Genomic DNA, 57671 nt, shown 5'->3' on the forward strand with positions numbered 1-57671 from the left:
TCGCCGATGCCGGAATGCGCGTCTACAAGCTGATGGAGTATGGGGCTATGGGCGGCATGAAGTTCGCCGCCACTTCCGCCGCCAAGGTCCGCGAGACCGAGGACGAGATCGCCCGGCTGGTGGAGGGTTGATCGATGTCCGGACTCGACCCGCAGCAATTGCTGCAGCATGCGATGGCCGAAACCGGCTTGTCCGACTGGGCCGACGACGGTTTTCCCGAGCGGTTGGCGCTGGCGGTTGCGCATATCAACACCATCCCGATGGACACTGCCGGACGGCAGGCAGCGGCAGCGAACATCCACTGGCTGCTTGCCGATCGCCTGCGCTTCTTTCAGGATCGCAGCGATTTCCCGCTGGCCGAAGAAGTGATCGAGCGGCCGATGTTCGCCAGCGGTGAGCCCAGATCAGGCACCACGCTGATGCATGCCCTCATGTCGGTCGATCCCGATGCGCGCGCCTTGCGCTTTGCCGAAGTCATGCACCCTTCGCCGCCGCCGGGGGCGGTGACAGGCGACGATGCACGCTACCCCTTAGCCGATGCGGAATGGCAAGAAATCAACGCGAAGATGTCCAAGTGGCTCCACTGCCACCCCTATAACGACATGCTGGGCGATGGCCTGCCCGAGGACGAACGCACATGGGCCTTCGACTTTCGCGTAATGACGCCGACCGCCTGGTGGCGCGTGCCGATGCAGAACCTCTCGATGGGCCTGCCGACCGATCCGGCCGCTCAGTACCGCATCCACAAGGCCATGCTGCAGGCGTTCCAGTACCGCCGTCCGCACAAGTATTGGGTGCTAAAGGGCTTCCATACGACGCGGCTGAAAGCGTTCTTCGACGCCTATCCCGATGCCACGCTGGTCTGGTTGCATCGCGATCCGGTGATGGTGGCCGCCAGCTCGACGATGATGATGGCGGACATCATGGAAGGCATCGTCGGCCCGATCGATCTCGTGAAGGAGGCCAGGGCGCATCTGGAGCGCGTGCGCTGGTCGATCAGGCACACCATGTCGGACCCGCTGGTGGACGACCCACGCATCCATCACGTGCGCTACGCAGACTTCGTCGCGGACCCCATCGGCACAGTCCGCAGCTATTACAGCTTCGCCCGGCGCGAATTCGGCGCGCGACAGGAAGATGCGATGCGCGACTACCTCGCCAACAACCGCGGCGACCGTCACGGCAAATTCCATTACTCGAAGCAGGTGCTGGTGGATTCCGGCTATGCTATCGATGACCTCAACGCCGAATTCGCACCGTTCCGCGAACGGTTCGGGGTGCCGGTGGAAGTGCGGGACTAAGGCCGGTGCACCCGCGCGTCAGCCTGCATCAGGTGGCCTTCATCGCCGAGCCTACGGCCAGATTCCTCGAATTTTGCTGCAGCATCGGCGTGCAGCATTGCACCCTCGCCGCGCCGTGCCTGCAGACGCGGGAAAGCCGCTACGGCTTGCGGGAGAGCCCGGTGAATATCGGCTGCATCAACCACCTATTCGCCCTCCACCCGGACATCGAACGCGATGACGGCGCGGCCGCCGCACACCTTTTGGACATTATTGAGATCGCGGCCGAAGTGGGCGCACCGGCGATCTATCTCCTTACCGGAGGACGCGGCGCTTTGTCGTGGGAAGCCGCGGCGCAGCGTTTTACTGATCTGCTGGCGCCCTGCTGCGATGCGGCGCGACAGGCGGGCATACGGCTGCTGGTGGAGAACGCTTCCCCGCTCAACGCCGACATTCACATGGCCCACAGCCTGCCCGACGCGGCTCGCCTTGCCAGGATCGCCGGGATCGGCGTCTGCGCCGAACTGCACGCCTGCTGGACCGAAGCCGACTTGCGCGGCAACCTTGCCGCAGCCATGCCGCTGATAGGGCTGGTCCAGGTCAGCGACTACGTGCTCGGCGATCGCAGCACGCCCTGCCGCGCAGTCCCAGGAGACGGCGCGATCCCGTTGGAAGCGATCCTGGGCGATGTGCTCGATCTCGGCTATTCCGGGCTGTTCGACCTCGAACTCGTCGGCCCGCGCATCGCGGCCGAGGGACCGCGCGAAGCCTGCTCCCGGGCGGCGCGCCACGTTTCCGACTTGCTCGAAAGACTGGGAGCCTGACATGGCCTATGGCGATGGACCCGACGACGCCCCCCTGCGCACGGCATGGGAACAATTCTGCGACAACCTCAAGAATGCCGGCCTCGATGCCTTCAAGGACGCCAATCCCGCCAGTGCACTGCAGCGCGCCGATGCCTTTCGTTTCCTGACGCAGAACCTGGGACAAGCCTTCGACCTCGCGCTGGAGACCCGGGACGCAGCTTTCCCGCAGATCCACCCCTTCGTCACTCCGACACGCAAGCTGGGCGGCGATGTCGCCGATTTCACGTATCGGCAGGCATGGATCGACGGAAACCGCACATATCGCATCATCGGACGCAAGGGCACCGCACGGTGGCTGAACGTGACCGTGCAGGGCCAACGCCCCGCGAACATCCCCGGCACCGACTGGCCGTCGCTGCACGAACCCTTCGGCGACATTCCCGAATGCAACATCCTCGGCTCGCAGATCGAAGCCGATGCCGGGGAAGACTTCGAACTGTTCGTCGGCGGCGCACCCCGGCCGCGCAACTGGCTCCCCACCACCTCCGGCAGCCGCAAGCTGTTCATCCGAGAAGCCTTCGACGGTTGGAAGGAGACACCGACCGCCCTCACCATCGAAGCGCTCGACATGGCGGGTCCAAGGCCCCTCCCCACATCTAAACAGATGATCGAGGCGATGGACTGGGCCGGGGTCTTCGTTACCGGGCTGATGCGCGACTGGCCCGAACATTCCTGGCAGACGTCGCACGGGGTATGCGATCCACGCGCGCTCAATGCTTTCCCTGCCGACAGGGTCGCCAACGATAGCGCCGACGCGAGGCGGGGACGGATGGCGGCGCACATGGTCTGGCGCCTCGAACCGGATGAAGCGCTCATCGTCGAGATGGACGCGCACTCCGGCTTCTGGATCTTCGGGATGGGAGGCGCCTTCATGGGCTCCATGGATTTCCTGTACCGGCCGGTCAGCTATACCCCTGCACGCACCCGCATTGATGGCGACGGCGTGGTGCGGCTGGTGCTCGCTCATGACGACCCCGGTGTCCACAACTGGCTCGACACGCAGGGTTTTCGCGAAGGGAACCTCACCTACCGCAACCTGCTCACGCAGGATGCGGCACAGTTTCGCACGCGCCTCGTCCCGCGAAATCGGTTGATGGAGCACATTCCAGCCGATACCATCAGCGTTTCGCCAGCCGAACGCGAAGAGATGCGCCGAGAACGCTACCGAGCAGTCAAGCAACGCTACGGCCTTTGACGGCGACAGAGTACGCGGGACTTGTCGGGATAATCTGTCGCGTACTTCGAAAGACTTGATGCCGCAGCTGACCACGATCAGAGCCGCATCCAAACCTCGCGCCTTGAAAGCGGCTATCATCCCCCCTTCAACCTGCACGCCCATGTGCCAGATCGAGGCAGAACGGGAGGGTATGAACTCCTGCCATCCTTCCTTTTTGTTGCTATTGCGAATCATTCGTATCTTAATTACCGGCGTCCCCGCATATACCGGGGGAACGATAATGAGAACGTCATACCATGGGTTGATCGTCGCTGTTGCGGCGGCCGTCGTCGTGAGCAGTGCGGCTTGTCAGGCACGGGCGAACGATGCCGCTGGCGATGATGCCGCCGAGCGGCAGGACATCATCGTCACGACGCAGTTGCTTGCCGCCCCGGTCGCTGCCAAGGCTGAAATTCCAATGCTGGAAAACATCCAGCCTATCTCGATCCTGCCGCAGGAATTGCTCAGCGACCAGGGGGTACGCCGGATTTCCGAGGCGCTCTACAACGTGGCGGGCGTATCACGCTCCAACAATTACGGCTTCTTCGACGGCTTCAACATCCGCGGCTTCAATGCCAGTAGTGGTGCCACATACCTCGATGGCCTGCTCGACGACACCGGTTACGCGACCTCGGAAATATCAGCGCTTGGCCGTGTCGAGGTGGTCAAAGGCCCTGCCTCTGGCCTGTTCGGGCAAGGCCCGATCTCCGGCATCGTCAATCTGGTGAGCAAACGCCCGGAGAAAAATGCCTTCCTCGACCTCAGCATTGCCGGGGGGGCCTATGACTTCAAGGAACTGACGATCGACGCCAACGCGCCGCTCAACTCCAGCGGGACACTGCTGGCACGGCTTAGCGCTGTTTATCGGGATCAGGATTTCTTCGTAAATGCATCAGGGCAGCGCCGGATATTCCTAGCCCCGGCTCTGACCTGGACGCCGGGTACAGCTACCACGCTGACGCTGCTCGGCCGTTACGTGGACGATCATATCAATCCGTGGTCGCCGACTACCGCCTATGGCACCGCCCTGCCCAATCCCAACGGACCGATCGACATCAAGCTGTCGATCAACGATGCGGAATATCCCGCCGTGCAGGACAACGACTACTGGAGTCTCGGCTACGTCTTCGATCACAGGTTCAGCGAGGCGATCGCGATCCACCAGTCGCTTCGTTATCAGGACTTTCACAATTCCTGGGACAACTGGCTTTTCATCACCGGCATATCCCCCGACTATCGACGTGTACGCCGGGCATTTTACGGCCCTTATTCCGAGAACGGCCGCTACTTCCGTGTCGACACCAATGCAAGCGCGCGGTTCGATACCGGACTGCTGAACCACTATGTCCTGATGGGCATCGATTATGGCTGGCGCTCCGCGAGCAACTTCAATCTCTATGACTCCAGCATGCCTTACGAACTGGATCTCTACGAGCCAGTCTACGGCACGCTGAGCACGCACAACCCCGCCGTTCCCTCCACCACTTACGCTAGCCGCACCCGTCAGCGGGGCTTCTATCTGCAGGACCACGTGAAGCTGGGCGACGCCCTGACTGTGACGATCGGCGGCCGCTGGGACAGGGCGACGAGCCGGGTGATCAACAACGGTACGGCCAATCCCAAGGTCAGCGACGATGCCTTCAGCCCCCGCGCAGGCGTTACCGTGGCACTGAGCGACTGGATTTCGCTCTATGCAAATTACGCCAAGTCCTTCAATCCTCAAGGCACCTATCGCGCTGCCGACGGTTCCAGCCTCCCGCCTGAGCGAGGAGTCAACTACGAAGCCGGGATCAAGCTGGCCCGCAAGGACGGTTCGCTGACCGGCATGTTTACCGTCTTCGAACTGACCCGTACCAACGTGGCCACAGCCGACGCGGTCATTCCCAACGTCTACGTGCTGACCGGAGAGCAACGCACCCGAGGCGTTGAGGCGGAAGCCGGATGGCGGCCAATGCCCGGCGTGGAATTTACGGGCGCATTCACGTATCTGGACGCCAGGGTCACCGCCGACAACCGTCTGCAGGTCGGCTCGAGGCTGGGCTCGATCCCCCGCTACATCGCAAATATCTGGGCGCGCTATACCATCCAGGAAGGTGCGCTCGCGAACCTTGGCGCCGGTGTGGGCGTGCATCACGAGGGCGATCGCATGGCCAGCACCGCCTCGGCCGTCACCGGTGCGACCGCGCCCTTTCTCCTCAAGGCCTATACGCTGGTCGACGGCGCCGTCTTCTACTCCTTCGGCGAATGGTCCGCTCAGGCCAACGTCCGCAACGTCCTGAACAAGCGCTATTTCCCGACAGGATCGTTGACACGGACCACGCCGGGTGAGCCACGCACCTTCATCGTCAGTATCAGCCGCAGGTTCTGATCCGGTCCACCGTCATCGCAAGCCGCCGGCATCCATACAGACGGCTTGCGATGACACTTGCCAGCCCGCGTCCCGTCGCTTAGTACCCCCTCGTCCTTCCGGGCTTCCCGGAGGGATACGATCGCGTTGGTGTTCCGAGAGGAGCTTAAAAGGGAACGCGGTGAGAGGGGCTTGCCCCTTGAATCCGAGGCTGTCCCTGCAACTGTGAGCGGTGAGCGCGATGCATATTCGCGGCAGGCCAAAAGTGCCCTGTCGCAGCCACTGGGCCGGACGCTAACTCCTGCGAGGCCTGGGAAGGCCGTGCATCGAGCGATGACCCGCAAGCCAGGAGACCTGCCAGCGTCCGGTCGCTCTTGCCCTTGTCCAGGGGATGGCCGAGGCACGGTGAAATCCGTCTGAGCGACGCATGTGCGGTAAGGGCCGCATCGACCCAAGCGACGGCGCCGGGGGCGTCGTGTCGTCGCATGGGCCGACCGTTCGCGCGGACGCCCTCGCCAGACGTCGATGACGCCGGACTGGGCCTGTTTCAACATGAGGATTTCCAAGTACACACTTTGCGCGGTAGCCAGCCTGATCGCGCTTTCATCTGCTGCCCGCGCCGAAGAGGCGGATTCAGCGGATACTATCCTGGTCACCGGATTGCGGGCGGAAACCAGCCTCGATACCAGGAGCAGCGGCAGTCGCCTCGGGCTGACGGTCTTCGAGACGCCCGCCAGCATAGAGGTGCTCGACGGCGATGCGATCCGTGCACGCGGCGACATTTCGATTCAGGAGGCGGTCAGTCGGGCCACCGGCATCACCTTCCAGGGCGCGCCGGGTAACGGCAACACCGCATTGGCCGCACGCGGGTTTGCCGGTCAGGGATCCGTGCAACTTCTGGTGGACGGGACGCGCCTGTTCGTGGCCTCCGGCACGCTGACTTTCCCCGTCGATCCGTGGACGGTGGAGCGCATAGACGTACTGCGCGGCCCCAGTTCGGTCATATCGGGAGAGGGTGCGATCGGCGGCGCGGTCAACGTCATCATGAAGAAGCCGGTCACGGATCGCACCGTCATGAATGCGCGTGTAGCCTATGGCTCGGACAATGCCATGCAGGTCGCAGGCGATGTGGGCGGTCCAATCGGCGGCGGCCTTTCCTATCGCCTGAGCGCCAGCGCCACCCGATCCGACGGCTGGCTGGACCGCAATAGCGACAACCGTAACCTTGCTATCTCCGGCGCCCTGCGATGGGATGCGACACCCAGGCTCAGCTTCACCCTGGCTTCCGACTACGGTGACGTCGAAATCCTGCCCTACTTCGGCACGCCGTTGAACGAGGGGCGATACGACAAGCGTTTCCGCTTCATCAACTTCAACATCGCCAACAGCCAAGACCATTTCCGCGACAGCTGGACGCGGCTGACCGGCGAATGGCAGGCATCGGATGCAGTCACGTTGCGCAACGTGGCCTATTACCTGAGTTCCGATCGCGACTGGCTAAATGCGGAAAGCTACCGCTTCTCTCCCACGACAGGGCTTGTCACACGCAGCGACTATCTCAACATCATCCACCGGCAGGATCAGATCGGCAATCGCGGCGACATCACGATCCGCACCCCGCTGGGCGGGTCGGTCCGGAACAGCCTGCTGATCGGCTTCGACGTAAACCGCATCAAGTTCCGTCACGTCAACAATTCTCCCTACGGCGGCAGTTCGGCGATCGATCCTTTCGACTTCAAGCCGGGCGCCTTCATCACCCCCGTTCCCACTACGCTCGGTTTCCGGACGCGGGCCACGCAGTATTCTATGTTCATGGAGGACCAGTTGGAACTGCGTGAATGGGTGTCACTGGTCGGTGGATTCCGGCAGGACTGGTACGATCTGGAACGGATCGATGCCCGTGCGCCCGCGAACAGCTTCAAGCGTTCCTATCACAGCACCGCAGGCCGGGTCGGGCTGGTGGTCTACCCGATGCCTGATACTTCGGTCTACGGTTCCTTCACGGTCGGCACCGATCCCATCAGCGCGCTTGTCACCACGTCAAACGCACAGAAGGATTTCGGCCTCTCGCCCGCGCGCCAGTTCGAGGTCGGCATCAAGCAGCGGTTCCTGAAAGGACGCGGATCAGCCTCGATCGCGCTGTTCGATATCGAGAAGCGCCGCCTGCTGACACCTGACCCGGAAAACCGTCTCGTCACCCAGCAGGTTGGCAAGCGCACCTCTCAGGGGATCGAGGCGACGCTGGCGCTCCAACTGGCCGAAGCCTTCGGCATCGAGGCCAACGGCACGGTGCTCAAGGCGCGGTTCAAGGAGTTCGGCGAAGTGGTGAACGGCGTCGTCATCGACCGTGCCGGCAATACGCCGCCGGGCATTCCGACGAAGACCGCAAGCATTTCCGCCAACTGGCGATTCATGGATTCGCTGCAGGGGCGAATATCCGCCCGCTTCGTCGCGCCGCGCTGGACCGACAACGCCAATACGCTGCGCGTGCCTGGCTATGAAGTGATCGACCTCGGCTTGCGCTGGACGATCAGTAACAAGGTCGCAGTCGATGGACGGGTCAGTAACATCTTCGACAAGGTCTATTCGATCGGCAGCAATTCCTCGCAATGGCTGCTCGGCGCGCCGCGCCGCTTCGATCTGCGGCTCGACATGAGCCTGTAAGGCCGTGACGCGCAAATGGATCAAGACCGGCCTGCGGTGGCTCTACTGGAGTCACCGCTGGTTCGGTATCGCCACCTGCCTTCTGTTCGCACTATGGTTCGTATCGGGCATCGTCATGATGTACGTACCCTACCCCAGGCTGACTGACGCGGAGCGGTTGGCGGGTGGCGCCCCGATCGACTGGAACCGAGTAAAGCTCGGCCCTACGGAAGCGCTGCGCCGGGCGAAGCAGGCGCATTTCCCCAAGGAGCTTGTCCTGGACATGGCTGCCGGCGAACCGGTCTGGCGGATCACGGGCGATACTCGTCGCATCGCCTTGTCCGCCGTCGATGGCCACCTGCTTTCCGCCCCGGATGCGACATCGGCCGTTGTGGCCGCGAGACGCTTCGCCCATGGCCTTCCCGTCGCCCATGTCGAGAAGATCGCCGATGACCAGTGGACGGTCGCTCAGGGATTCGCATGGGCACGTCCACTGTGGAAGGTATCCCTGACCGATGAGGAGCGGACACAACTATACGTCTCTTCCTCAAGCGGGGAAGTCGTGCAGAACACCACTGCGCGGGAACGGATATGGAACTGGATCGGTGCCGTCCCTCACTGGATCTATCTGACCGAAATTCGGCGCGACGGGGCGGTCTGGCGGCAGGTGGTCCTATGGATTTCCGGGATCGCCATGGTCGTGGGCATCTCCGGCCTTTGGATCGGCATCCTGCGTATTCGGCTGCGGCGGCGCTACAGGAACGGGTCGACAAGTCCTTATAGCGGATGGATGAAATGGCATCACGTCACCGGCCTCGCAGGCGGGATTTTCGCCATCACCTGGGTGTTCAGCGGATGGCTTTCGGCCAACCCGTTCGAATGGTTTGCCCGTAACGGAAATTCAGGAGGTCCGGCTCTCTACGCCGCCCATGAAGGAGCCGACTTCCCTGCGCCGGAGATGGACACACTTGGTGCACGATCAGACACCGCGAGCGAAGCGCAATTCGCCTGGATCGGAGGACGCGCGGTGATCACGCTCACCAGCGCCTCCGGGCGGAAAGAAATCGTCCATCCGGACGGCCGCCCCATTCGCTTCACGCAGGGCGACCTGATCGAAAATGCACGGCGCCTGCTGCCCGGCATGCCCATAGAAAGCAGTTCGGTCCTTACCGAGCCGGATATCTATTGGTACTCCCACGGCCGCGACCGCCCGCTTCCCGTAGTCCGTGTCGTCTTCGCCGATGCCGACCGGACATGGGTGACGATCGATCGAACAACCGGTGCGTTGTTGAGCCAGCAGAATGCAAACGGACGAAGCTACCGCTGGCTGTTCAACGCACTCCATGGGTTCGACCTGCCCGTCCTGCTGCGCAACCGTATTCTGCGCGATCCCCTTATGTGGCTGCTCTCCGCATTCGGCATCGTCATGTCGCTGTCCGGCATCGTGATCGGATGGCGACGCATGACCAATCGATATCGGCGCAATGCCGCATCGCGCGACACGTCATTGATCAGCTCCAGAACCGGCCAATGACGCTCCGTATCTCGCATTTGGACCGGCCACAATTCGCACAGCCTGCCTACATCTGGCACCATGGTGGTTTTCGCAGGACCGGTGCGGGGCGCTGAGGCAAAGCCAGAAGGATTCACCGCTCGATCGGTCGGCGAGAAAACGGCCGAAGTAGGCAAACTTCGTGCCTGCGGGATTGCGTGTGCGGTCAGCTGGCCCGGCGCCCCACCCTTCTCGCTGAACCCGATATGATATCCGGATCTTCTCAATAAGGTCCGGACAGCAAGCGAAGCGCCCTGAACAAGTCGTCGCCGCTGAAGTGTCTGCAGCACCCCGACGCCCCGGCGATGGCGCAAGCGATCGGTTGCAGTTACGGTTATCCGCTTTGCCGCAGCGATAGATAGTATATGCTATCTAAAAGAATCAACGGGAGAGCGAGAGGCATGGCGCCCCAACAACCATCCGATATCCTGGCGTTGCTGGGCGACCTCGAAGGCGCGGTCGCCAACCTCAAGGACACCTGGCGCCCCGAAGACGCCGCCTATCGGGCCGACGTCTATCGCCAGACGATGACGAGCCTGTCCTACGCCTACTTCATGTACTTCCATGCCGACGCGGAACATCCGGACTGGGCGCCTTTGTGGAACCCCGTCTACACGCTGCAGCCCAATCCCGACGACATCTACGTCCAGTCGCCGATCCGTGGCGACCTGACCTACCGGGTCTCGGGCAATCGCGGGACCTGCCGCATCCTCTCGTTCACCACCCAGGCGGCGCTGTCGGGCACCGTGGACGAAATGCCGCGCCCGAACGGGCACAACGAACTGGACACCAACGATCTCGGGATCGGGCTAGGCGAGGACTTCTCGATCATCTTCAGCGCCGAGCGCCCTTCCGGCTACGATGGCCACTGGGCGCCGATCGACCCGGCCGCGCGCGGCATGTACCTGCGCTATCGCATGTACGACTGGGCGAATGAGACCGACCCCCAGCTCTCGATCGAATGCCTCGATCCGGTCCCGGCCAAGCCCCGCCTCGCGCCCGATGAAATCCACGCGCGCATCGTGGAGATGGCGAAGTTCCCCGCACGCAAGACCAGCCTGTACTACCAGATGCAGAACGGCGTGAAGGAGCGTGTGGGCTTCAACGTCTTCGAGCCGGTGCGCTATCCCGGCGCGCTGGTGAAACAGACCTACTGGCCCGCCTGTTTCCAGCTGGAAGAGGGCGAGGCGCTTATCATCGAGACCGAGATTCCCGAACGCGCGCCCTACTGGAACATCCAGCTCAACGATCCGTACTTCAACGCCCTCGAATACGTCTACCGGCTGAGCAGCACCAATGGCGCGATGGCGACACTGTCGAGCGACGGCAAGTACCGTGGCGTCATTTCGCTCGCCGATCCGGGCGTTCCCAACTGGCTCGACCCGGCAGGCTATACCGAAGGCGGCATCTACGGACGCTGGTACGATTGCGACAGCGAGCCGGTGCCGACCATCACTCGCGTCAAGCTCGCGGATCTGCGCGCCAGCCTGCCCACCGACACGCCCGTCGTGACGCCCGGGCAGCGCGCGGAGGAAATCCGCCGCCGCGTCGTGGCCTGCCAGCGGCGACGGCGCTGGTAGCCGCGCTGCCCCCGACAGGCTGCCGCAAGGATACGCCAACACCCGACAAGACCAGCCCAGAGGGTAGGATACCGAAGAATGGAGCTACAATTCGATCCGCCGCGCCGGTTTCGCGGCGCCCTTGACCAGTTGCATCAAACAGTGACGCAAGCGAGTGGACTGACCGACTTCGGTGGCGACGATTACCTGCCCGGCCTTACGGTGCTGCTCCAGTCCATGGACTACGACGCCCAGTTCTCGGAAGTGGGCCGCCGGGCCGCCTGGGGGATGCTGGTCGAAGTTCTTCGCGGCCGTGCCCATGCCGTGCAATCGATGAAGGACAATCCCGGATTCGATGCGCAGCCCCTTCTCAGCCCTGTCGTCATCACCGGCGTGCCCCGGACCGGAACGACGGCGCTTCATCGCCTGCTGGCGGTCGATCCACGCTTCCAGGGCCTTCAGACCTGGCTGCTCGACAGCCCCATGCCGCGCCCGCCGATCGAGACCTGGGGCCAGTATCCGCAGTTCCTCAAGACCAGGGCCGGTCTCGACACGCGATATGCGGCCACTCCGAATGCCAAGGCCGCCCACTTCCGCGCCGCCGAGGAAGTCCACGAATGCTGCATGGTCATGCGCCAGTCGTTCGTGTCGAACTTGTGGTCATGCGGATGGTCGGCGGCCAGCTACGATGCCTGGTGGCAGTGCCAGAGCGAGGCCGCCGCCTATGACCATCTGCGGCGCTGCATCCAGCTGATCGGCAGCAACGAGCGCAGCAAGCGATGGCTGCTCAAGAACCCGGGGCATATCGAACACCTCGACCTGCTCTTCGCGGTGTTCCCGGATGCGCGCGTGATCCAGACCCACCGCGATCCGGCGAAGGCGGTGCCCAGCCTCGTTTCCCTGTTGATGAACGGCAACAACCTCATGGAAGGCAACCGTCCACAGCAGCGCGCGGAAATCCTGCTTCGCCGAGAGGTCGCCAAGTGGGCCAATGCCGTGCGCAAGGCCGAAGAGGTTCGCAAACGCCATCCCGCGCAGGTTCTCGATGTGGTCCACGCCGACTTCCATGCACGGCCGATGGAGGTCGTCGAACGGATCTACCGGTTCATCGGCATGGACATCCCGGAAGAAACGCGCCCCGCACTGCAACGACGCATCGACGAGAAGCCTGAAATGCAGCACGGCGTCCACCGCTATTCCATCGCCGATTTCGGCATGACCGAAGACGAAGCGCGCGAGCCTTTCACAGATTATATCGCCCGCTACGACTTGCTGGAGAAGAAAAAGTGAAGGCGGCAATCTATCCCGGTAACGGCCGGCCCGTCGTCATCGAGACGCTGGCCGACCCGGAACCCGGGCCGGGCGAACTCCTGATCCGCGTCGATCGCTGCGGCGTCTGCGGCACCGACCTGTCGATGACGAAGGGCGGCACGTGGGACTACGGTGCCGGCGTGCAATTCGGGCACGAATACGCGGGAGAGATCGTCGCCATCGGTCCGGACGTTCCGGGCTGGAAGATCGGTGAGCAGATCGCGGTGCTCCCCTCGGTCGCCTGCGGCACCTGCGAGCCCTGCCGTACCCATGGCAACAACGTGCTGTGCAGATCTGGCACCGGCACTGCGACGGTCGGTTTCGCCGAACTGGCGAAAGTACCGGCCAGCGTAGCCACGCGGCTGCCGCAGACACTCTCGATGGCGGACGGCGCCCTGATCGAGCCGATGGCGATCAGCCTCTACGGCACCAGACTGGCCCGGATCCAGCCCGGCGACCGCGTTGTCGTCCTGGGTGGCGGCACGGTCGCGCTCTACGCGATCTATTGGGCGCGTCGCCTCGGGGCGGGCCGCATCGTCGCCATGTCGCGCTCGTCACGCCGGAAGGACTTGTGCCTCGCGATGGGCGCCGACGCCTTCGTCCGCTTCGGCGACAACGAGATCGGCGAAGTCGTGGAGGTGCTCGGCGGTTCGCCGCAGGTCGTTCTGGAATGCGTGGGCGCCGAAGGCATGCTGATGAAAGCGGTCATGCATGCCGAGGCGTTCGGGCGCATCATCAGTCTGGGATTCTGCACGTCGCCCGACCCGGTGATCCCCGGCCTGGCAAGCTACAAGTGCGTGTCGATGCAATTCGCGGTCGGCTACTCGATGAAGGAATTCATCCACATCGCCGAAATGCTTGACCGTGATGCGATCCAGGGCGGCGGGCACGTCGACCCCAAGTCGATCGTCAGCGCCAACATCGGCATCGACGCCCTGCCCGAAATGATGACTACGCTGCGCGGCCCCAATAACGAAACCAAAGTCCATGTCTGCATGAACCGCTGAGGCCGGCCCGCGCCATCGATCAGGTCCCTGCCTCCGATGACTTTCCGGCATCCCGGTTCCGCTGCGCAGCAATGACGATGCAGTCGCGGCCCCTCTCCTTCGCGCGAAGAAGGGCGGCGTCGGCAGTAGTGATCAGCGCCTGGATCGGTCCATGATGCGGATAGACAGCCAGTCCCAGCGAGACGGTGACCTGCCCCAGCGGCTGCCCCTCGTGCGTGAGATCGAGGCCCGCCACCCGCTCGCGGATACGCTCGGCCCGTTCCAGCGCCAACGCCTCATCGGCCCCCGGCATCAGCATCAGGAATTCCTCGCCGCCATAGCGAAGGGCCAGATCGTCTTCCCGCGCGCCACCGGCGAAGACCGCCGCGACGGTGCGGATGACAAAGTCCCCGGCATCATGGCCGAAGCGGTCGTTGAGGCCCTTGAAGTGATCGATGTCCATCATCAGGCAGGCGATCGGCGTACATGCTGCATCGGCGGTTGCGACCAGACGGCGCAGGGTGTCGTCCAGTTCATGCCGGTTGCGCAGACCCGTCAACGGGTCGAACAGCGCCTTTTCATGGAGCACGTCACGAAGGTTCAGGTTGGCAAGCGCAAGCCCGACAGTTTCGGACATCAGTTCAATGTAGACGCCAGTGGAATCGTCCGGCCCATGGTCGGCCGCTAGGTTCTCCAGCACCAGCAGACCGATCGTTTCGCCCTGCGCGGTCAACGGCACGCAGATGGTCGCCCGGGCTGCCGAGGGAGCGACATGGCGGCAAGGCACGTCGAGCATCTCGCCGCCGGGCGCATGGATCTGACCGCGCCGCAGCGCCCAGCAATCGTCCGGGCCGAACGCCGCGTCGGTGCCCTGCGACCCGCGATCTTCCATGCCGCCATCCGGCGATCCGCGCCATTCGGCGGCACAGACCATCAACTTCATGCGGTTATCCAAGGTATAGAGCCGCCCCGCCAGCGTCGGCGCGATCCTGGGAGCGAACAGTCGCACCACGGCGAAAAGGTCAGAAACGCTCTCGCACCCCTGCAAGCGCTGCGTCATGCGCGCCAGCAGGTCCCGCACGGCCCAGTCGGCATCGCGCTCGCGCTCCAGCCGCTGACGCTCCAGTCCGTTCTCCCGGAAGATGCGGATCGCCTGCGCCATGTCGCCGATCTCGTCGACTTGCGAGAACGCCGGAGTTTCCACGGTGTAGTCCTGGTCAGCCAGGCGGTTGACGACATCGCTCAGCGTCATGACCGGGCGCAGGATGCGTCGCTTCAGGATGAAGCCCAGAACCAGCAGGAACAGGGCCGCCGTGATCGCGACCATGGCCTCGGACACCGAGCGCAGCCGCTGTGAAGCCTGGCTCGCCTGCTCGATCGCGTTGTCCGATCGCTGATCGAGCAGGTAGCGGAAGCGGCCGATCAGGAAATGCACACGCTCCAGTTCGCGCTCGTACTCCGGACCGAACACGATCGCCCGCGCCGTGGCGCCGTCGCCGCGCCGGGTAGCCGCAATCGCGGCCTGCTGCTCGTCCTCCAGCGTCCTTGCCCAGCGGAGCCCTTCTTCCAGCGAGCGCAGTTCCTGCTCGTTGGCCCCACCATCCTTAAGCTTGGCAACGCGCTGCTCGACCGAGCCGAGCGAGGCCCGCGTGCGTTCGTAGGCGATCGCGTGGCTGGGGTCGTCGGTCACTGTCGCCAGCCGGGCCTGGTCGGTCAACTCCGCCAGGTCGTTCTCGATCTCGAAGGTCAATTGGTCGAACAGGTCGCGTTGACGGACCGCCGCACGCTCGACCTTGTCGGCGCTGGAGGCCAGGACCATCGTGACACCGGCCACGATGGTAAGGCAGACGGTCGCGCCATAGGCCCAGTTGGTGATCGTCGCGATGCGCATGAACGGACGCTAGATCATCGTGGTTACTTTTTGGTGCATCCCGACAAAGAGTCAGGTTCGACCCGGCTTTTTCCAGAACCCATGCAAAACCCAGCATACAGCATGATCGACAGTGTGCGTACCGGTTGCCGATCGCGTTGGCGACCCCCTCATCGCAGAAGCACGTATTGCGGAACTTCGCCTTGACGGCCGTGCAGCAGTACCTTGATCGCAAAAACAACCCACGGCGCCCCGGAACATTACGCGGCTCTCGCCATTCACCATGAGCGGACGAAAATGTTTCTGGAGTGTGTATGACGGATTCTTCAAGCCTGCAGCTAAGGAGACTTCCGCTTGCACCTCTGATGCTCGGTTCAGTCATCACCCTTATCGGAGCGGTGCTGGCCATCGGGGGCATCTGGCTCGCTGTGCTTGGCGGCTCGGCCTACTACCTGCTCACCGGGCTTGCGATGCTGGCTTCCGGAGGGCTGCTGATCCGGCGCAATATCCTGGGCGGCTGGCTCTATTGCGCGATCTTCGTCCTGACCGTGATCTGGGCCTTTGCCGAAGTCGGCGCGAACAACTGGGCGCTTGTCCCGCGCGTGATCGCGCCGCTGGTCCTGCTGGTGGCGATCCTGCTGGTCATGCCCACGCTCTCATCCCGGCCCGGCCGCTGGAAGCTCGGGCTTGGAACGAGCGCAGCGGCCGTCGTCCTCACCGCCGTATCCGCCATGATATTCGCCCGGATGGCCGATACCGGGCCTGCGTCCGAGCTTCCCGGACTCCGCTTCGAGATGAGCGATCCGTCGCTCGCCCGGGCCGGAGACGACTGGCCGGCCTATGGCGGCACCGAGGCCGCGCGCCGCTTCTCGCCGCTCGGCCAGATCACGCCGGACAACGTGAAGAACCTCAAGCGCGTATGGCTGGCCCATACCGGCGACATGCCCTCATCGGCCGAGATCGCGAAGACTTATGGGGGAGAAAACACGCCGCTCAAGGTCGGTGACATGCTCTATGTCTGTACGCCCAAGAACATGGTCGTCGCCCTCGATCCCGCGACCGGCAAGCAGCGCTGGAAGTTCGACCCCAAGGTCTCCGACGAAGCGATCCCCTATACCGCCGCCTGTCGCGGCGTGAGCTATTTCGTGGTGCCCGGCGCTGCGGCGGACCAGCCCTGCGCGCAGCGCATCATCTACGGCACGCTCGACGCGCGCCTCTTTGCCATCGACGCGCATACCGGAGCGCGCTGCGCCGCCTTCGGCGCCAATGGCGAAGTCGATACCAAGGTCGGCATGGGTGATACGCCGCCGGGCTACGTCTCGATTAACTCGCCGCCGACGATCGTGCGCGGCGTGGTCGTCACCGGGCATCAAGTGCTCGACGGTCAGGACCGCTGGGCGCCTTCGGGCGTGATCCGGGGCTATGACGCCGTCACCGGCAAGCTGCGCTGGGCCTGGGACATGATGCATCCGGACTGGAGCGGCTATCCGCCGCAGGGCCAGACCTGGGCGCGCGGCACCCCAAACATGTGGACGATCGCCAGCGGCGATGAGCAACTCGGCCTCGTCTACCTTCCAATGGGCAATGCGGCGGCAGACTATTATTCCAGCCTGCGCCGGCCGCAGGAGCGCGATTTCGCGACGTCGCTCGTCGCACTCGACGTCACCACCGGCAAGCCTCGCTGGAAGTTCCAGGCCGTGCGTGACGACGTTTGGGACTACGACTTCGGCGCGCAGGCCACATTGGTGGACTACAAGGGCACGCCCGCGCTGGTGTTGCCGTCCAAGCAGGGCGACATCTACGTGCTCGACCGCCGCACCGGCCAGCCGCTGACGCCGGTGGGCACGATCAAGGCACCCGGCGGCGGCGTGGAGCCCGACCAGCGCGCGGCTACGCAGCGCGTGTCGCTCTGGCATACGCTGCGCAAGCCCGATCTTACGGAACGCGACATGTGGGGCATGTCGCCGATAGATCAGATGATCTGCCGCATCCAGTTCCGCAAGGCGAGCTACAAGGGCTTCTTCACGCCGCCCGAAAGCGATCGCCGCTCGATCGAGTATCCCGGCTACAACGGCGGCACCGACTGGGGCGGCATTGCGGTCGATCCGCGCCGGGGCGTGATCGTCGCCAACTACAACGACATGCCCAACTACGTGCGCCTCGTCCCCCGCGCCGAGGCCAACCGTCGGGGCTGGGCACCCCGCGATCAGGCACGGGGCGAGATTGGCGGCGCCGAGGGTGCGGGCGATCCGCAGGCACACACGCCCTATGCCATCGACGTCAACGCCGGCTGGCGCCTGCCGCTGACGGGGATGCTGTGCAAACAGCCCCCCTACGGCGGCATCCGCGCCATCGATCTGGCGACCGGCAAGACGATCTGGGGCAAGCCGCTGGGCGAGGCCCGGACCAACGGTCCTTTCGGCATCCCCTCGATGCTGCCCTGGACGATCGGCACGCCCAACAACGGCGGCTCCGTGGTTACCGCGGGCGGCGTGATCTTCGTGGCTGCCGCCACCGACAACCTGATCCGCGCGATCGACCTCAAGACCGGCAAGGTGTTGTGGAAGGATGTACTGCCCGCCGGTGGACAGGCCACGCCGATGACCTACATGGTGAACGGCAAGCAGTACCTTGTCATCGCACCGGGTGGCCATCACTTCATGGAAACGCCGATCGGCGATCAGGTGATCGCCTACGCATTACCGTGAAGTTCACCCCCCGCCCCGGTATGTTGCACGCATAAGCGAGGGTGGGGCTGATTTCAGCTTTCTTGCGTCTCCCAGTACGCGGGCGTGCCAATCTCCGTCCGCAGCCATTCCGTCAGCGCCGCCAGCTTCGCCGAGGCGCTGCGGTTGCGCGTGTAGGCGATGTAGAGTTCAGCGCCCTCTGCCTGTGCTCCCACGTCGATTTGCCGCAGCGTGCCATCCGCCAGTTGCCGGTACGTGAAGAACGTGGGGAGCAGTGCGATGCCAAGGCCCGCCAGTGCGGCGTCGCGCATCACGATGCCGTTGTTGACGCGCAGGCAGGCGCGCGGCCGAAGGATGGTTTCGCGTTCGCCGGATTTGAACCGCCAGTCTGCTGAGCGATTGGAGTAGAGGATCGCGCAGGACCGATCCAGTTCCTCCAGCGACTTGGACACGCCGTGCTTCTCCAAATAGGAAGGCGCGGCGACGAGAAGGCGCCGGCTCGACGCGAGGCGTTTTGCGATCAGGCGCGTGTCCTGAATCGGACCATGGCGGATCACCGCGTCGTAGCCATCGGCGGCCACATCCACGAACCTGTCGTCGAGATCGATGCTGAGATCGATGTCCGGATGGGCTGCCAGGAATCCATTCAGCATCCGCCCAAGGTGCAGCGTGCCGAACCCGATCGGCCCGGCCAGGCGCAACGGCCCGGACAGGGAGCCCCGCCTCTCCACTATCTCCGCCTGTGCCTCGACCGTCTCGCGTATGATCCGGCGCGCCCGTTCGAGGAACATCTCACCCTCGCCGGTGAGGGACAACTTGCGGGTCGTGCGCTGCATCAGGCTGGCGCCCAGCAATCTTTCGAGCTCGGCCACGCGCTCGCTCACGACCGATTTGGCAAGGCCCAGGCGTCGCGCCGCCTCGCTGATCGATCCCGCTTCGGCCACTGCGACGAACGCGGCCACTCCTTCAAGTTTCATCATCGTTCGGCATTCCCGAAAGCCTATTCCGGAATTTGGCGGCTAGTGCGCACGATGGCCTGAAATCATCTTGTGGTCGACAGCCCGCAGCGTGCGGGAGGCAGCAAGCCGCAGATGCCTGCTCGAATTATCGAAAGCAGGTTCGTCCGACACAAGATGGAGCAGTACAAATGACAGACTTCTCAGCCAAAACAGCACTCGTCATCGGCGGCAGCCGGGGCATCGGCGCCGCGATCGTCCGGCGCCTGGCGGCCGACGGGGCCGCCGTGACCTTCTCCTACGCCGGAGCAGCGGAGGCCGCTCAGGCACTTTCGGACGAAACCGGCGCGAAGGCGGTCCGATCGGACGCGGCAGACCGCAATGCGGTGATCGATCTCGTCGCGGAAGCGGGACCGCTCGACATCCTTGTCGTCAATGCCGGCGTTCTCGTGCTCGGCGATCCGCTGGAACAGGATGCGGATGCCGTCGATCGCATGGTCGACGTGAATATCCGCGCGCCTTACCACGCTGCGGTGGAAGCGGCCCGGCGCATGCCGGACAACGGCCGCATCATTTTCATCGGATCGACCAATGGCGATCGCATTCCGTTCGCGGGCGGCGCTGCCTATGCGCTCACCAAGTCCGCGATCCAGGGGCTGACGCGCGGACTGGCCCGTGACTTCGGTGCGCGGGGCATCACCGTCAACGCCGTCCAGCCTGGTCCCACCGATACCGACATGAACCCCGGCGACGGCCCCATGAAGGATTTCATGCACACGTTCATGGCCATCAAGCGCCATGCCCGACCCGAAGAGATCGCCGGCATGGTCGCCTATCTGGCCGGCCCCGAAGCAGGTGTCGTCACCGGCGCGCTCCATACCATAGACGGCGGGTTCGGCGCCTGAACGAACTCGGCTTCCGCGAACGGTGCAGCGGCATGATGTCGGCTGCACCCAAACTCCGCATCGGCGATCAATACCGTCGCGCAGAGGCCGAGCCCTGAACGGGAAGCCCGGAAATCCGGGCCTTACTGTCCATATCCGCCTCCGATCAGGGCGCTTCGGGGCTTTGACTGTCCACATTGGTCAAGCCGCAGCGGGGCTTTTGGGGCATTGAACCGGGGTGGACGAGGCGCCCGGTCGATCGCGACGGACTTTTCCATGACACTGGGGAAACGATACTGGGTAACCAGGGCCGCAAAGGCTCGCCGGAAGGGAACGAGGATGGAGCAGGCGTTGCACGAGATGATCGACCGGGAGGCGATCCGGACCTGCGTGGCGCGGCTGGCGCGCGGCGAGGACCGCCGGAGCGCGGAACTGATCCGCTCATGCTGGTGGCCCGATGCGCGCTTCGACTACGGCGTGCACAACGGCTCCTTCGACGCCTACCTGGCATGGGTGGTGCCCGGCGCCGACGCAATCAAGGACACCCAGCATATGCTCGGCCAGTCGCACATCGAACTGGCGGGGACGACGGCACGGGCGGAAACCCATGTGTTCTCGTACCACCGGATCGACATGGGCGAAGGCGATCGCGACACCTGCATCGGCGGGCGCTACCTCGATACTTTCGAGAAGCGGCCCGGCGCATCGGGCGAGCCCGAGTGGCGCATCGCCGACCGCGTGATGCTCTATGACTGGGAGCAGGACTGGGGCGCCGCAGCCGACTGGTCCAGGGGCGTGATGGGCTACGCCTTCACTGCCGACCATTTCTCCGGCCGTGCAAAGGCCGACTACAGCGAAAGCTGGTTCGCGGGAGCGGCGGCATGAGCGCCCCGCTTGCGGGCAAGGTCGCGCTGGTCACCGGCGCCAGCCGGGGCATCGGCAAGGGCATAGCGCTCGTGCTCGCCGAGCAGGGCGCCACGGTCTACGTCACCGGCCGCACGGTCAACGAAGGCGACTACTACCTGCCCGGCACGGTCGGCGGGACCGCCGCCGAATGCGACGCGCGCGGACGCGAGAGCGGCGGTGGCGGCATAGCCGTCGCCTGCGACCATGGCGACGACGAGGCCGTGGCAGCGCTGTTCGCCCGGATCGCATCGGAACAGGGCCGCCTCGACATCCTCGTCAACAACGCCTTCACGCTTTCCGACGACCTGCTGGAGCCCAAGGGCTTCTGGGAAAAGCCGCTCTCCAACCTGGAGATGTGGGATGTCGGAGTGAAGTCCAACTACGTAGCAGCCTGGCAGGCGGCGAAGATCATGGCGCCGCAAAAGTCGGGGCTGATCGTCGCGATCTCGGGCTTCGCGGCGGTTACTTATACATACGGCGTGATCTTCGGCACCTCCAAGTCCGCAGTGGACCGCATGGCGCGTGACATGGCGATCGAACTGGAACCTCACGGCGTCGCCTCGCTGACCTTGTGGCAAGGGCTGACCCTGACCGAGAAGGCGCGGGACAACCTTGCGAAGATGGGGGACAGGATGACCACGTCCATCACCTCGATGCAGGGCAGTTCGGTCGAGCATCCGGGCCGCGTGGTCGCCGCGCTCGCCGCCGATCCCGAGGTGATGAAGCGGTCGGGGGGCGAATTCGTCACCGCCGAACTGGCGCAGGAATACGGCCTGACCGACGTGGACGGCAGCGTCATCGCATCGGCCCGCGCGACGCGGGGATCGCCGATCTGGAAGCCCATCTCGGAGGTCGACTACCGTGGCAAATGATCGTGCCAGTGATCGTGACGGGCGCATCGCCGCGATGCTCGACAAGCACGAGATCCGCGAATGCCTGGAGCGCTTCTCCCGGGGCATGGACCGGTTCGACCGTGCCATCTACCTGTCGGCCTTCTGGGACGATGCCGAAACGGCGGCGGGGCCTTTCGTGGGCAGCGCCGCGGACTGCTGGGACTGGGCGATCCCGATGCACGAGGCCGGGCAGATCGTCACGCACCATGCGCTGCTGCAGTCCAACATCGATCTCGATGGCGACATCGCCCATGCCGAGACCTACTACCAGTTCGTCGGCCGCAACCGCGATGAAAGCCTTTGGGTCGCGGGCGGGCGCTATGTCGACCGGCTGGAACGGCGGGACGGCGAATGGAGGATCGCCCTGCGCACGAACGTGATCGAGTGGGGCTTCATGCCGCCGCCGATGCCGATCCCCTTCGCCGACGTGCCCGACATCGCACTGAACGGCGTATCGGCCCGCGACGGCAACGATCCATCCTATCGTCGTCCGCTCGTCAACCTGCGCCAGCCGGCCAATCCCGCCAAATCGTCATGAGCGGGCTTTCGGGCAAGGTCGCACTCGTCACCGGAGCCACGCGCGGCATCGGCAAGGGCGTGGCCTGCGCGCTCGCGGAGCAAGGGGCGACGGTCTACGTTACTGGCCGTACCCGATCCGCCGGGGGGCACGCCTTGCCCGGTTCGCTGGAGGAAACGGTCGCCGAAGTGAACGCGCGCGGCGGACGCGGCGTCGCTCTCGCGCTGGACTTGCTCGATGATGCGCAGATCGGCACGGTGTTCGAACAGGTCGCGCGCGACGAAGGGCGCCTCGACCTGCTGGTGAACAACGCCATGGCCATTCCCGAGAGCATGACCCGGCGCACCGGCTTCTGGGACAAGCCGCTCGACGAAGAATGGCAGATATGGGACACCGGCCTGCGTGCAGCCTACGTCGCGGCATGGCATGCAGCGCGGATCATGGTGCCGCAGGGCTCCGGGTTGATCGCCGCGCTCTCCGGCTACGTGGGCGTGACCTACACATACGACGTGGTGTTCGGGACGACCAAGACCGCGACCGACCGGATGATGCGCGACATGGGCCACGAATTGCGCGACACGGGCGTCGGCGCGGTCTCGCTATGGCAGGGCTTCACCTATACCGAACGCGCGACCGAGAACCTCAAGTCGGTTCCGGGCATGGCCAGCCAACTCAACAGTGCGGTCGGCTCCTCCCCGGAGTTCCCGGGACGGGTGATCGCGGCACTGGCGATGGACCCGGCGGTCGGGTCGAAATCGGGCGGAACCTTCATCACTGCCGAACTCGCCGCGGAATACGGCGTGACCGACAAGGACGGGCGAACGATCCCCTCCCTGCGCGATAGCCGCGGCGCGCCGCTATGGAACCCTGGAGACATATCTTGGACGGAAGGATGAGGATGGGTCGGGACCTGGTTGGCAACGGGCGCGAGAAGCCATCCTGGACGTATCGTCGGTCTTGCAGGTCTTCATGAAATACCGGCACCGTGCCGCAGCTTCGGCACGGTGCCTGCCGGGTTCAGATCAAAACTTGGCGCGCACGCCGAAATTCACGGTCCGCCCGAAGGTGTGGATCTCGCTGACTTCGTTTTCGCTGCCGGCGAACGAGACCTGCCGTTCGTCGAGCACGTTCACTGCCTGCATGAACATCTCGACATTCGGCCTGATCTTGTAGCTGGCGCCGAGATCGACGATGCCGAAGCCTTTCTGGTAATAGGCGACGACGTCCTGAGGGCTCGGCAGCGACGTCACGTTCGCACCGGAATCGGTCATGTAGTTGCTGCGATAGGTATAGCTGACATTGATCTCGAACGGCCCCGCCTCAAAGAAGGGCGTGATCGAGTAGCTGACGTCGGACACGCCTTGAATCCCGGCCGACTGGATGCCCACGCCGGTAGTGTCCAGTTCCAGCTTGGACGTTGCGAAAGTGGCCGTGGCGGTAATACCCAGGCCGAACGGCAGCTTGTTGGTGTAGCCGAACTCGACGCCCGAGATGGCTGCATCGCCCACGTTGGTCGGGGTCGCGACGAGGATATCGACCGGCAAGGTCGAACCGTCATTGACGGCGAAGGCAAGCGTGCGGGTCTCGAAATCCGACGCGATATAGTTGCTGATGTCCTTGTGGAAGGCGGCCACCGTGAACGCGCCGAACTTGTCGAAGTACCATTCGAATGAAGCGTCGAAGTTCCACGAGGTGTAGGGCCGCAAGTTGGGATTGCCGCCCGAAGCCTGCAGGTTCAGCGTCGGATCGGCCAGCGCGGCGACGCCCTGATTGTAGATGCTCGTCACGGTGACGCTGTTCGTATTGATCGAATTGCGCAGTTCCGAAAGCGACGGCCGCGTCATCGTGCGGGCCACGCCCAGACGCAATTGCACGTTGTCCGAGAACTTGAACATCGCATTGGCGCTGGGCAAAAACTCCGCATAAGTCGCGCGCGTGGTCGTGGGCAGCACCTGCGTGGTCACGCCTCCGTTCCCGTCCGAGACCGGCGCGATCTCGGTGCCGCGCACCTCGGTTTCGGTTCGCACGTAGCGCAAGCCGAAATTGCCTGAAACGGGAACGTCGCCCACGTCGGATTCGAGATCGATCCGCCCGTAGACCGCCTGGATCTTCTCGCCGATGCGATAGGAGTTCTGGAGGTCGGCCGCCGTCGGCTCGAGGTCCGAGGCGTCGGGGCTCACGCCGTCATATTCGCTGCCGAGCGTGTAGGCCTGGTTGAACAGCGCCCAGTCCACGTTGGTCCAGGCCTGCCGGTTCACGATCGACTGGTCGAAGGCATTGCCCGGGACCGGATGCAGCAGGAAGTCATCAGTGCGGGTAAACCCATCACGCAGGATGGCGTTGTTGCGGTCGCGGCGCTGGTAGTCGCGGTAGCGGTCGGAGACCTGCCCACCGAACCTGATCCTGGAGAAGCGAAGGCCACCCACGTCGAAGTCCATCCCGCGCGAGACGTTGAGCACGAAGCTCTTATCCTCGTCGATCGAATTGATCGGGCGAACTGCGAAGCTCTCGAACGGCATGAGCGAGGGGTCGGTCAGGTCGAGGTCGGTATAGAGCGAAGTAACCCGGCCTTCCTTCAGGACATCTCCGCTGAAATCGAACGTAAGGTTGCCGCCCCGGCCGCTGGCCGTGCGGTACTGCACGCGCTGGATCGGCGTATCGAGATCGCTGCTCGCCCGCGCATAGCTGACGCGCGGCTCGATATGCCAATCGCCAAGGTCCAGCTTGATCGTGGTGTTGAGTTGGAGATTCCGGTGCGATTGGTCCATGTATTCGCTGTAATTGCGAATACGTGCGCCTCGGATCGTGCCCGTCACCAGCCTGCCGTCCTCGACAACCGCGGTCGAGAGGTCCAGCCGCGAAAGTTGGCTGGGGATGTAGTAGGTCAGGCGGCGTTCCGTCGTCTCATTGTTGAACTGCGAGAACAGCCCGTCGACGTCGATCTCGAACGTCGAGGAGGGACGCCACTGCAAGCCGACGACGGCGCTGATGCGTTCGCGATCCTCGGTCTCCAGGTAGGGCTGGGCGTCGCCGGGCACGCGCAGGGTTCCCAGGCCCTCCACTTCCGCGTCCTGCCACCCCATGCGCAGTCGATCGAACTGGACCTTGCGGCGCGAGTAGGACAGGCCCGCCAGCACGCCGAATGTCCTGTCCTCGTTGCGCCAACCGGCCGAGATCGTGCCGTTGGGGTTGAGCGTATCGGTGCGCTCCTCATACCCGGCATAGGCATTGGCGGCGAGAAACGGATCACGATCGAGCGGCTTGATCAGGCGGATGTCAACGGTCGAACCGATGCCGCTTTCGATCAGGTCGGCGGTGGGCGACTTGGTTACGACGACGCTGTCGATGAGCGTGGCGGGCAGAACCTGAAGGCGGAACTGGCGCCCGGACTGGCCGGAATTGCGGATGTTCTCATTGTAGGCGAGCGGCATGCCGTCGAACGTCACTGCCTGAAAGTTCGGCCCCAGGCCTCGCACGCTGATGAATTGGCCTTCGCCAGCCTCACGCACGATGGTGACGCCGGGCACGCGCTGCAGCGCCTCGGCCACGTTGAAGGCCGGTAGCTTGCCGATGTCGGCCGCGACGACGGCATCCGCGATGGAGTCCGCATTGCGCTTAACGCCCAGCGATCGCTCGACGCCGTCCGAGAAAGGAGCCGTGACGACGATTTCACTGGCCGGGGCCGGCTCACCGCTCGCGACTTCTGGCGTTTGCGCGGCCGCCGCCGACAAAGGGCGGACAATGAGGGCACCGGAACGATCGCGCACGACCGTGAGCGAAGTTCCCGCGATCAGGCGACGGACCGCCGTTTCGGCATCGAATTCGCCGGAAACCGCCGGTGCGTTGAGCCGCGCCACCGCGTCGCGGGTGAACAGGATGTCCTGCCCGCTCTGGCGGGCAAGCTGCTCCAGCGCGCGATCCATCGGTTGAGCGGCAATCGCAACGCGCACCTGACGCGCCTGCGCATGGGCGCCGGTCGCCAGAGAGGCGCTGGAAATGGCCAGCACAAGCGCCGCCGATCGGCAAAGCTGCCGTTTGAAAGAGATCATGTCCGATACCCCCGGTACAGACGCCCGTCGTGAGCGCCGCTTACTGCCTCGTCGTCCTGGACGGGCTTTTCCTCACCCCCGGGTGGAAATAAATTTCAGTGGGCCGCCGCAATGCGGATCGTGTCCGGCTCCACCGCGACTTCGACCGGCAGCAGCACCGCCAGCGAACGCGCGAACGCTTCCGGATCACCGACGCGGTAGACGCCGCTAAGGCGCAGCCCGGCTACCTGCGCATCTGCAACGACCAGTTCACGATGGCTGTAGCGGTTCATTTCCGCAACCGCCTGCGCCACGGTTTCGTCCCGGAAAGCCAGTCGCCCGCTCTGCCAGGCGAGCAGGTCGTCGATCTCGGGCCGATCCAGTCTGTCCTGGCGGCCCGGCTCCATCGCAATGCGATTACCCGCCGCCAGCTCGAAGCGGGCATCGGCCGACCGGATCTGGGCATGGCCCTGGACCGCAGTGATGAGGACGGCGTCGTCATCGCGGCGCAGATCGAGCCGGGCCGCCTGCGCGATCACGCTTCTGTCGCCCGCCTCGATGACGAAGGGTCGGGCATCACTGGCGATCTCGACATCGACGCGGCCTGACGCCAGCGACAGCAGGCGCCGCGAGGAACTGGCAGTGAAGCGCACGCGCGTATTCGTGTCCAGCATGATGCGCGTATCATCGTCCAGCAGGAAGCGGCGCTGCTCGCCGACACCTGTCTCGTACACACCCGCGCGGGCCTGCTGCCAGCCCAGGCCCAGTCCGCAAGTCAGGATCAATCCGGCGCCGCCCGCGATGACCGCACGCCGGGACATGCGCTCCGAAGGCAGCGGGTTGACGAACCGGGTAGCAGCAGGCCGAGGGGCCATTGGGCGCGGATCGTCACGAAGCCCGCCGACCGCATCCCAGATCGTCGATGCATTCTCGAATGCCCGGGCGTGTGACGGATCGGCCTTCAGCCACGCATGGAATTCCGCCTCGTCCCGGGAGGATCGGTTGTCTGCGTGCAGTCGCGCCAGCCAGTCCGCCGCCTGCCGGTTCATATTCTCCGGCTTGCTGCGGAAGATCACGTCACCAATTCTCCATCCAGTCGGCAAGATGCGCCATTGCCCTGGCAATATGCTTTTCGACCGCGCTCTGGCTGATGCCAAGTTCCTCGGCAATTTCCCGATATTTACGGCCGTCCAGCCGATACATCAAGAAAATCTGCCGAGTACGCGGGCTTAGCGCTTCGACTCCCACCCGCAACCGATCGAGGCGTTCACGGGCGATCAGGATCTCATCCTGCAACGGATAGCTGTCTGCGACCGCATCGGCGTTCGGCTCCCAGACGATCGCATCGCCGGCCCGTCGCTCACGGCGATAGGCATCGATGCCGCGGTTGGTCGCCGCTCTGGCGAGAAGTGCGTCGGCATTCCGAGCGGGGGTCGGGCCGGTGGCGACGTTAACCCATGCATCGTGAAGCAGGTCCTCGGCATCGTCGCGCCGGGTCATGCGCGCGACCTGGTCCCGCAGGCTGGCCCAGCTGAACGCCGACGTCGGCGCGTACTTCGATGCATTCCCGAACCCCATTCCGGGGCGCTTAGAAAGTTGAAAATGCGGTTTGATGACATATCCAGGTCCAATCGATGACGCGTGCCGCCACGCCCATTCCGGCAAGCGTCCGGTCGCCAGCCTCACGGATGACAGCAGCCCCGAAGGCAAGGTCTGGGACCACTGGAAACTAAAGCCCGAAAATACGATCGAGACATAGTCAGGAAATAATGTTGTAACATCTCATCGAATCAAATATGTGCGCTCCGTCACTGCCCTCGGGTCGCTGCCGACGGATGGCGATACGTTACATCATTTCCTCTCTGGGATCGAACGAATGAAACTCCAGCTTCTCTCCGGCTGCGCCTTGGCAGTTATTGCCTCCCCCACAATCGCCCAGGCGCAATCGACATCGACCCCAGCCCCGACACAGACCCAAGCCCAGGCCAGCGACAGCTTTCATCAGGCATCAGGTTCCGAAATTGTCGTGACCGGTGTCCTGCCGACCAGGCGGCAGGACATGCTGTCGAGCGTCGCGGTCGTGCAGGGGAAGGATCTGGCGCAGGCGATGCGCCCCTCGATCGGCGAAACGCTGGCGCATGAACCCGGCGTCTCGGCCACCTCGTTCGGCCCGAGCGCGTCGCGTCCGGTACTGCGCGGCCTCCAGGGCGAGCGCGTGCGGGTACTGACCAACGGCCTTGGATCGATCGACGTCTCGAACACCTCGGTCGACCACGCCGTCGTCGTCAATCCGCTGCTGGCCGAGCGCATCGAGGTGCTGCGCGGACCGCAGTCGCTGCTCTACGGCTCCTCGGCGATCGGCGGCGTCGTGAACGTCATCGACAAGCGCATCCCCATCGCTGTCCCCGACGAGGCGGTCCATATCGACGCCATGGGCACGTATGGTTCGGCCGCCAACGAGCGTTCGGGATCGGCCTCGATCGACGTGCCCTTGAGCAACGGCCCCGACGGCGGCTGGGTCGCCCATGCCGACGGCAGCTACCTGAAGAGCGACAACGTGCGCATCGGCGGCCATGCCCTTACCCCGGCGCTGCGCGAGCAGGCCCTTGCGACGAGCCTGCTGCCTGCTGAAGACCCTGCGGATGGCGAGGAGGCGATCGACTATGCCGCCAACGCCGCCGTGAAGGGCAAACTGCCGAATTCAGCGGCGAAGACCTGGACCGCCGGAGCAGGCCTTGCCTACATCGGCAGCGGCGGCAACATCGGCGTGTCGTACGGCCACTACGACAGCCTCTACGGCGTGCCGATCCGCTTCGCCACCCAGCCGGGAGACGAGCAGGAAGCCCCCCGTCTGAGCATGAAGCAGGACCGCATCGACATGCGCGCCGAACTCGACGGCGACGGCAATGTGCTCGACAAGGTATCGCTGCGCCTCGGCTATGCGGACTACACCCACGCAGAGCTGGAGGAAGACGGTTCGGTCGGCACCGCGTTCTACAACAAGGGCATGGAAGGGCGCCTCGAATTCACGCAGGCGAGGCACGGCGCCTGGCACGGGGTTACCGGCGTGCAGTTCTACAACCGCGACTTCAACGTCATCGGCGACGAAGCCTTCCTGCCCAAGAACACCACTACCCAGGTCGGCCTCTTCACGCTCCAGCAGCTTGACTACGGCGCGCTCAAGTTCGAGGCTGGCGGCCGCTACGAGCATACCTATCTGTCGGCAAGCCCCCTGAGCGATCAGGAACAGTTCTTCGACGGCAGCCGCACCTACGATGCGTTCTCCGGCTCGCTAGGCGCATCCTACGGGCTCAGCGACAACTGGCGCATCGGCGTCAACCTCTCCCACACCGCGCGTGCACCGGCAGCGGAGGAAATCTTCGCCAACGGCCCGCACGCGGGCACCCAGGCCTACGAAGTCGGCAACCCCGACTTCAAGCTGGAGAAGGCCAACAGCATCGAGGCGATCCTGCGCGGCAGCGGCGAGAACTACACGTTCGAGGCCTCCGCCTATCACACCTGGTTCTCGAACTTCATCTACGAGGACCTGACCGGCGCGGAGGAAGACGGCCTGCCCGTCTACCAGTTCCGCCAGGCCGATGCGCGCTACTACGGCTTCGAGGCACAGGGATCGCTCACGCTCGCCCGGTTCGGAGACGGCAAGGTTGTAGCCGATGCGCTGGGCGACTACGTCCACGCGCAGATCAGCGGCGTCGGCCCCGCGCCGCGCATCCCGCCGCTGCGCGTACTGGGCGGCCTGAGCTACCAGGCACCCAGGTTCGATATCCGCGGCGAAGTGGAGCGCGTCACCAGGCAGGACCGCACGTCCGAATTCGAGACGAGCACGCCGGGCTACACCATGGTCAACGCCGAAGTGAACATCCGTCCCTGGGGCAACGAGCGTCCGCTCAGCTTCGCCCTGTCGGCGAACAACATCTTCGACGTCGTCGCACGCCGCGCATCCTCGTTCCTCAAGGACTACTCGATGCTTGCCGGGCGCGACATCAGGGTCAGCGCGCGAGTAAGCTTCTGACCGGCGTAATCCGGGGGGCGGCGTCCACGCCGCCCCCGCCAAACCGCGCGAGCATGGCGAACGACCGCCACCCTGCTCCAGGATACGTAAGGTCACGCACGTCCAGACCATGAACGCCTTTCCTTTGCCCGACGCCGACACAAGCACCCTACCCTGCCGCGCCAAGGCGCGCGCGCAGACGTCATGGATCGCGGCCGACATTCCCGAAGTGCTGGATCGCATCCACGACGATGCCGTCCACCTCGCGTTGTGGCAGCGCGACCGTCCATCGACGCTCGACTGGCTCGACGCACTCGATTTCGACGAGATCGACGACGTGCAGGAGACGTTCGGGGTGGCCGACCTCGCTTCCTCCATTCCCGCAGCGCTGAAGGATGCCGGCTACCCCGACGATCGGCGCGGCGAAGCGCTCGGGTCGGAGGTCACGGCCCTCGCCCGCATGTTCGCGCGCGTCATGCAGGGTGACGCGGTCCGCATGCGGCTCGAAATCGTCGAGACCGATGCCTGCCGCAAGTTCCACATGGACAACGTCAAGGCGCGGATGCTGGTGCCGCTGACCGAACCCGGCACGCAGTGGATCACGGCGGCAGTCGAACAGGACGCATCCATAAACCAGCTGGCCGCTGGAAACGTCGGTCTGTTCAAGGGCCGCATCTGGGCCGAGGAGCCCGCGATCCTCCATCGTTCGCCGCCTATCGCCGGAACAGACATATCCCGGCTGCTGCTGGTCCTCGATCTGCCCCGACCGGACCCGGAAACTTTTTGAAATATAAATCTAATGTTATATCATCTCATTATGGTCTAGCAGCCGCCCCTCAAGCCTAGAGGGGACAATTCGGCATGAAACATGGAATATTTCTGGCCTCGGTCGCCGGCGCCTGCATCGCTGCGCCGGTGGCACACGCGCAATCGAAGAGCGCCCATCGCGCCGACGACATCGTGGTCACGGCGACCGCGCTCCAGCAGCGCGCGGACGAGACGGTCACGCCGGTCCTGACCCTGAGCGGGGATGATCTCGTCCACCGTCGCCAGGCGACGCTGGGTGAGACGCTGGCCGGACAGCCCGGCGTCAATTTCGACAACTTCGGCGGCGGTGCCAGCCGCCCGGTCATTCGCGGCCAGACCGCGCCGCGCGTGCAGGTATTGTCCGACGCCTCGCAGATCCAGGACGCCTCGCAGGTTTCTCCCGACCATGCGGTCGTTACCGAGCCACTGTTGATGCGCGGGGTCGAGGTTCTTCGCGGACCGGCGACGCTGCTTTACGGCGGCGGCGCTATCGGCGGCGCGGTCAACGTGCTCGACAGCAAGATCCCCACCTCCCTGCCGGTCAATGGCGTCGAAGGCGTCGCCGAAGGGCGTCTCGGTACGGCCGACAACGAGCAGTCGCTGGTGGGCGGCCTGACCGGCGCCATCGGCAACTTCGCCGTGCGGGTCGAGGGCGTGGCCCGCTCCAGCGACGACTACCGCGTCCCTTCGCGCTTCGGCGACCGCCACGTCGACGGCTCGTACAACGATACCTCGACATGGTCGGTCGGCGGCGCCTGGATCGGCGAACGTGGATACGTGGGTGTCGCCTATACCCGGCAGAACAGCGAATATGGCCTGCCCGGTCACAGCCACGACTACGAGGACTGCCACCCCCACGGCTCCAGCCTGCATTGCGGCGGGCACGACGACCATGATCACGAGCACGAGCACGAGCATGAGCACGGCGAGGAAGAGCACGACGAGGTTCCCTACGTGCGCCTGCGCAGCCAGCGGATCGACATTCGCAGCGATTACGAGGAACCGCTTCCCGGCTTCGAGCGCGTCCGCTTCCGCGCCGGAGTGACGAAGTACCGCCACGAGGAACTGGAACATGACGAAGTGGCGACGACCTTCCGCAACAAGGCGCACGATGTCCGCCTGGAACTGACGCACAAGCCGTTGGCCGGGCTGCGCGGCACTTTCGGCGTGCAGCATGCCCGCAGCGACTTCAGTGCCATCGGCACCGAAGCCTACCTGCCCGAGAGCAGGACGACGAACACCGGCCTGTTCCTGTTCGAAACGCTGCAGGCAGGCCCGGTCCGCTTCGAGGCCGCGGTCCGGCAGGAATGGCAGAAGATCGAGACGACGCTCAATCGCAACACAGAGCACAACCCCTTCTCGGTTTCCGGCGCGGCGATCTTGGAAGCCGGTAGCGGCTATTCAGTCGCCATCTCGCTCGCTCGTTCGCAGCGCGCGCCCACGGCGCAGGAACTGTTCGCGCGCGGCGTGCATCTTGCGACCAACACCTACGAACTGGGCGACGCGACGCTGGGCAAGGAAACCTCGCATTCCGTCGACGTGACGCTGCGCAAGTCGCTGGGCAACACGCACTTCACGCTGGGCGCCTATCATCAGGACTTCGACGGCTATATCTACGCCGAGACGCTGGACCGGTTCGAGGACTTCCGCCTGATCAGCTACACGGCCCAGGACGCCACGTTCACCGGCATCGACGGCGAGATCCACCACCAATTCTCGCCCGCATTGGGCATTGCGGTCTTCGGCGATTACGTGCGGGCGAAGTTCAAGGACGCGGGCGGCAACCTGCCGCGCATCCCGGCCGGGCGTCTCGGCGCGCGCGGCGACGTGGCGCTGGCGGGCTTCACGGTGAACGCCGAATACTTCCGCGTTTTCGAGCAGGACCGCCTCGCCTCCTACGAGACGCGCACGCCGGGCTACGACATGGTCAATGCCACGATCTCGTACAAGCTGGACCTCGGCAGGCAGTCGGCGGAACTGTACTTGCGCGGGACGAACCTGACCAACGCGCTCGCGTTCAACCACGCCTCCTTCATCAAGGATGCATCGCCGCTGCGCGGACGCAACCTGGTGTTCGGCCTGCGGACCATGTTCTGACGGTAACGGGCGACCGGCGTGATCAAAGCCCACGCTGGTCGCCTTCATCAAGATATCTATCTGCCCTCAGCCTGATGCGACAAAAATCGCATCGTCATGCGCGATCTCTATATAGGCCGACGTCCTGAAAACCCCGAAGCGTCGGATCCCGTGTAAATCTCAAGCCTGATCGAAGCGTCCTCGGGTGTCGGTTTCCCGGCTTCTCATATGGAAATGCGCCTGGAAGCCGACATAGCTTCCCCCGATGGCGCTGAGCCCTGCGCCACAACGAAACTGTCCCCGAAGCAGCTTCCGATAAGGAGATCGTCACCAACCTGCACTGCGACGGTAGCAGCGTTGAGCGGAGCGCCGGCATGCGCGAAGATGCGACGTGCCGTCATCGTCGTCAGGTCTATCTCATAGACCTCCGAGGGCACCGGGCACGGCTGTTCAGGGTGGGCGAAACATGCCATCGGCTTGGGACCCGCGGCGACACCCGCCACCAGCAGTCGCCCGCTTGTTGTCCACGATGCGTTGTCGGGGTTCGGCACCGCCACAGTAGCGACCACCTGCCCGCTCGCGAGATCGAGCTTGCGCACATCTCCGCCGCGGCTTGCCGTGTTGATGTAGGCGTAACGGCCGGTCGCATCGACCTGCACGCCGTTGGGCATCGGGCTATCGCTCCCCGGCTGGCGCGCGATGGGACTGCCTGGGGTCCAGCGCCACAGGAAGCCGGTGTTTTCACCGCGAGCAGCGCGAGCAGCCGCCTCGCGCGTCGCCGCCCTGTCGCCCATATGCATCGTCGAAACAAGAAACCCTCCACCGGGCAGGGCCGCAACGTCATTGAGATGACTGGAAGCAGGAGCAACTACGCAGCCGCGCCAGTGTGCGGACCATCGCTTGCCCTTCGGCAGGAGTTCGAAGAACTCTACCGATTCCCGGCCACCGTGATTGACCACGAGAAGCTGCCATGCGCCGTCTCTCCGCCGGGACAGGTGGATGCCGTGCGGCAGCAACTCCTCCCCGATCTCCCGCGTGCAGGCCGGATCGCCCCAACCGACCCGCCGTCGAGACGTAGATGGCGCAGGATAGAGTGGCACGACCGCGCCGCTATCAAGATCGACCAACTTCAATACGCCCGGCTGCGGCTCGATACCGTTGGGTCCGCTCTTCAGATGCATGTCGCTGGCGATCACGCTGTGTGTCCCGGGGATGGGCTCCAGATCTTCCGGGAACGGCACACCACAATATGGCTTCAGATTGCCCGAGGGTTCGCACGCCTCCCGAGACGCGGAAGTGGCGTGACCGGGTGCGACCAAAGACGCGAACGCGATCAAGACGGCAAGGGCGCGTCCTGACAGGCGCGAATTTCTGCGGTTCGGCATGAACTCTCCGCTTTCGTCCGGAAAGGCGGCTCGCCGTGCATAAGTCGGCGAGCCGATTCCTCCCCAGGAATGCTGTTTGAAATGAATGGAACGGGTTTGGTCGGTCAGTGCGCCAGCATTGCCGTTTCGGGCGCGGGAACGTCGATCAACGGCAGCGGATCGGCGGGCACCTGCAGGTTTTCGCGCAGGGTGCGCCCTTCGTACTCCGTGCGAAACAGCTTGCGCCGCTGAAGTTCGGGAACGATGCTTGTGATGAATTCCTCGAACGACACCGGATTGACCGCGGGCATAATGTTGAAGCCGTCGCACGCGCCCCCCTCGAACCAGTGCTGCAGTTCGTCGGTGACATCCTTGACCGTGCCGATCACGGCGAAATGCGCGTTCGAGGCGGATGAGCGGATCAGCACCTCCCGCAGGGTCAGTCCCTCGCGCTTTGCGGCCTCGACGTGATGCCTTCCCCGGCTGATGACCGATTCCGGCGGAACATCGGGGAACGGCGCATCGAGATCGTGGCCGCTCAGATCGTAGGCTTTGAGGGCCAGCTGGAGCCTTGCCTGCGCCGCGCGCAGATCGATGCGGGTGTCGAGTTCGGCCCACTTTTCCTGCGCCTGCTCGCGCGTTTCGCCGACCACCACGAGCGCGCCGGGCATCACCTTGACGTGGTCCGGGTTGCGCCCCCAGGCAGCGGCCCGGCGGCGGACATCGTCGCGAAACGACTTGGCCTGCTCGAACGTGGACTGCGCGGTGAAGATGGCTTCGGCCACGCGCGATGCCATAGCCCGCCCTTCCTCGGACTGGCCCGCCTGGATAAGCAGCGGTCGGCCCTGCGCCGAGGCGACGCCCTTGAGCGGCCCCCTCACCCTATAATGCCGACCGACATGATTGATGAGGTGGATGCGGTCGAGGTCCTTGTAGGCACCGCCCTCCTTGTCGCGCGGATAGGCGCCCGGCTCCACGCTGTCCCATAGCTTGAGCACGACATCGACGAATTCCTCGCCCCGGGCGTAGCGCTGCTCCTGCGGCACGAATGTCTGGTCGGCATACTGCGCGGCATCGTCGGGAGAAATGCCGGTGACGATGTTCCAGCCCACGCGGCCGCCGCTGATCCGGTCGAGCGAGAGCACTTCGCGCGCCGCATCGTAAGGCGGACGATAGGACGTGGCGATCGTCGCCGCGAGACCCAGATGGGTGGTGTGCGCGGAGAGGGCCGCCAGCAGGGTCATCGGCTCGAAATTGTCCCCGCCGCTTATATACCGGAAAACATCCGGGTTTTCCGCGTCGCTGGGCGAGGCGGTGTCAGCGATAAACATCATGTCGAACTTCGCCGCCTCCAGCTTGCGCGCAAGTTCGACCCAGCGGGAAAAGTCATGGCCGAACGCATTGTCGGCATCCGGATGACGCCATCCCGCCTGATGGTAGCTGCCCCCGCAGAAGGCACCCAGCTTCATGTGTCCGTTGTTGGTCTTCATGTCGAAACACCGCTCCCGATCTATAAGCCCGGATTAGGCCAATTCCCTGAGGACGGTCCAACAAACCCGTCGTGCCGGACGTCCAACCACACCTGCAATTCGTCTGCACTCCATCGGCCGTCCCATAATCAGGCGCGCAGGACGACGGCCGAGGGATCATGGAAAAAGCTGCCGATGGAGATCAGCGCGGCGCTTGCCCCCGGCACCTGCCTTTCGCCCAGATCGCCGCGCAGTTGCCGCGCGGCCTCTGCGTAGAGATTGGCGCCGCCCGCCCGGCCATGAGAAAGTCCGCCGCCGCCGGTCATGACAGGCACGCGCCCGTCCAGCATCAGCAGGTTACGCGAGGCATCCCACGAGGACCGGAAGAGGTCAGTCGCCTCGCCGATGCCGCAATATCCCGCCGCCTCGGTGATCGCGACCGCGTCCATCGTGTACCCATCGTAGGGGTAGAACAGGTCGATATCGGCAAGCGAGAGTTCGCTGCGCTCCCACAGGCCGTGATGGGCAACCTGAAAGGAATTGTCGCGCCAGCCCGCGAAGTTCTCATAGTATTCGCCGATCCGGGTGCCGCCCAGCGACATGGCGTGGACATGGACCGGCTTGCGGCGCAAGTCGCGCGCACGCTCGGCGGTGGTTATGACCAGCGCCTCGGCGCAGTCGCACGGCACGTCCATGTCCGATATCTGCATCGGATCCCAGATCGTGCGGCTCGCCTCGTAGTCGGCCAGCGATAGCGGATGGCGCAATATCGCGTCGGGGTTGGCCGTCCCCTGCGTGCGGCAGTTCACCGCCATCATCGCGAAAGCATCCTTGCCCACGCCGAAATCGTGCATGTACCGACGCATGATCGCCGCATAGGGCTCGCCCGAATGGATCCAGCGCTTAGCGAAGTCCCCGAGCCCGACGTCGCCGCCGACGTCGGCGTACCGCGCCGCCCTTGCCCGGTACGGGTCGCGCGCGGCGGAGCGGGACATGCTGGCGCCGCGCACGTTCGCCTGGACCAGCAGCGCCATGTCGCAAAGGCCGGAAAACACGGCCTCCACCGTGAAGACCAGCGCCGATCCGAGCCAGCCGTTCTTGCCCCATGTGCAGCGTTCGATCCCCAACGCGCCCTGCAGGCTGAGGAAGCCCGCGCCGCCCATCGCCAGCGGAGTCATGCCGGTGCCGCAAATGCCGTCGATTTCACCGGGGCTTATTCCAGCGTCGCGGATGGCGGCGACGGCCGCCTCCAGCCCCAGCGCCAGTTCGCTGCGTCCGAGGTCGCGGCCGTACCGGGTCGAGCCGATACCGACGATCGCCACTTTGTCCCTGAGCGGATTGCGCGCCATCGCGTCAGCCCACCTCCAGCGGCGTGAAGGCAGGCCAGCGACGCCCCTCCTCCTCGATCCAGGTGAGTTGCACCGGCATGTCATGCCGCAGCCGTTCGGGCGGGCACCCGACCACGCGCGAAAGATAGCGCAGGCCGGGTTGCTCTACGAGTTCGATCGCCGCCGCCAGCAACGGCGCGGTTAGCGGCTTGTCCGGATCACGCGACTGGTGGATCAGCGCCCACATGTAGAGCCTGCCGAGCCCGCTCACCTCCGCAGGCTCCACCGAGAAGCTGAGGCATTCCGGACAGAGGGGGCGGTGAGGGTAGATCCAGTGGCCGCACTCGTTGCAGCGATTGACCAGCAACCGGCTGCGCATCAGCCCGCGATAATGTGCAATGTTGTCCCGATCGACGCGGACGTCGTGGAAATACGCGAAGACCGCAGGGTCGTCAGGCTCGGCCACCAGTCGCCTCCATGCGAAAGACCGGCACTTTGCCGTTGCTCGCGGCGAGCCAGTCGACCACGACCGGCATGCCGATTGCCACCGCGTCCGGATCGGCATCGACGAGGACGGAAACGAGCCGAACGCCGGGCGCCTCGTCGAACTCCACAAGCGTCGGCATCCGCACCTTCATCGCCTCCCCGGAGATCGGCAGAATCGTGAAAGTATGGATACGAGCCTGCCCGGCCGGCCTCCATTCGACCTCCTGCGTGCGGCAACCCGGACAGAAAGGCCCGGCAGGCCAGCGGAAGGCGCCGCAGCACAGGCATGCGGGCATCCGCACTTCGCCCTGCTCGCCCCACTGCCAGAACGGCTCGGACCAGACGTCACGAGCGATCTCCAGGCCTGCGAAATCGGGCATGATGCTGCCCCTCATGGTTCGCTCCTCAGGATCGCCGCGGTCATCGGCGTCGGCGCGGGGCCGCCAGTGACGAGTGCCGTGCGCGCACCCGCGATCTGGTTCACCGCCGTGCCGCGCAACTGCTCCACCGCCTCGCGGATATGCGTCATGCCTACGACGTAAGCTTCCGAAAGATGGCCGCCATGCGGGTTCACCGGGATCGTCCCGTCGAGCCGGATCGCGCCACTTTCGACGAACGGCCCACCCTCGCCTCTGGCGCAGAACCCGAAATCCTCAAGCTGCATGATCACCAGCGGCGAGAAATGGTCGTAGAGGCAGGCCACGTCGATATCCGCAGGCGTCATGCCGGTAAGCTGGTAGAGCCGCTCGGCGACCTTTACCCCGCCCGCCGAGACGAAAGCCTCCGGCGTCTGTCCCAGCCAGAAGAAGGCCCTGCCCCAGTCGCGATTGCCATGCTGCGCGGCCCCGGCGATATAGACCGGAGGCTGCGGCAGGTCGCGCGCCCGCTCGGCGCCGGCAACCACGAAGGCCAGCGCGCCATCGGTCTCGAGGCAGAAGTCGAACTTGCACATCGGATCGGCCAGCATCGGCGCTGCCATGTACTCGTCCATCGAGAGCGGCTTACGGCGGAACGCGGTCTCGCGGGTCGCAGCCGCCGCGCGGGAGGCCATGACGACCTCGGCGAAAGCCTCGCGCCGGGTGCCGAACTCGTGCATGTGCCGCCTTGCCGACAGCGCAAGCGCCTGACCGGGGCCGCTAAGTCCGGCGATGCGATGGAAGATGTTGTCCGGGCTCGCCGCAAAGTTGCCGAGCGCCTGACCGACCCGCCGCCCGACCTGCTGCGTCGCCCCGATGCACACCACGTTGCGCGCGCGCCCCGTCGAGACGGCCATGTCGGCAAGGTCGAGCATCCCCGCCATCCCGCCGCCGAACGCAGAGACGCAGTGCGCGAAGGTCACGTTCTTCAGACCAAGTTGCTCGATGATCATGCCGGTGTCGAAACCGAAGGCGAAGAAGGCGAGACCGTCGACATCGTCGATATGCAGCCCGGCATCGGCAACGGCGGCCAGCACCGCCTTGTCGATCAGTTCAAGCACCGTCTGCGGCGCGCTCTCGCCGCGAAAATAATACGGCGTCGCCCCGCTGCCGACGATCGCGGATTGCGCTTTCCTGCCCATGTCACTGCATCTCCAGAGCAGGCAGGGTGCGGGATGAGGCATCGTTCCCGGCACCACTGCCGGGCGCTGCCCGCCCGCGCGGCAGCATCAGGAACACGAGGCTGCCCAATGCGATCGCGCAGGCCACGACCATCAGGAACGGCGCGAAGCTGTCACTGGTGCGCAGCAGCACGCTCAGCAGCAAGGCCCCGAGCGCCGAGGCGGCGAACACCCCGCAGTAAACGAGGCTTAGCGTCGTGCTGAATATCCGCAGCGGGAAGTAGCGCGCGACGAGGAACGACTGCAGATCGCCTTCGGCGCCGACCGCGAAGCCCACCATGAACATCGCCGCTCCGATCACGACGGTGGTGTCCAGCGAACTGGCCAACAAAGCATATCCCAGCGCAGGCGGCAGCATCGAGATCGCCGCGACAACCGGAGCCGAGAACCGGTCGAGCGCCAGTCCGCAACCGATCCTCCCGATCACGGTGCCAATGCCGTAGATCGAGATCATCCCCGCAACCGCTCCGCTGCCGAGGTGATTGTCGTGCAGCATCAGCGCCATCTGCGAACTGTGCAGCGGCGTCTGCAGGGTGCACAGAAGCATCGCGACGAAGATCATCCAGAACGGCCCACTGCGCAGGATCGCCCCGTAGTCAGCCCGCACCGTGGCGGCCTGGACACGCGGCCCTGCAGCACCCTCGCGGTCGTGAGGCGGCACCAGCGCCAGCGCCGTCAGTCCGCAGACCAGCACGAACACCGCCAGCGCGCGATAGCCGACCCGCCACCCCCAGGCGTCGATCACCGCCGTCAGCAGCGGCGCCGCGATCGCCCCGAGCAGGGCGGGCGCGATCGTCACGAACGTCAGCGCAAGGCCGCGCGCCTTGTCGAAATCGGCCGCGATCAGGCGGGTGTAGACCACCGGGCTGGTGAAGCTGCCCAGCGCCAGGATCATGCAGGATATCGCGAAGTAGACCGGGAAGCTGCCGCTCATGAAGCTGTAGGCGCTCAGGCAGGCAGGGATGCCCAGCACGCCCACCAGCGCGGTGCGGCGCACGCCGAAGCGGTCGGTCAGGCGGCCGATGAACGGCAACGCGATCAGCGTCGAAAACATCGCCAGCCCGATCAGCGCGAACTGCGACCGCGACCAGCCGAACGTGCGGACCAGATACGGCCCGAAGATCGTCGTGGTATAACTCATCAGCATGAGCCCGCCGCCCGACCCCAGGGCGGCGGCCGCCAGCGACCGGGCGTTGCGCCGGATCTCGCCGAAGTAGCTTGCGGGCACCGCCTCCATCAGCGGCTGCCGATGGCGAAGCGGGCGGTCAGACCGATCTCGCGCTGCGGAGTCAGGGAGATGATGCGGTAGCGGCTTGCCGGAGTGACACCTCCTACGACAGAGGCCCCGCTCACCGGAGCCGTGGCCCCTCGCGAAAGCACCTTGTCGGTATCGAACAGGTTCTTGGCGTAGAAGCCTACGTCCCATGCACCATCGTCCGCGCGGACACCGGCATAGAGATTGACGAGCGCATAGGCCGAAATGTCGTCGATCGGGTTCACCGGGTCGTTGCGCGACTTGCCGTAGAAACTGGCAAGGCCACGCAGATAACCGTCGATACCGGAACCGATCGGCGCGGTGTATTCGGACTGCACGGTGGCCGTGAAAGGCGCGTTCGGCCCGGCTCGCAGCCCGTCGACCTGACAGACCGAGACCTGCTCACCGCCCGAGGCATCTAGGATCTGCGCCGCCGTAGGAACGCCCGCATAGGGATTGCAGGGGATCGTCGCGTTGTCGATCGTGCCCTTGGCGTAGCTCATCGTCGCGCCGATGTCCCAGCCGTGAATCGGCGTGCCCGACACTTCCAGTTCGGCGCCGTTGACCTTGGCCGGAACGCCGACTGTCAGCGCGGTGATCTGGCGTACGCCGACGGAACCGCCGACATCGGCGATGTAGAAGATGCTCGGCGCCGCATAGGCGAAGTTGTCGAAGGTCTGGTGGAACACCGTTGCATTGATCCGCAGCCGACCGCCCAGCCACTGCGACTTCACGCCCAGTTCGTAGGACTTGGACTTCTCCGGATCCGGATAATACAGGCTGGCGAGCAGCCCATAAGGTTGCGACTGATCCCGCAATTGCACGGGATTGGACCCGGAGCCCGGCCGCCACGAAGTTCCGAAGCTGGCATAGGCCATCAGGTCGCGCGTGAAGTTGTGCTTGATCGATGCCGAATAGATCGTCGCGTGCAGGGTACGGTCTTCGTCAGCCGCGGGAACCGGCACGCCCCGGGTCACGAGGCTTCCTTCGGAATGATAGCGGATGCGCCGGATGCCCCCTGAAACCTCGGTGGCCTCGCCCAGATGCGCAGTCACGTTGCCGAAGAAGGATCGCTCGAACGAACTGCCGACGCGCTCGACCGGAGTGCGATTGAGCAAGACGGGTCGCGCCGTGCTCCCGGCGAAAACAGGCGTCTGAACCTCGAGGTTCGTCGGATTGTAGAGCTTGTTCCACAAGGCGCCGACGACGTAGTCGAAGATGCCGAGAACGCGCTGGTCCGACGACAGCCGCAGTTCATGGTTGGTCTGCTTCGCATTGGTGCTGGAATTCTGACCGGCGCCGAGAAAATCCTCCGGTGCCGTCGCAGGCAGCGCGGCGCCGAGGTCGTTGGGCTGCAGCGATCGGTACTTCTGCTTGTTGTGCGAGCCAAGATAGTTCAGCGACTGCCCGAAGATCTGCCAGTGGGCAGCCCAGTTCCAGACTGTAAAGCTCTGACGATAAGTGTAGGGCGTATACATGACCGAGGTGCGATCGTCCGGCGTCAGCGCAACCGGCGCCGCAGGTGCGGCCGGGTCGATGTAGTCGAGCGATTCCGCCAGCAGGAAAGAGACGGCCTTGCGGATGGTCTGAGTGTAGCTGCCGTCAAGCGTCAGCCCGTCGATCGGCTCCGCGCGGACGGACAGGCGCCCTCCCTGCGTGCGGCGGCTCGGCTTCGCATCGTCGTTGATGCTGTGAATGCGGTTGTCGTCGGTCTCGTCCATGACGCCCGCGAGGCGGATCGCCAGACGGTCCCTCACCAGCGGGATGTTGAGCGCCGCCTGCCCGTTGACGTCGCCCCATGTGTTCACCGTGGCGGTCATCGTCGCACCGACTTCGGACAATTCGGGCTTGTGCGTGGTCACGGTGATCGATCCCGATGGCGAGGCGCGGCCGCGCAACGTCCCCTGCGGGCCGCGCAGCACCTCTATCTGGCCGACGTCGAACATCGACTGGAACAGGATCGCCGCCGTGATCGGCGCATCGTTCATGTAGAATTCGATGGTGCCGTTGTTGCCGCTGGCGTTCACGTCAAAGGCAACGCCGCGCAGCGTGGCGCGGGTGGCGACGCCATTGGGCTCCTGCCCCAGCGACAGCCCGGGTACGAGGGCCTGGATCTCACGGAATTCACGCAAGTTGAGTTTCTGGATCTCCTGCCCGGTCACCGCCTGCACGGTCAGCGGCACGTCCTGCAGCGACTCTTCGCGGCGGCGGGCCGTGACGATGATGTCCGCGTTTATATCAGCTGCCTGCTGCGGCGCGCCTTCCTGCGCGGCGGCTTCCTCCGCCTGCGACGTCGCACCCAGGGCCAGCAGACTTGCTCCCGCGATGGTCATTGCCCTCAAGTTCTTCATCCAATCCTCCCTCGTCGTTTTTTGATTTTTCGTGTTCAGATCGCGACCGCCGCCGTCGCCCATGCAGCCAGCGCGATCCTGTCGAGCTTGCCGCTGCCCAGCCTCGGCAGGTCATCGACGAAGACGATGTCGCGAGGCAGCTTGAAATGCGCGAGGCGCGGCTTCAGCCAGGCGTGCAAATCCTCGGGGCTGACCGCGCTTGCCGGACGCCGCACGACGTAGACCCGCAGCACTTCGACCTTGCGCGGATCCGCAACACTTACGGCGGCGCAGTGCGTCACGTCCTCGTGGCCGACAAGGCAGCGCTCGACCTCCTCGAGGCTGACGTTCTCGCCGCCGACCTTGGCCATCAGCTTGATGCGGCCGCGATACGTGACGTAGCCGTCCTCATCGATGCTCACGAGGTCTTCGCTGTGCACCCAGCCCTCGGCATCGATCGCCCGCGCCGTCTCCTCGGGTCTGTTCCAGTAGCCGATCATGGTGTTGCCGCGGATCCACGCCTCGCCGGTCTGGCCGGGGCCGAGATCGCGCCCGGTTTCGGGATCGACCACCCTTATCTCGTTGCCCGGCAGCGGCCTTCCGCCGGTCGACAGCATCCTCGCGGGGTCGTCCCCGGGGCCGGTGATCGCGCAAGGGCCGTAAGTCTCCGTCAGGCCATAGGGAGAGAACGCGAAGGTGACGTTGGGCATCACCGCGCGCGCCGCGTCGTTGTGGAGCGGCGCCATGCGCAGACTGGAGAACGTGATCCCGCGCGCCTGCGCTTCCATCACCGCTTCCTTGCCGAGCACGCTGACGAAGATCGTCGCCTGCTCCTCGACGATAAGCCGCACGGCCAGATCGACGCTGAACGCCTCGGTGAAAACCAGCGTGCCGCCCTGCGGCAACATGCTCATCAGCCCGTAGATGCTGCCTCCCGCATGGAACAGCGGCATCATCGAGAAGTAGACGTCGTCCCGCCGCATGCCCGTGCGACCGGCATGGAGGATACCATTCGCCGCGAAACCGCCCTGCTGCAGCATCACGCCCTTGGGAAAGCCGGTGCTGCCCGAGGTATACTTGACCACGAAGACGTCCTGCGGCGTCACCGCCTCGGCCATCCGGTCGGCAACGGCCAGCCAGTCGCCATGGCCTTCGCGGCCGAGAGCTTCGAGCGCCGACCAGTCGAAAGCGGCGCGGTGGGTCGTGCCCTCGCGGGCGCACAGGATTACGTTGCGCAAGTCCGGCATCGCGCGCGAGCACAATGCGCCTGGCACCTTCGCCTCGGCGAACTCGGGACAGATTTCCCCGAGGATCGCAGGCATGTCGAGCTTGCGGAAGCGATCGAGCATGATCAGGTGGCGCGCACCCGACTGCCGGATGCAATAGGCGATCTCCGGGGCCTTCAGGAACGTGTTGATCGGCACCACGGCGGCCCCGATCCGGGCCGCCGCGAAGAACGAGACGATCCATTCCAGCCGGTTGGTCACCCACAGCACGATCCGGTCGCCGCGCGTGACGCCGATGCTGGCGAGGCCCGCCGACATGTTGCGCACTCGCTCCAGCAACTGCGCGTATGTCAGGCGCGTGACCATGCCCGCATCGTCGGCCGCGACGAGCGCGTCATGCCCCGGATCGAGCGCGGCGGCATCGCTCAGCACCTGCCACATCGTGCGCGATCGGGCCGCCTCCAGCGCCTCCGCGTCTTCCCGGGTCACCGGCCGCCACGCTACCTTTGCTTGTGTGTCCGCGATCATCCGGCTGCGAACTCCGGCCGGTCGAGGCGGAACAGCCGCGCCGCATTGCCGCCGACGATGGCCGCCTTGTCCGCCTCGGAGATGTCGATGCCCTCGAACAACTCCGCGATGACCTGGCGGGATCGAGGGAACGTGCCCTCGTGGTGCGGATAGTCCGCGCCCCACAGCAAGGCCGCCGTCCCGGTGACAGAACGCGACATGATGCCGGCACGATCCGTCTGGAACGAGCAGGCGACCTGCCGGGCGATGATCTCGCGCGGGGTCAGCGACAGCTTGGGCCGCACGAAGGACTGGTGCGCCTCGTAGACTTCGTCCATCCGTTCGGCCAGAGCCGCCAGCCAGCTGGCGCCGCCCTCGATCACGCAGACCTTGGCGCCGGGGAAGCGATCGAGCAGCCCGCCCGCGACCATGGCGCCGATGGTGACCATGCCGTCGGTCGCCTGGATCATGTAGTTCATCACCGCGCCGCCCGCGCCGCGAAAACTGCGCACGTCGTTGCGGCCGGTCCCGGTGTGCAGCGCGAAGACGATGCCAAGGCGCTGCGCGGCATCGAAGACCGGATCCCATGCTTCGCTGGTATATTGCGGAATGCCGGAATCGCGCTCGATGAGGCTGGGCAGCATGGCGGACGTGAAGCCTAGCACGGCAAGGCGCTCCATCTCGGCGATGGTGTTGCGAAAGTCGCGCACCGGCAGGATGCCGCAGCGAACGAACGTGCGCGTATGGTCCTTCAGCAGACCGTGCAGCCAGTCGTTGTAGACTTGCGCGGTGGCCAATTCCGCCTCTGCGTTCTCGATCATGTAGGCGGTGAGGCCGAGACTGGGGAACACGATCTCGGCATCGACGCCGTCGAGCGCCATGTCCTGTAGACGAAACTCGACTTCCCGGTTGCCGCGACGGTCCGGGCGGCCGAACGGCTCCCCGTCAGGCCCCAGACGGGGCGGCCCGCGCTCTATGGGCGTTTTCTGCAGAACCTTGTCGCCCGCCATCGACAGGATGAAGTCATCCTGCTTTACCGCATGGAGACCGAAAGTGCGCAGCGAGGGCGGCAGCCCTTCGCTGAACAGGTCCGATGGCTCGACGAAATGTCCGTCGGCGCTGAATACGAAAGTCATCCCGCCCTCTCCCGAAAGCGGCCGCGCCGGTTATCCTTTTTTCCGAAGACTCTTCGGTGACGCAAGGCCAGACCGTGTCCGCCGGGAAACTCCCGACAGATGCGCCTATCCCTGTGCCCCCCGCGAGTTCCGCGCGGCCTGTCGCTTTGTTCGCAATCAGGGGTAAGTCAGGACAGGTCACCGGAATAGCCGCGAAATCCGGAATACCCCCATCGATTTTACCGATGGGTTAGGCGTGCTCGATCAGATAGCGATCGAACGCGGCGACCAGCCTCCCGCGCGAGATGTCGCGGGGCCGGGCGAGGCTCAGCGCCCGGGTATAGGCGAAGCCGGACACGGTCAGCCGGACTAGGCGCCCCTGCTCCAGATCGGTTCGCACCACTTCATGCGACAGGCAACCGATGCCGCCCCCGGCGACGACGGCATCGCGGATGCCCCAGTTGCTGGTCGATTCGAAAGCCACGCGCAACTGTCCGATCTGTTCGTGCATCATGTAGCGCAGGCGCGCCGACTCCGACGAGGCCGCTTCGCGCAGGCACCATCGCTCTCCCGCCAGATCGCGGATCGTCAGGCCCTGCTGCCCCGCCAGCCGGTGATCGGGCGCGACGATGAGTACCATCTCGTCCGTCCGCCAAGGCGTAAGCTCGACACCGGGGACGTCGGGGAAGTTCTCGATCACCGCCGTCTCCAGTTCGAACCGGCTGAGCCGCTCGAAAAGGTCCATGGTCGATTGGGATTCGACGCGGATCTGCACTTCCGGGTGGCTGCGCATGAAGCCGACGCACAGTTGTGGCAGGATCGTTTCGGCCACCATCGGTGTCGCGCCCAGCACGAGTTGCCCGTTCAGCGGCGCATCGTCGCGATCGCCCTCGATGTCGGCAATCTGGCCGAGAACCGAACGAACGGTGGAACGCAGCCGCTTGCCTTCATCGGTGATCTGCAGCGGGCGGCCTTTGGCATGGGCGAAAAGCTGCCGTCCCAGGATGATCTGCAAGTCGGTCAATGCGCTGCTCGCCGCGCTCTGGCTCATATTCAAACGGTTCGCGGCAGCAGTCACGTTGCCGGTGGCTGCAACGGCGTCAAAAACCTGAAGTTGCCGGATCGTCACTTTCATGTTGATGGGGTGACGTTCGATGCTGGAGCGCGCAAGAAAATTCACGCATCGGAAGCAGAACCGAACCCCGTGCGGCTCGATGACCGCTAGGGTACAAGTCGTGCCCCAGCGGCTGCTCTGGATCGTCTTCAGGTTGGCTTGATAGCCCTACGCCGTTTCCGGGTGCGCGGCCAGCATGACAAAGGCGGGCAAATATGGCTGTACGCCGGGTCATGACCGTCGTCGGCGATTGTATCTATCCCCCGACAGAGGGGGCGACGTGCATCATTTCCGCCGAACTGACCGGCACGTTTCCATCGGCTTGCCTGACGGCTTCACCGATCAGGATCAGCGTCGGACGGTTCTCGGCAAACGCCTGGGCCACCAGCGGCAGCAGATCGAGGCGGGTACGCAATTGCTGCTCCTGCGGCAGCGATGCGTCGCAGGCAATCAGGGTGGGTGTCGATCCCGGGAGACCGGCGGCGATCAGCGCCGAGCTCAGTTCCGGAGCAGCTTCACGGCCCATGTAGACCGCCAGTGTGCAGGCGGGGTCCGCCAACGCACGCCAATCCAGATCCAGTGCCTGCCCGTTGCGGCTATGCGCGGTGACGAACTGCACCCGGCGCGCGATCCCCCGCAACGAAAGCGACAGGCCCGCCGATGCTGCTACCGCGCTGGCGGCCGTGATGCCGGGGCAGATGCGCACAGGGACGCCGACATTGCGCAAGGCAGTCATCTCCTCGGTCGCGCGCGCGAACATGGCGGGATCGCCGCCCTTGAGGCGCACGACGCGCTTTCCGGCAAGCGCCGAGGCGACGAGCATCTCGTCGATGGTCTGCTGGTCCTTCGAGTGGCGGCCCGACCGCTTGCCGACGCTGACCGCTTCGGTTCCGGTCGGTATCAGGTCCAACACGCCGGGGCCGACGAGCGCGTCGTAGAACACTATGTCGGCGGCCACGATCAGCTTCTCGGCCTTGCGCGTCAGCAAGTCCGGGTCGCCCGGCCCGGCGCCGACCAGCCAGACTTCACCGGGGGCGATCAGTTCATTCGGCTGCATCGAGTACCTCCTCGTTGGTCTGGGTGAGAATCTTGGCGAGCGCGGGGCGGCACGAGCCGCAATTGGTTCCGGCGCCGAGCGCCTTGCCGATGGCAGGAACATCCACTAGCGCCTGCTCGCGGATGGCGGCGACGATCTGGTTGAGGCCGATGTCAAAGCAGACACATACCGTCGCCCCCTTGTCCGGTTGGCTGCCGGGGCCGCGCGCGGCGAGCACGGTGGCGCCGACGTCCTCGACCGCAAGCTGGCCGATCAGCCAGTCGCGCGAGGGCAGCAGGCCGGAGCGGGTGACGAACAGCACGCCCGCCAGCCTGCCCTCGACCACGATCGCTACGCGACGCGAGCCTCGGGTGTGGTCGATGGCCTCAATGCGCTCGCCTTTCGGCAGGCACGCCTCGATGCGGGCGGCATCGCCATTGCCCGCGATCTCGTAGAGCGCGCCGCCGGGCACCGCCACGCGCGTCGCCCACAGGCAGGGCACGCGGGCAGGTTCGTCGCCGCGCAGGATGAGGAAGCCCTTCCACTGGGTCTCGACTTTGGCGAGCGCGGCGGGAGTGGACTTGAAGCCGGGTTGGCCGGAGTGCGGATCGACCAGCGGGCGCGGGAGCAGGCCGGTGCGGCCGCCGGTGGAAATCTGGTCGGTCCAGTGGATCGGCGTGAAGATCTCGCCCGGACGCTGGCCATCGCTGAGCATCACGCGGAAGGTGCTGTTACCCTGCGGGGTCGAGACGCGGGCCAGATCGCCGTCCTTCAACGCCAGTGCAGCCGCGTCGGCGGGATGGACCTCGACCAGCGGCTCCTCGCGGTGGCGCGCCAGCTTGGGGGCAAGGCCGGTGCGGGTCATCGTGTGCCACTGATCGCGGTAGCGCCCGGTGTTCAGCGTCAGCGGCCAGTCGGCGAGCGGGGCCTGCAGGTCCATCTGCCCGACCTTGACCATCCGCGCGCGTCCGCCCGGCGTCGGGAAGCGGCCATCGGCAAACGGCGTGCCGCCCCAGCGGAACGGCTCCATCGCGTCATAGGCGAGGTTGCCGATCGCGGCGTGGGCGGCGAGGTTCAGAACGCGGGCGCCATCATTCTGATATGCGGTCAGGCGCGCATGTTCGCGCCAGATGTCGGCGGGCGTGTCATAAGCAAAGGCACTGCCCCAGCCCATTCGGCGGGCGACTTCCTTGACGATCCACCAGTCGGGCTTCGCCTCTCCGGGCAATGCCATGAACGGGCGCTGGCGGCTGATCGTGCGTTCCGAATTGGTGACGGTGCCGTCCTTCTCGCCCCATGCCGCTGCGGGGAGGCGCACGTCGGCATAAGCGGTGGTGTCCGTGTTGGCGATGACGTCGGAGACGACGACGAAGGGGCATTTCTCCAGCGCCGCGCGCACGTTTCCGGCATCGGGCAGCGAGACGGCCGGGTTGGTCGCCATGACCCACAGCGCCTTGATGCGCCCCTCACCGATGGCGCGGAACAGGTCCACCGCCTTGAGGCCCGGCTTCGTCGCCATCGTCGGTGCGGCCCAGAAGCGGCCGACGCGCGCGACGTTCTCGGGCGCGAAATCCATGTGCGCCGCCAGCGTCGAAGCGAGCCCGCCGACCTCGCGTCCGCCCATCGCATTAGGCTGGCCGGTGATCGAGAACGGCGCCGCGCCCGGCTGGCCGATGCGCCCTGTAGCGAGGTGGACGTTGATGATCGCGTTGACCTGATCGGTGCCACGGATCGACTGGTTGATCCCCTGACTGAACAGCGTGACGGTGCGCGGGTTGGCGGCGAACAGCTCGTAGAACTTCAGCAGCAGCGCGGGATCAAGGTCGCAGGTCTGCGCCGTGCTCCACACATCATGGCCGCTCGCAAGGTGCTCCCATAAACCCTCGGGCACATCGACGTGGGCAGCCATGAACGCCTTGTCGACCATGCCTTGCTCGGCCAGCCACGCCAGCAGCCCGTTCATCAGCGCCACGTCGCTGCCGGGGCGCAGTGGCAGATGGAGGTCGGCGCCCTCGCAGGTCTCGGTACGACGCGGGTCGATGACGACCAGCTTCGTGCCTCGCCCGGCGCGTGCGGCCTGAATGCGCTGGTAGACAATCGGGTGGCACCATGCCGTGTTCGAGCCGACCAGCACGACAAGGTCGGCCTTGTCGAGATCCTCGTAACCGGCGGGCACCACATCCTCGCCGAAGGCGCGGGTATGGCCGGCGACCGCGCTCGACATGCACAGGCGCGAATTGGTGTCGATGTTGGCCGAGCCGATGAAGCCCTTCATCAGCTTGTTGGCGACGTAGTAGTCCTCGGTCAGCAGTTGTCCCGAGACATAGAACGCCACGCTGTCCGGCCCATGTCGCGCGATGGTGTCGCGAAAGCGCTTCGCCACGAGGTCCAGCGCCTTGTCCCAGCGTACGCGCTTGTCGCCGATCATCGGGTGGAGCAGGCGGCCGGTCAGCCCGACCGTCTCGCCCAGATGCGTACCCTTGGAGCAGAGGCGCCCCGCATTCGCCGGGTGTGCCTCGTCCCCCCGGATCGTCACCTCGCGCGCACCCGTGGGGGTGGCCGAGATGCCGCAGCCGACGCCGCAATAGGCGCAGGTCGTGCGGACCGCCTCGCGCATCAGGCCGCGTCCCTCATCACTTCGGGACACGCCAGCAGGATGCGACCGTTCTCCTCACGCACGGCAATGGTCGGGGTGCAGCCGCTGTCCGCCCCTTGCGCCTCGCCGCTCGCCAGCGCGATGTTCCAGTTGTGCAGCGGACAGGCGACCGAATGGCCATGGACGATGCCCTGGCTGAGCGGCCCCTTCTTGTGCGGGCATTCGTTGACGAGCGCGAAGACCTTGTCGTCGCCGGTGCGGAACACGGCGATCTCCGGCTCCCCGTCGAACCGCACGGTGCGCGCGCCGCGCTGGGGGATGTCGCTCAGGGTTCCGATATCGATCCAGTCGGTCATGGGTGTCACTCCGCCGCTTCGAGGGCTTGGGGTTGGAGGTGCTGGTGCAGGTCGGTGCGATCGCCCGAGGCGCGTTCGGCCCACGGATCATCCTGGCTGAAGCTCTGCGAATAGAGGAACCGCGCGGCGAGCGCCTTGCGGCCCGCCTCGTCCTCGACCACGCGGGACTTCACGTAATCGACGCCGACGCGCTCGATCCACGGCGCGGTGCGTTCCAGATAGCGCGCTTCCTCGCGGTAGACCTGGATGAAGGCGGCGCAATATTCGAGCGCTTCCTCCTCGGTCGCGACCTTGCACAGGAAGTCGGTGGCGCGCACCTTGATGCCCCCGTTGCCGCCCACGCTCAGTTCGTAGCCGGAATCCACGCAGACGATCCCGAAGTCCTTGATCGTCGCCTCGGCGCAGTTGCGCGGACAGCCGGAGACGGCGATCTTGAACTTGTGCGGCATCCAGCTGCCCCAGGTCATCCGCTCGGTCCTGACGCCGAGGCCGGTCGAATCCTGCGTGCCGAAGCGGCACCACTCCGAACCCACGCAGGTCTTCACCGTGCGCAGCGACTTGCCGTAAGCATGGCCCGAGACCATCCCGGCGGCGTTGAGATCGGCCCAGACGGCGGGCAAATCCTCCTTCTTGATCCCGAAGATGTCGAGGCGCTGGCCGCCCGTCACCTTCACCATCGGCGCATCGTACTTCTCGACCACGTCGGCGATCGCGCGCAACTCGCGCGGGTTGGTGAGGCCACCCCACATGCGCGGGACCACCGAATAGGTGCCGTCCTTCTGGATGTTGGCGTGCATACGCTCGTTGACGAAGCGGCTCTGCTGGTCGTCCACGTATTCGCCGGGCAGCGCGCAGAGCAGGTAGTAGTTGAGCGCCGGGCGGCAGGACGAACAGCCATCCGGCGTCGCCCAGTGCAGCTTCTGCATCACTTCAGGGATCGAGCGCATGTCCTGCGCCACGATCTCGCGGCGCACGTCGTCGTGCGTGAAGCTGGTGCACTTGCACAAGGTCTTCGGCCCTGCCTCGACCTCTTCGCCCAGCGTCAGCGCCAGCAGGCTCTCGACAAGGCCGGTGCACTGCCCGCAGCTGGCCGAGGCCTTGCAGGTAGCGCGCACCGCATCGAGGCTGCAGGCACCTGCCTCGATGCAACCGACGACCTGGCCCTTGGAGACGCCGTTGCAGCCGCAGATCTCGGCATCGTCCGAGAGCGCCGCAACGGCCGCCTTAGGGTCCAGCGCGCCTCCTCCCGAGGCGAAGGCCTGGCCGAAGATCAGCAGGTCGCGGACTTCGGAAACGTCCTCGCCCTTCTTCAGCAGGTCGAAGTACCAGCCGCCGTCCGCCGTATCGCCGTAGAGCACCGCGCCGACGATGCGGTCTTCCTTCACCACGACGCGCTTGTAGACGCCGCGCGCGGCATCGCGCAGCACGATGTCCTCGCAGCCCTCGCCGCCGGAGAAATCGCCGGCGGAGAACACGTCGAGCCCGGCGACCTTCAGCTTGGTCGAGGTGACCGAGCCGCGATAGCCGGTGTGCCGGTCGGTCAGCCCGTCGGCGAGGCTGCGGCACATGTCCCACAGCGGCGCGACGAGGCCGTAGACGTTGCCGTCATGCTCCACGCATTCGCCGACCGCGAGCACGCAAGGGTCGCTGGTGACCATGTGGTCGTCGACCTTGATGCCGCGCCCGACGTCCAGCCCCGCCTCGCGCGCCAGCGCGGTGGCGGGACGGATGCCCACGGCCATGACGACGAGGCTGGCCGGAATCTCGCGCCCGTCCTTGAGGCGCACGCCCTCGACCTTGCCCTCGCCGTAGATTTCGGCGGTGTCGGCGCCCGTCAGGATGGTCTGGCCGCGACCTTCCAGCGCGGACTTGAGCAGCCAGCCCGCGGCCTCGTCCAGCTGGCGCTCCATCAGCGTGGACATGAGGTGGATGACGGTGACCTTCATGCCGCGCAAGGTCAGACCATGCGCCGCTTCGAGGCCCAGCAGGCCGCCGCCGATGACTACGGCGGAGCCGCCACCTTGCGCTTTTCCGGCCTCGGCAGCCGCCAGCATCGTGTCCACATCGTTCATGTCGCGGAACGAGATCACGCCGGGCAAATCCTTGCCGGGCACCGGAATGATGAACGGATCGGAGCCGGTCGCGATCAGCAGGCGGTCGTAATGCACCGTGCGGCCCGAGCGGGAGGTCACGGTTTTCGCCGCGCGGTCGATCGCGGTGACGGGGTCGGCGGTGATGAGGTCGATGCCGTTCTCGTCGTACCACTCGCGGGTGTTGATGACGATCTGGTCGAAGGTCTTCTCACCCGCCAGTACCGGCGAAAGCATGATGCGGTTGTAGTTCACATGCGGCTCTGCGCCGAAGATCGTCACGCGGTAGCGGTCCGCATCGCGCGCCAGCAGTTCCTCGACCGCGCGGCAGCCCGCCATGCCGTTGCCGACGACGACCAGATGCTCGCGCACATCGTCGGAGGGCACGATCAGCGCGTCGTCATAGTCGGAATTGGGTTCGATCCCGTCCTGAAAGTCCATGTTCGAAACTCCGGCAATGTCATGGGAAAGGGAGTTGAAAACGAGAAAAGGCCGCCATCCAGACCCCCGGTGCGAAACCGGAAGTCAGGATGGCGGCCTTGCCATCATTCGGTGCCTACGCGCCCCGTCAGTGGGACATTTCGGCGATGTAGGAAGGACAACGCTGCCCTTTGCACTGCAACATAAATGGAATCGCCCGAAGGCTCAAGCGATTCCGTAACGAACCTGTCAAATCGCCCAGTCGAACTGGACCCAGACCTTGTCGGTGTCGGTCGCGAAGGCCTTCGCGTCATAGTGGGCATAGCGCAGCGCGATCGTCGTCTTGCGCAGCTTTGCCGAGGCCAGGATATTGATTTCGTTGCCGTAGTGCTGGTCCAGCCGGTTGCTGTCGAAGCGGTGCCAGGTCGCCTGCAGGGAGACGGCGGACAATGCGCCGATCTGCTTCGTGCCATACCCGCCGCCGACATAGAGATCGCGCACGCCGTTCGCGGGCGTCGTCAGGAACTTGTCCGCCCAGCCCTGGAATTTGAAGTTGGTGCCCAGCGGCGTCTGGAAGCTGGTCAGCGCCGCGCCCTTGTCGGCGCCCAGCACCTCGTAGCCGGCATTGATCTTCCAACCCTTCACGTCGAGCGTCGCGTCGGCCAGCCAGTATTCGGCGCTGTAGTCATTGGGATTGCGGTGCCAGTCCGACTGGCGCGCGTAACTCGCCTGATAAGCCAGTTTCACCGCCTTGCCGAACACATGAGCCCCTGCGAACCGCGCGCCGTAAGTCTGGCTCGAGAGGCGCAAAGCCTGCACTGCGGCCTCGTTCTGATCGATGAGGTAGGCGAAACCGGTCAGCGTGCCGATCGGCGTTTCCCACGAGAGGTTGGCGAGTACATTATCCCCGCTCACCGCTTGCTGGCGCGCGCCGTTACCGTCGATGCCCCAGATCGTGCGCACGCTCCAGACGTAGGATACGTCGAGTTTCAGGCCCCTGGCGGGAGCGAGTTCGGCCCGCACCGCGTCGAAGGTCTGGGCATTGTCGCGGAAGGCGACGTTGCCGACGAAGCGTTCGTCGTCCAGCGCGATCTTCTGCCGACCAGCGGTGAGTGTCACGCCCTTCGCCTTGTACTGCAGTTGCGCGATATAAAGCGCGATGTTTTGCGGATCGGCTACCAGCGGCCGCGTGGCCGCACTGTTCAAGCCGTTGTAGTAGTCATCGACCATGGCGAGGTTGCCCTGCGCGACCACGGTGGCGCTCAGCGCCCCGCTGGTGGCCTGCGCGCCGCCGCGCACCCGCACGGTCAGCGCATCGGCCTTGGCGACGATGCCGTCCTGATCGACATGCTCGTAGCGCACCCGCGCCTCGGCGACCGGCTTGACGGTGATGTCCTGGGCCTGCGCCGATCCCGCGCAGGCGACCCCGCCGACGACCAGCACGGCCGCCGCTGTTCTTATGTTTTTCATTTTGAAAGCGTCCCCCTCAGGACGTGAAGAAGTGGGGCGGCGGCGCTGGGGTGCCGCCGCCCGGTTACCGGCTCAGATGCGCGCGCCGGTTTTCCAGGTCGCGCGCCAGCGAGCCTTGACCATCGCCACCGAAGCGAGGGCCACGACCGCGAGGCCGGCAAAGATCAAGAAGCCCGGCGCGAAGCTGCCGGTGAACTGCTTGGCAAGGCCGAGCGAGCTGGCGAGGTAGAACCCGCCGACGCCGCCCGCCATGCCGACAAGGCCTGTCATCACGCCGATCTCGGCCTGAAAACGCTGCGGAACCAGCTGGAACACCGAACCGTTGCCAGTGCCGAGCGCCAGCATTGCCACCACGAACAGCCCGAGCGCGGCGATCAGGCTAGGCGCCTGCGACACGCCGACAAGCGCGATGGCGGCAACCGCGTAGACCATCATCAGCGCCTTCACGCCGCCGATCCTGTCGGCCAGCGCTCCGCCCATCGGGCGGACCAGCGATCCGGCGAAGACGCAGCCCGCCGTGCAATATCCGGCGACGACAGTGCTGAGGCCGAACTGGTCGGTGAAGTAGATCGGCAGCGACGCGGCAAGCCCCACGAAACCACCGAAAGTCACCGCGTAGAACGCCATCAGCCACCATGCGTCCGCCTGCTTGAGCAGCGCCGCATAGTCCACAAGCTTGCGCGGCGCAGGCTGGTTCGGTGCGTCCTTGGCCATGACGAGATAGACCGCCAGAACCACGGTCAGCGGGATGCAGGCAAGGCCCAGCACCGCGTTCCAGCCGAACATCTTCGCCAGCGTCGGCGCGAAAAGCGCGGCGAAGACGGTGCCCGAATTGCCCATGCCCGCAAGGCCCATCGCCTTGCCCTGATGCTCGGCCGGATACCAGCGGCTGGCGAGCGGCAGCGCGATCGCGAAGCTCGCCCCCGCAAAGCCCAGAATCACGCCCAGCGCCAGCGTCCCGCCGAAGCTGGTGACGCCCATCGACCAGGCGAAGAACAGCCCGGTGATGACGATGACCTGATTGATCGCGCCCGAGCGTTTCGGCCCGATGCGATCGACCAGCAAACCGTTGACGACGCGCAGGAGAGCGCCCGCCAGCGTCGGTAGCGCCACCATCAGGCCCTTCTGCGCGGGCGTCAGGCCAAGGGTCTTGGAAATCTCCGGTGCCAGCGGCCCCAGCAGCACCCAGACCATGAAGGCGAGGTCGAAATAGAGGAAAGCTGCGATTAACGTCGGCGTGTGGCCGGCCTTCCAGAAGCCGACGGCGGGCTTCTGCGCGGGCGCAAGCACGTCATTGTCTTCGTCAGGTCGGAAGAATGCGGTTGCCATGGTACGTCCCCCATAAATCATGAAAGCGGACACGAAAAAAGCCGCAGGCCGGACGTCACCCTTGCGGTGAGCCCGGTCAGCGGCTTTGCTGCGAATTTCGGTGAGGATGGCGTCCCGCCTTTGGGACAGCCTATCCGGTGTGGTCGCGCTTCATCGCGAGACGCCTATATAGTCACGCGATTCCGCAAATCTGGCAAGACGTAAAATTATGCGCGTTTTCAGCGCACTGGTATTTTCAATGCTGCGGTGCAAAACCCGCCAGATAGTCCTCGATCCGCTCCGGATCGAACACGCGGCCGTCGAAGAACCGGTCAGGCCCCAGCAGCAGGTCGCCCTTGCGCGAACCTACGCCCAGCGGCGCACCCACCGCCCCTTCCAGCTTCATGCTCGCCCCCGGCATCGGCAGGTCGCTGCCCGCAAGCGCGCGGCGGTAGACGTCAGGCCGGAACACCGCCGCCGCTCGCGCCTCTGTTTCGGCGGAAGGCTCCACCATGTTCCAGCGCACCAGCTGCGAATAGATCCACAGCGCCTGGCTGCGCCACGGAAACGGCGTCGCCTCGCGGGAGAACAGCACGAAGTCGGGGCAGGACACCGCCGCATCGCCAGCCCTGGGGACGATCGTGCCGCCTAGGGTACGCAGGATCAGGTCGGAGGGCTGCCCGACATAGCGTGCATCCGCGAGAATGTCGGCCAGTATCTCGCGGTTGTCCGGCTCGTCGCACCAGACGGCGGCACGGGCGAGCGCGCGCAGCAGGCGGTCGGTGATCTCGGGGTTCTCCTCGAGCCATGGCTCGCGGAACGCCAGCACTTTTTCCACCCCGCGCTGCCAGATGCGCTGGCCGATCGCCACCGCCTCCGCGCGTCCGGACTCGATCGCGGCGCTGCCCCAGGGCTCGCCCGCGATGAAGCCGTCGATTTCGCCGGCATGGATCGCCTCGACCGTCAGCGAGGGCGGCAGCACGCGCAGCACCACGTCGCGGTCGGGATCGATGCCCGCGCTGGCCAGCCAGTACCGCAGCATCAGCGCATGACTGGAAAAGCGGTGGACGACGCCGATGATCGGCTTGCGGCGCCACAGCCCGATGGCGGCGGCGAAGTCATGCGCGGTGCCCAGCGGATCGGCCAGCCGCGCGGCGGGATCGGGTGCGAGCGCGGCGGCGAAGTCCTTCGCCATGACCAGCATGTTG

42 protein-coding genes and 1 riboswitch (2 of these 43 running past the window's edge) are annotated in these 57671 nt (G+C 65.2%); of the genes, 19 read left to right on the forward strand and 23 right to left on the reverse strand.

Annotated elements, in window-relative coordinates; all coding sequences use genetic code 11:
• The 10 genes from ACODRZ_RS07980 to ACODRZ_RS08025 all read left to right on the forward strand — a co-directional run.
• A protein-coding gene (locus tag ACODRZ_RS07980; protein ID WP_488969328.1) for an LLM class flavin-dependent oxidoreductase crosses the window boundary here: on the forward strand, positions 1-131 show its final stretch. Its footprint begins 1006 nt before the window's first position; 131 of the gene's 1137 nt are visible here — the last part of the coding sequence; its start codon lies beyond the left edge, outside the window; its stop codon occupies positions 129-131.
• Between the two features lie 3 nt (positions 132-134).
• A complete protein-coding gene (locus ACODRZ_RS07985; protein WP_488969329.1) occupies positions 135-1301 on the forward strand; it encodes a sulfotransferase family protein in 1167 nt (388 codons plus the stop codon).
• A 5-nt stretch (positions 1302-1306) separates the two neighbouring features.
• On the forward strand, positions 1307-2104 hold the full coding sequence (locus tag ACODRZ_RS07990) for a sugar phosphate isomerase/epimerase family protein (RefSeq protein WP_488969330.1): 798 nt from the start codon (positions 1307-1309) through the stop codon (positions 2102-2104).
• Between the two features lies 1 nt (position 2105).
• Complete coding sequence (locus ACODRZ_RS07995; RefSeq protein ID WP_488969331.1) at positions 2106-3341, forward strand: DUF1214 domain-containing protein; 1236 nt, start codon at positions 2106-2108, stop codon at positions 3339-3341.
• A 262-nt stretch (positions 3342-3603) separates the two neighbouring features.
• Positions 3604-5730, forward strand: a complete 2127-nt coding sequence (locus ACODRZ_RS08000; RefSeq protein ID WP_488969332.1) for a TonB-dependent siderophore receptor — start codon at positions 3604-3606, stop codon at positions 5728-5730.
• A gap of 112 nt (positions 5731-5842) precedes the next feature.
• A riboswitch (cobalamin riboswitch) is annotated at positions 5843-6085 on the forward strand.
• Positions 6086-6261: 176 nt separating this feature from the next.
• Complete coding sequence (locus ACODRZ_RS08005) at positions 6262-8373, forward strand: TonB-dependent receptor (protein WP_488969333.1); 2112 nt, start codon at positions 6262-6264, stop codon at positions 8371-8373.
• Between the two features lie 4 nt (positions 8374-8377).
• Positions 8378-9886: a PepSY domain-containing protein gene (locus ACODRZ_RS08010; RefSeq protein WP_488969334.1), complete on the forward strand. Its 1509-nt coding sequence runs from the start codon at positions 8378-8380 to the stop codon at positions 9884-9886.
• Between the two features lie 419 nt (positions 9887-10305).
• Entirely contained in the window at positions 10306-11484 is a 1179-nt protein-coding gene (locus ACODRZ_RS08015; protein ID WP_488969335.1) for a hypothetical protein, read from the forward strand.
• A 78-nt stretch (positions 11485-11562) separates the two neighbouring features.
• Positions 11563-12753: a sulfotransferase family protein gene (locus tag ACODRZ_RS08020; RefSeq protein ID WP_488969336.1), complete on the forward strand. Its 1191-nt coding sequence runs from the start codon at positions 11563-11565 to the stop codon at positions 12751-12753.
• Positions 12750-13781: an alcohol dehydrogenase catalytic domain-containing protein gene (locus ACODRZ_RS08025; protein ID WP_488969337.1), complete on the forward strand. Its 1032-nt coding sequence runs from the start codon at positions 12750-12752 to the stop codon at positions 13779-13781. Before ACODRZ_RS08020 ends, ACODRZ_RS08025 begins: the two co-directional genes overlap by 4 nt.
• Positions 13782-13800: 19 nt before the next feature.
• Here the strand turns inward: ACODRZ_RS08025 and ACODRZ_RS08030 are convergent, their stop codons facing one another.
• Positions 13801-15651, reverse strand: a complete 1851-nt coding sequence (locus tag ACODRZ_RS08030) for a diguanylate cyclase (RefSeq protein ID WP_488969338.1) — start codon at positions 15649-15651, stop codon at positions 13801-13803.
• 344 nt (positions 15652-15995) lie between these two features.
• On the opposite strand from ACODRZ_RS08030, the gene ACODRZ_RS08035 reads away from it, so the two are divergent.
• Positions 15996-18338 (forward strand): membrane-bound PQQ-dependent dehydrogenase, glucose/quinate/shikimate family, encoded by a 2343-nt coding sequence (locus ACODRZ_RS08035; RefSeq protein ID WP_488969339.1) that lies wholly within the window; start codon positions 15996-15998, stop codon positions 18336-18338.
• Positions 18339-18391: 53 nt separating this feature from the next.
• Here the strand turns inward: ACODRZ_RS08035 and ACODRZ_RS08040 are convergent, their stop codons facing one another.
• Positions 18392-19279: a LysR family transcriptional regulator gene (locus tag ACODRZ_RS08040; RefSeq protein ID WP_488969340.1), complete on the reverse strand. Its 888-nt coding sequence runs from the start codon at positions 19277-19279 to the stop codon at positions 18392-18394.
• A gap of 185 nt (positions 19280-19464) precedes the next feature.
• On the opposite strand from ACODRZ_RS08040, the gene bdcA reads away from it, so the two are divergent.
• The 5 genes from bdcA to ACODRZ_RS08065 all read left to right on the forward strand — a co-directional run bounded on the left by bdcA (position 19465) and on the right by ACODRZ_RS08065 (position 23369).
• A complete protein-coding gene (gene bdcA / locus ACODRZ_RS08045; protein ID WP_488969341.1) occupies positions 19465-20178 on the forward strand; it encodes an SDR family oxidoreductase in 714 nt (237 codons plus the stop codon).
• A 318-nt stretch (positions 20179-20496) separates the two neighbouring features.
• Positions 20497-21042 carry a nuclear transport factor 2 family protein gene (locus tag ACODRZ_RS08050; protein WP_488969342.1) on the forward strand — a complete coding sequence of 182 codons (546 nt, stop codon included), beginning with the start codon at positions 20497-20499 and terminating at the stop codon, positions 21040-21042.
• The gene (locus tag ACODRZ_RS08055) at positions 21039-21935 is read left to right on the forward strand and encodes an SDR family NAD(P)-dependent oxidoreductase (protein ID WP_488969343.1); all 897 of its coding nucleotides are present in this window, start codon (positions 21039-21041) and stop codon (positions 21933-21935) included. The genes ACODRZ_RS08050 and ACODRZ_RS08055 overlap by 4 nt, the downstream gene beginning before the upstream one ends.
• Complete coding sequence (locus tag ACODRZ_RS08060) at positions 21925-22494, forward strand: nuclear transport factor 2 family protein (protein WP_488969344.1); 570 nt, start codon at positions 21925-21927, stop codon at positions 22492-22494. Before ACODRZ_RS08055 ends, ACODRZ_RS08060 begins: the two co-directional genes overlap by 11 nt.
• A complete protein-coding gene (locus ACODRZ_RS08065; RefSeq protein WP_488969345.1) occupies positions 22491-23369 on the forward strand; it encodes an SDR family NAD(P)-dependent oxidoreductase in 879 nt (292 codons plus the stop codon). The genes ACODRZ_RS08060 and ACODRZ_RS08065 overlap by 4 nt, the downstream gene beginning before the upstream one ends.
• A 126-nt stretch (positions 23370-23495) precedes the next feature.
• Here ACODRZ_RS08065 and ACODRZ_RS08070 read toward each other — a convergent pair whose 3' ends face one another.
• From ACODRZ_RS08070 to ACODRZ_RS08080, 3 genes are all read right to left on the reverse strand, one after another.
• Positions 23496-26522 (reverse strand): TonB-dependent receptor, encoded by a 3027-nt coding sequence (locus ACODRZ_RS08070; RefSeq protein ID WP_488969346.1) that lies wholly within the window; start codon positions 26520-26522, stop codon positions 23496-23498.
• A 95-nt stretch (positions 26523-26617) separates the two neighbouring features.
• Positions 26618-27577 (reverse strand): FecR family protein, encoded by a 960-nt coding sequence (locus ACODRZ_RS08075; protein ID WP_488969347.1) that lies wholly within the window; start codon positions 27575-27577, stop codon positions 26618-26620.
• 1 nt (position 27578) lies between these two features.
• On the reverse strand, positions 27579-28001 hold the full coding sequence (locus ACODRZ_RS08080; protein ID WP_488969348.1) for an RNA polymerase sigma factor: 423 nt from the start codon (positions 27999-28001) through the stop codon (positions 27579-27581).
• Positions 28002-28377: 376 nt separating this feature from the next.
• Between ACODRZ_RS08080 and ACODRZ_RS08085 the strand changes: the two genes are divergently transcribed.
• The 3 genes from ACODRZ_RS08085 (at position 28378) to ACODRZ_RS08095 (ending at position 33417) form a co-directional block, all read left to right on the forward strand.
• Positions 28378-30534, forward strand: a complete 2157-nt coding sequence (locus ACODRZ_RS08085; protein WP_488969349.1) for a TonB-dependent receptor — start codon at positions 28378-28380, stop codon at positions 30532-30534.
• Between the two features lie 109 nt (positions 30535-30643).
• Positions 30644-31300, forward strand: coding sequence for a DUF1826 domain-containing protein (locus ACODRZ_RS08090; protein WP_488969350.1), 657 nt, complete (start codon positions 30644-30646; stop codon positions 31298-31300).
• A gap of 74 nt (positions 31301-31374) precedes the next feature.
• A complete protein-coding gene (locus tag ACODRZ_RS08095; RefSeq protein WP_488969351.1) occupies positions 31375-33417 on the forward strand; it encodes a TonB-dependent receptor domain-containing protein in 2043 nt (680 codons plus the stop codon).
• A 203-nt stretch (positions 33418-33620) separates the two neighbouring features.
• Here the strand turns inward: ACODRZ_RS08095 and ACODRZ_RS08100 are convergent, their stop codons facing one another.
• The 18 genes from ACODRZ_RS08100 to ACODRZ_RS08185 all read right to left on the reverse strand — a co-directional run.
• The gene (locus ACODRZ_RS08100; RefSeq protein ID WP_488969352.1) at positions 33621-34592 is read right to left on the reverse strand and encodes an SMP-30/gluconolactonase/LRE family protein; all 972 of its coding nucleotides are present in this window, start codon (positions 34590-34592) and stop codon (positions 33621-33623) included.
• A 293-nt stretch (positions 34593-34885) separates the two neighbouring features.
• On the reverse strand, positions 34886-36250 hold the full coding sequence (locus ACODRZ_RS08105) for an LLM class flavin-dependent oxidoreductase (RefSeq protein WP_488969353.1): 1365 nt from the start codon (positions 36248-36250) through the stop codon (positions 34886-34888).
• Positions 36251-36378: 128 nt separating this feature from the next.
• Positions 36379-37578, reverse strand: coding sequence for a thiolase family protein (locus tag ACODRZ_RS08110; RefSeq protein WP_488969354.1), 1200 nt, complete (start codon positions 37576-37578; stop codon positions 36379-36381).
• A gap of 4 nt (positions 37579-37582) precedes the next feature.
• Complete coding sequence (locus ACODRZ_RS08115) at positions 37583-38023, reverse strand: Zn-ribbon domain-containing OB-fold protein (RefSeq protein ID WP_488969355.1); 441 nt, start codon at positions 38021-38023, stop codon at positions 37583-37585.
• A complete protein-coding gene (locus ACODRZ_RS08120; RefSeq protein ID WP_488969356.1) occupies positions 38010-38438 on the reverse strand; it encodes a Zn-ribbon domain-containing OB-fold protein in 429 nt (142 codons plus the stop codon). Before ACODRZ_RS08120 ends, ACODRZ_RS08115 begins: the two co-directional genes overlap by 14 nt.
• Entirely contained in the window at positions 38435-39601 is a 1167-nt protein-coding gene (locus ACODRZ_RS08125; RefSeq protein WP_488969357.1) for a thiolase C-terminal domain-containing protein, read from the reverse strand. The genes ACODRZ_RS08120 and ACODRZ_RS08125 overlap by 4 nt, the downstream gene beginning before the upstream one ends.
• Before the next feature lies 1 nt (position 39602).
• Positions 39603-40877 (reverse strand): MFS transporter, encoded by a 1275-nt coding sequence (locus ACODRZ_RS08130; RefSeq protein WP_488969358.1) that lies wholly within the window; start codon positions 40875-40877, stop codon positions 39603-39605.
• Complete coding sequence (locus ACODRZ_RS08135) at positions 40877-43246, reverse strand: TonB-dependent receptor (RefSeq protein ID WP_488969359.1); 2370 nt, start codon at positions 43244-43246, stop codon at positions 40877-40879. The genes ACODRZ_RS08130 and ACODRZ_RS08135 overlap by 1 nt, the downstream gene beginning before the upstream one ends.
• Positions 43247-43281: 35 nt before the next feature.
• A complete protein-coding gene (locus tag ACODRZ_RS08140; RefSeq protein WP_488969360.1) occupies positions 43282-44940 on the reverse strand; it encodes a class I adenylate-forming enzyme family protein in 1659 nt (552 codons plus the stop codon).
• A 35-nt stretch (positions 44941-44975) separates the two neighbouring features.
• A complete protein-coding gene (locus ACODRZ_RS08145; RefSeq protein WP_488969361.1) occupies positions 44976-46094 on the reverse strand; it encodes an amidohydrolase family protein in 1119 nt (372 codons plus the stop codon).
• A 229-nt stretch (positions 46095-46323) separates the two neighbouring features.
• Positions 46324-47253, reverse strand: a complete 930-nt coding sequence (locus tag ACODRZ_RS08150; protein WP_488969362.1) for a LysR family transcriptional regulator — start codon at positions 47251-47253, stop codon at positions 46324-46326.
• A 190-nt stretch (positions 47254-47443) separates the two neighbouring features.
• Positions 47444-48244 (reverse strand): uroporphyrinogen-III C-methyltransferase, encoded by an 801-nt coding sequence (cobA, locus tag ACODRZ_RS08155; protein ID WP_488969363.1) that lies wholly within the window; start codon positions 48242-48244, stop codon positions 47444-47446.
• The gene (locus ACODRZ_RS08160) at positions 48231-50840 is read right to left on the reverse strand and encodes a molybdopterin-dependent oxidoreductase (RefSeq protein WP_488969364.1); all 2610 of its coding nucleotides are present in this window, start codon (positions 50838-50840) and stop codon (positions 48231-48233) included. Before ACODRZ_RS08160 ends, cobA begins: the two co-directional genes overlap by 14 nt.
• Positions 50840-51175, reverse strand: coding sequence for a nitrite reductase small subunit NirD (nirD, locus tag ACODRZ_RS08165; RefSeq protein ID WP_488969365.1), 336 nt, complete (start codon positions 51173-51175; stop codon positions 50840-50842). Before nirD ends, ACODRZ_RS08160 begins: the two co-directional genes overlap by 1 nt.
• 5 nt (positions 51176-51180) lie before the next feature.
• Positions 51181-53706, reverse strand: coding sequence for a nitrite reductase large subunit NirB (nirB, locus tag ACODRZ_RS08170; protein WP_488969366.1), 2526 nt, complete (start codon positions 53704-53706; stop codon positions 51181-51183).
• 228 nt (positions 53707-53934) lie between these two features.
• Positions 53935-55155 (reverse strand): hypothetical protein, encoded by a 1221-nt coding sequence (locus ACODRZ_RS08175; RefSeq protein WP_488969367.1) that lies wholly within the window; start codon positions 55153-55155, stop codon positions 53935-53937.
• Between the two features lie 72 nt (positions 55156-55227).
• Complete coding sequence (locus tag ACODRZ_RS08180; protein WP_488969368.1) at positions 55228-56484, reverse strand: nitrate/nitrite transporter; 1257 nt, start codon at positions 56482-56484, stop codon at positions 55228-55230.
• Between the two features lie 235 nt (positions 56485-56719).
• A protein-coding gene (locus ACODRZ_RS08185; RefSeq protein WP_488969369.1) for an ABC transporter substrate-binding protein crosses the window boundary here: on the reverse strand, positions 56720-57671 show its 3' portion. Its footprint extends 263 nt past the window's final position; 952 of the gene's 1215 nt are visible here — the last part of the coding sequence; its start codon lies off the right edge, out of view; it ends in the stop codon at positions 56720-56722.

The sequence above is a fragment of the Novosphingobium sp. FG90 genome, assembly GCF_057808725.1.

Bases quoted from the DNA above. Each gene is read 5' to 3' on its own strand.
- ACODRZ_RS07985 (WP_488969329.1), top strand. From the start codon at position 135: ATGTCCGGACTCGACCCGCAGCAATTGCTGCAGCATGCGATGGCCGAA.
- ACODRZ_RS07995 (WP_488969331.1), top strand. From the start codon at position 2,106: ATGGCCTATGGCGATGGACCCGACGACGCCCCCCTGCGCACGGCATGG.
- ACODRZ_RS08000 (WP_488969332.1), top strand. From the start codon at position 3,604: ATGAGAACGTCATACCATGGGTTGATCGTCGCTGTTGCGGCGGCCGTC.
- ACODRZ_RS08005 (WP_488969333.1), top strand. From the start codon at position 6,262: ATGAGGATTTCCAAGTACACACTTTGCGCGGTAGCCAGCCTGATCGCG.
- ACODRZ_RS08015 (WP_488969335.1), top strand. From the start codon at position 10,306: ATGGCGCCCCAACAACCATCCGATATCCTGGCGTTGCTGGGCGACCTC.
- ACODRZ_RS08020 (WP_488969336.1), top strand. From the start codon at position 11,563: ATGGAGCTACAATTCGATCCGCCGCGCCGGTTTCGCGGCGCCCTTGAC.
- ACODRZ_RS08030 (WP_488969338.1), bottom strand. From the start codon at position 15,651: ATGCGCATCGCGACGATCACCAACTGGGCCTATGGCGCGACCGTCTGC.
- ACODRZ_RS08035 (WP_488969339.1), top strand. From the start codon at position 15,996: ATGCTCGGTTCAGTCATCACCCTTATCGGAGCGGTGCTGGCCATCGGG.
- bdcA (WP_488969341.1), top strand. From the start codon at position 19,465: ATGACAGACTTCTCAGCCAAAACAGCACTCGTCATCGGCGGCAGCCGG.
- ACODRZ_RS08050 (WP_488969342.1), top strand. From the start codon at position 20,497: ATGGAGCAGGCGTTGCACGAGATGATCGACCGGGAGGCGATCCGGACC.
- ACODRZ_RS08055 (WP_488969343.1), top strand. From the start codon at position 21,039: ATGAGCGCCCCGCTTGCGGGCAAGGTCGCGCTGGTCACCGGCGCCAGC.
- ACODRZ_RS08065 (WP_488969345.1), top strand. From the start codon at position 22,491: ATGAGCGGGCTTTCGGGCAAGGTCGCACTCGTCACCGGAGCCACGCGC.
- ACODRZ_RS08070 (WP_488969346.1), bottom strand. From the start codon at position 26,522: ATGATCTCTTTCAAACGGCAGCTTTGCCGATCGGCGGCGCTTGTGCTG.
- ACODRZ_RS08080 (WP_488969348.1), bottom strand. From the start codon at position 28,001: ATGACCCGGCGCGACGATGCCGAGGACCTGCTTCACGATGCATGGGTT.
- ACODRZ_RS08085 (WP_488969349.1), top strand. From the start codon at position 28,378: ATGAAACTCCAGCTTCTCTCCGGCTGCGCCTTGGCAGTTATTGCCTCC.
- ACODRZ_RS08090 (WP_488969350.1), top strand. From the start codon at position 30,644: ATGAACGCCTTTCCTTTGCCCGACGCCGACACAAGCACCCTACCCTGC.
- ACODRZ_RS08095 (WP_488969351.1), top strand. From the start codon at position 31,375: ATGAAACATGGAATATTTCTGGCCTCGGTCGCCGGCGCCTGCATCGCT.
- ACODRZ_RS08105 (WP_488969353.1), bottom strand. From the start codon at position 36,250: ATGAAGACCAACAACGGACACATGAAGCTGGGTGCCTTCTGCGGGGGC.
- ACODRZ_RS08110 (WP_488969354.1), bottom strand. From the start codon at position 37,578: ATGGCGCGCAATCCGCTCAGGGACAAAGTGGCGATCGTCGGTATCGGC.
- ACODRZ_RS08120 (WP_488969356.1), bottom strand. From the start codon at position 38,438: ATGAGGGGCAGCATCATGCCCGATTTCGCAGGCCTGGAGATCGCTCGT.
- ACODRZ_RS08125 (WP_488969357.1), bottom strand. From the start codon at position 39,601: ATGGGCAGGAAAGCGCAATCCGCGATCGTCGGCAGCGGGGCGACGCCG.
- ACODRZ_RS08130 (WP_488969358.1), bottom strand. From the start codon at position 40,877: ATGGAGGCGGTGCCCGCAAGCTACTTCGGCGAGATCCGGCGCAACGCC.
- ACODRZ_RS08135 (WP_488969359.1), bottom strand. From the start codon at position 43,246: ATGAAGAACTTGAGGGCAATGACCATCGCGGGAGCAAGTCTGCTGGCC.
- ACODRZ_RS08145 (WP_488969361.1), bottom strand. From the start codon at position 46,094: ATGACTTTCGTATTCAGCGCCGACGGACATTTCGTCGAGCCATCGGAC.
- cobA (WP_488969363.1), bottom strand. From the start codon at position 48,244: ATGCAGCCGAATGAACTGATCGCCCCCGGTGAAGTCTGGCTGGTCGGC.
- ACODRZ_RS08160 (WP_488969364.1), bottom strand. From the start codon at position 50,840: ATGCGCGAGGCGGTCCGCACGACCTGCGCCTATTGCGGCGTCGGCTGC.
- nirD (WP_488969365.1), bottom strand. From the start codon at position 51,175: ATGACCGACTGGATCGATATCGGAACCCTGAGCGACATCCCCCAGCGC.
- nirB (WP_488969366.1), bottom strand. From the start codon at position 53,706: ATGGACTTTCAGGACGGGATCGAACCCAATTCCGACTATGACGACGCG.
- ACODRZ_RS08175 (WP_488969367.1), bottom strand. From the start codon at position 55,155: ATGAAAAACATAAGAACAGCGGCGGCCGTGCTGGTCGTCGGCGGGGTC.
- ACODRZ_RS08180 (WP_488969368.1), bottom strand. From the start codon at position 56,484: ATGGCAACCGCATTCTTCCGACCTGACGAAGACAATGACGTGCTTGCG.